The following is a 57,403-nucleotide window of genomic DNA, read 5'->3' as shown; positions in this document are numbered from 1 at the left end:
CTTGCCGCGGTCCAATTGACAAATCGTATAGATCCCCCTCTCCGCCTCGCTTCGCTCGGCACCTCTCCCCCGCGTCGCGGGGGCGAGGAACCGCAGCTTCGGCGTGAGGCTCTCCCTCAAGCCCCCGCCGTAAACGCCGCAATCGCCGCCATGTTGACGATGTCCGAATCCTTGGCATTCAGCGGCACGATCTGGACCGGCTTGTTGAGGCCGACCAGCAGCGGGCCGATGACTGTGCAGCCGCCGAGTTCCTGCAGCATCTTGGTCGAGATAGAGGCCGAGTGGAATGCCGGCATGACCAGCACATTGGCCGGGCCCTTGAGGCGGCAGAACGGATATTGCTGCATGAGGCGCGGGTTGAGGGCGACGTCGGCGGCCATTTCGCCGTCATATTCGAAATCGACGCGGCGCTTGTCGAGGATTTTTACCGCTTCCTGGATGCGCTCGGAGCGCTCGCCGGCCGGGTGGCCGAAGGTGGAATAGGCGAGCATGGCGATGCGCGGCTCGTAGCCCATGCGGCGCGCGAAGCCGGCGGCTTCCTCGGCGATGTCGGCGATCTGCTCGGCATTCGGCATGTCGTGCACGGCCGTGTCGGCCACCAGCACGGTGCGGCCGCGACAAAGCGCTATCGACACGCCGATGACGCGGTGGCCGGGCTTTGCGTCGATGGCACGGCGCACTTCCTCCAACGCGGTGGAGTAGTTGCGGGTGACGCCGGTGACCATGCCGTCGGCATCGCCCAGCGCCACCATGGCGGCGGCAAAATGGTTGCGGTCGTTGTTGATCAGGCGCTGGCAGTCGCGGAACAGGAAGCCCTGGCGCTGCAGGCGCTCGTAGAGGAAGTCGGCATAGATGGCGTTGCGGCGCGACAGGCGCGCATTGATGATCTCGATGCCGGGCTTGTCGAGGTCGACGCCGGCCTGGCGGGCGTTTTCCTTGATGACGTCGTCGCGGCCGAGCAGGATGGCGGTGCCGAGGCGCTGGTTCACATAGGAAACGGCCGCGCGCATCATCTGCTCTTCCTCGCCTTCGGCGAAGACGATGCGCTTGGGCTGGCGGCGCACGCGGTCATAGATGCGCTGCAGCGTGGAGGCGATGGGATCGCGCCGGGCCGAAAGCTCCTGCGCGTATTTGTCGAGGTCGAGGATGGGCCGGCGGGCGACGCCGGTGTCCATCGCGGCCTTGGCCACCGCGACGGGAATGGCCGAGATGAGGCGCGGGTCGAACGGCACCGGGATGATGTAGTTGGGGCCGAATTTCGGCCGGTTGCCCTGGTAGGCGGCGGCCACGTCGTCTGGCACGTCCTGGCGGGCAAGCTCGGCAAGCGCGCGGGCGGCGGCGATCTTCATCTCGTCGTTGATGGTTGTGGCGCGCACGTCGAGCGCCCCGCGAAAAATGTAGGGGAAGCCGAGCACGTTGTTGACCTGGTTCGGATAGTCCGAACGGCCGGTGGCCATGATGGCATCGGTGCGGATTTCGGCCACTTCCTCCGGCGTGATTTCCGGATCGGGGTTGGCCATGGCGAAGATGATCGGGTTTTTCGCCATGGACTGGACCATGACCGGGGTGAGTGCGCCCTTGGCCGAAAGGCCGAAGAACACGTCGGCGCCTTCCAGCGCCTCGGCCAGCGTGCGGGCGTCGGTTTCCACCGCATGCGCCGACTTCCACTGGTTCATGCCTTCGGTGCGGCCCTTGTAGACCACGCCCTTGGTGTCGCACAGGATGATGTTTTCGGGCGCAAAACCCATTGCCTTGATGAGCTCGATGCAGGCGATGCCAGCCGAGCCGGCGCCGTTGCAGACGAGCCTGGTGGTCTTGACGTCGCGGCCGGTGACTTCCAGCGCGTTGATGAGGCCGGCGGCGGCGATGATGGCCGTGCCGTGCTGGTCGTCGTGGAAGACGGGGATGTCCATGATCTCGCGCAGGCGGCTCTCGATGATGAAGCAATCCGGCGCCTTGATGTCTTCCAGGTTGATGCCGCCGAAGGACGGCCCGAGATAGCGCACGCAGTTGATGAATTCGTCGACGTCGGTGGTGTCGACCTCGAGGTCGATGGCGTCGACGTCGGCGAAGCGCTTGAACAGCACTGCCTTGCCTTCCATGACCGGCTTGGAGGCGAGCGCGCCGAGATTGCCGAGGCCGAGGATGGCGGTGCCGTTGGAGATCACCGCCACCATGTTGCCGCGGGCGGTGTAGTCGAAGGCGCGGCTGGGGTCGTCGGCGATTGCCAGCACGGGGGCCGCCACGCCCGGCGAATAGGCGAGCGACAGGTCGCGCTGCGTGGCCATGGGCTTGGTGGGGCTGATCTCCAGCTTGCCGGGGCGGCCCATGGCGTGGAAATCCAGCGCTTCCTGGGTGCCCACGGAGGGGCCTGCATTGTCGGTTCTGTTGCCGGATGCCATGGTCTCGCGCGGTCCCTTCCCAAGCCGATTTTTGTGGAGTGTTCGGGATTAAGGCTACACTTCGGCCCTGTAAACCGCCAAGCAGGGCAAAGCTGCATTTTTGGACGATAACGTGAACGACGAAACGCCGATCCGCACCGAGGCAAGCACGCCGGCCCCAGGCAGCGGCGCCGCCACGCCGATGATGGAACAGTTCCTCGAGATCAAGGCGGCGAACCCCGGTTCGCTGCTGTTCTATCGCATGGGCGACTTCTACGAACTGTTCTTCGACGACGCCGAGATCGCGGCGCGGGCGCTGGGCATCGTGCTGACCAGGCGCGGCAAGCACCAGGGCCAGGACATTCCCATGTGCGGCGTGCCGATCCATGCGGCCGACGACTATCTGCAGAAGCTGATCGGGCTCGGCCACCGGGTTGCCGTGTGCGAGCAGATCGAGGATCCGGCCGAGGCCAAGAAGCGCGGCTCGAAATCGGTGGTCAAGCGCGACGTGGTGCGGCTGGTGACGCCGGGCACCATCACCGAGGACAAGCTGCTGGCGCCGGCGGAATCGAATTTTTTGATGTCGCTGGGGCGCGTGAAGGGCGGCGGCTCGGACAACGCCTATGCGCTGGCCTGGATCGAGCTGTCGACCGGCGTTTTTCGCGTGGCCGAGACGAGCGCCGACAATCTGCTGGCCGACATCTTCCGCATCGACCCGCGCGAACTGATCCTGCCCGAGCCGGTGTTCTACGATGCCGAGCTGAAGCCGGTGTTCGACCTGGTGGGGCGGGTGGCGAGCCCGCAGCCGCCAAGCCTGTTCGACTCCACCTCGGCGCCGGGCCGTATCGCGCGCTTCTTCGAGGTCGCGACGCCGGACAGCTTTGGCACCTTCTCGCGCGCCGAGCTGTCGGCCATCTCAGGCGTCGTCGCCTATGTGGAGAAGACCCAGAAGGCCGAGCGGCCGCCGCTGTCGCGGCCCGAACGCGAGCATGCGGGTTCGACGCTGTTCATCGACCCGGCGACGCGGGTCAATCTGGAACTCCTGCGCACCACCAGCGGCGGCCGCGACGGCTCGCTGCTGAAGGCCATCGACCGCACGGTGACCGGCGCCGGCGCGCGGCTTCTCGCCGACCGGCTGATGTCGCCGCTGACCGACCCCAAGGCCATCGCCCAGCGGCTGGATTCGGTCGCCTTCTTCCTCGCCGAGCGGCGGCTGGGGGAGGCGCTGCGCGGCTGCCTGAAGGGCGTGTCGGACATGCCGCGCGCGCTAACAAGGCTGGCGCTGAACCGCGGCGGCCCGCGAGACCTCGGCGCGCTGCGCTCAGGCTTCGAAGCGGCGCTGGCGATACGCACGCTGTTTGCCGAGGTTGAGGTCCCGGCCGAGATTTCGGAAGCGCTGGAAGCTATTTCGGCGCTGCCGGTTGCCTTCGCCGAGCATCTCACCGGCGCGCTGGACGACGACCTGCCGCTGCTCAAGCGCGACGGCGGCTTTGTCCGCGCCGGCTATCACGCCGAGCTCGACGAGATGCGCGCACTGCGCGACGAGTCGCGCCGCGTGATCGCCGGCATGGAGCGCGACCTGATCGAGGAAACCGGCATCCGCTCGCTGAAGATCCGGCACAACAACGTGCTGGGCTATTACATCGAGGTGACGGCGAACCATCAGGCGATCATGACCGGCACGGACGAGGCCAAGGCGCGCTTCATCCATCGCCAGACCATGGCCAACGCCATGCGCTTCACCACCACCGAACTGGCCGAGATGGAGACCAAGATCGCCAATGCCGCCGACCGCGCGCTGGCGATCGAACTTGCCGCCTTCGACACGCTGGTGGCGGAAGCAGTCGCCCACGCCGAGACGATCCGCGCCGGGGCTGCGGCCCTGGCCGTGCTGGACGTTTCGGCCGCACTTGCGGTGCTGGCGACCAGCGAGAACTGGTGCCGGCCGGTCGTGGACGACAGCCTCGCTTTCGAGATCGTCGGTGGCCGCCACCCGGTGGTGGAGCAGGCGCTGCGCGCGGCAGGCGAGAACGCATTCGTGGCCAATGACTGCGACCTGTCGCCCGAAGGCGGCGCCAAGGCCGGCGCCATCTGGCTGCTGACCGGCCCGAACATGGGCGGTAAGTCGACCTTCCTGCGCCAGAACGCGCTGATCGCGATCCTCGCGCAGATGGGGTCTTTCGTCCCGGCGGCCAGCGCCCATATCGGCGTCGTCGACCGGCTGTTTTCACGCGTCGGCGCCTCGGACGATCTGGCGCGCGGGCGCTCGACCTTCATGGTCGAGATGGTGGAGACGGCGGCGATCCTCAACCAGGCGGGCGAGCGCGCGCTGGTCATCCTCGACGAGATCGGGCGCGGCACGGCGACCTTCGACGGCCTGTCGATCGCCTGGGCGGCGGTGGAGTATCTGCACGAGAAAAACCGCTGCCGCGCGATCTTCGCCACCCATTTCCACGAGATGACGGCGCTGGCCGAGAAGCTGCAGCGCCTCCACAACGTGACCATGCGGGTGAAGGAGTGGGAGGGCGACGTGGTCTTCCTCCACGAGGTAGGCAAGGGTGCCGCCGACCGCAGCTACGGCGTGCAGGTGGCGCGGCTGGCCGGCCTGCCCGACGCGGTGGTGAGCCGCGCCAAGGACGTGCTCCACCGGCTCGAGGCCGGCGAAACCTCCGGCAAGGCCGACCGGCTGGTCGACGACCTGCCGCTGTTCTCGGCCGTGGCGAAGAAGGAAACGCCGCCCGCGCCGGCGAAGGTGGACGTTTTAGGCGCAGCCCTTGCCGCGCTCAATCTCGACGAGATGACCCCGCGCCAGGCGATGGAAGAGCTGTATAGGCTGAAGGAGTTGGCGGCGAAGGGGTGAGGTGGAGTCGTCAACGGCTAAGCCGGCGCTCTATGTTGCCCCCCTCTGGCCTGCCGGCCATCTCCCCCACAGGTGGGGAGATCAGCTGTCATCACGGCTTTCGCCAAACGTCAGCGTTGCAGAATGAGTGGTGCGAACGAAGTTGCCCAATCTCCCCCAACAGGCGAGGGAATCAGCTGTCATCACGACTTTCGCCAAACTTCAACGTTGCAGAACGGGCGATGCGGACGAAACTGCTAATCTCCCCCCTTGTGGGGGAGATGGCCGGCAGGCCAGAGGGGGGCGCGACGGAGCGAAGGTCGTGCAAATTTTCGACCCTCACTCACCCCACACCCCATCGCCCCAATCGAGCTTGCGCGCCGCCTTGAAGGCGGCACCCTCGCGGCGGGTGAGCAGGCGTTCGCCGGCGCTGCCTTCGGCATCGCACAGTTTCAGCCGCACCATGCCGCTCGAGGCTTGAGGGGGCGCCAGAACACGGGCCGAGGCGCCCTCGCCCGCATGCCGCGAGGCGGCGATATAGATGAACTTTTCGTCTTCCCACGGCACTTCGCCGCCCTTGGCCAGCCGGTGCAGGCGCGAGCGGGCGACGCGGCGGGAGAAATGGCACCAGTCGGGCGCGACGAGCGGACATTCGCGGGCGTGCGGACAAGGGGCAATCAGATGCGCGCCGGCCTCGATGAGGCGCGTGCGGGCGCGTAAAATGCGTTGCCAGCCGGCCGGCGTGCCGGGCTCGACGATGACCAGCGTATCGCCCGTCAGCGTCCACAGCCGGTCGACCAGCGGCTCGATCTTTTCAGGCGGCAGCTCGTCCAGCACATAGGCGAGCGTGACGAGATCGGCGGGTTTCAGGTCAGGGAATTTTCCCAAAACATCGGCGGCAAGGTAGCGCGCGGCGACGGGCTCGGCGTGGCGGGCGAGGTCCGCGCCCACGGCGCGGATTGAGGGGCTCGCCTCGACCAGCATGGCATCCTCAAGACTGTCCCAGCAGTCGCGCGCCGCCCAGAACACCGTGCCGGGGCCGGCGCCGACATCGATGAGGCTGCGTGGCGCGAAATTTTCCCGCGCCTCGGTCACCGCCTCGAGGCTGGCGCGGACAGCCGCATAGGTCGCCGGCAGGCGCGTCGCCAGATAGGCCTTCGCGGCCAGGTCGTCAGACAGGTGCAGCCGCCCGTCGCGCGTCTCGGCACGGTAGCGGCGCGACAGCACCTCCGCCGCCTGCTTGAGTGCTGCCAGCGGCACGCCTTCGAGCGCCTTGTCGACCGCCTGGCGAAGGACTGCGGGAAGTTCCATACCGGCTAAAATCCCCCTCAGGCGCTGCCGAATTTGCGAGCGGCGTCGAGCGAAAGCCCGAGCCCGACCGAGCCGAACATATCGCCCTGCACGACCGTTGCACCCGGAAAAAGTGACAGCACGCGGCTTTTGAGCAGCGGGATGGCCGTCGAGCCGCCGGTGAGGAAGAGCGTGGTGATGCGCTGGGCCTCGACGCCGGCATCGGCAAGCGTCTTCGCGACCGTATTCGCCACGCGCTCGACCGCCGCCTCGATTGCCTCGTCGAGCCCGGCGCGCGTGACCGGCAACGACAGCGTCTCCTCGGTCAGCTTCACGGTCATCATGGCGTCGTCGCGGTCGGTGAGGTCGATCTTGGCCCGCTCCACCGTGCCGGCCAGCGCGTGGCCCTGGCGGTTCGACACGATGTCGATCATGCGGTCGACCAGCTCGGGCTTTGCGGCCTCGTAGCGGATCTGGCGCAGGTCGGTCATCGCCTTGGGCGTATAGAGCATGTTGATGCGCTGCCAGGTGGCGAGGTCGTTGAAATAGCCGGCGGGCAGGTTGCGCTTGCCGTCCTTGGTCGGCGTCTTGTAGCCAAGCTCGGGCATCAGCCGGGCGACCGAGAGCAGCCGATCGAAATCGGTACCGCCGATATGGACGCCGGTGCTGGCGAGGATGTCGTCCTTGCGGTCGGCCGCGCGCGCCCGTTCGGGCGAGACGCGCACGATGGAGAAGTCGGAGGTGCCGCCGCCGATGTCGATGATCAGCGCCAGCTCCTCGCGGGTGACGCTCTGCTCGTAGTCGAGTGCCGCGGCGATCGGCTCGAACTGGAAGGCGATGTGCTTGAAGCCCTGCGCGCGGGCGGCGGCTTCGAGCTGGTCCTGCGCGTCGCGGTCGGCGGCCTCGTCCTCGTCGACGAAATAGACCGGGCGGCCGAGCACCACGCTTTCGATCTCCTCGCCGACTTCGGCATCCAGCCGGTTCTTCAGATTGGCGATGAAGGTGCCGATGATGTCGGAGAATGCGAGGTAGCGCGCCTTGATGCGGGTCTTTTCGTGGATCAGCGAGGAACCGAGCACGCTCTTCAGCGCGCGCAGCAGGCGGCCCTCGGCGTTCTCGGTATAGTCCGCAATGGCGCGGCGGCCGAAATAGGTGCCGTTATCCTCGAAGTTGTAGAAGACGGCGCTGGGCATGGCCAGATGCTCGCCCTCGAGCGGCACCAGGCGCGGCCGACCGTTGTGCATGTAGCCGACCGTCGAGTTTGACGTGCCAAAGTCGATGCCACCGCTGATCGGTTTCATGGGATGCTTTCCTTGTGCGAGATGAGGCCCGGCGCGGGGGAGGTGTGGCGGTTACACAAGCCGTGCGGCAATGTCGAGACGAGGGACCGATTTTTTTGACCTGCGCCGATGCAATTGCGACAATGTTGCCGCCCTAAAGGCGCCGCAGACGCGCCCCATACCCGGCCGGCGAAAAAAGCGCTAGACGCCGCCCTCAAAGCGAGGCTTTTACTCAGGCATGGCGAAGATACCCCTGAAGCTCGAGGACCTGATCGACGGCGCAGAGCTGCGCCGCGACCTGACGGCGCTGACGGCCGGGACCGGCGGCGACGGTGCGGGCGCGCAGGTGCGCCTGGGCGTGCTGAAGCTTCTGAAGGAGCGCAATGCGGCCGGGCGGGCGATTGCCGAGCGCATGCTGCGCGAGGATGGCAGCGGAGCGGCCTGCGCGGCGCGGCTGTCGCACCTGATGGACGAGCTGATCCGCGCGCTCTACGACTTCGCCGCCACCCATGTCTACCACGCCCGCAACCCTTCTTCCGCCGAGCGCATGGCGGTGGCGGCGGTGGGCGGCTATGGCCGCGGCACACTGGCGCCGGGCTCCGACATCGACCTCTTGTTCCTGCTGCCCTACAAGCAGACGCCCTGGGGCGAGCAGGTGGTGGAATACATGCTCTACATGCTGTGGGACATGGGGCTGAAGGTCGGCCACGCCACCCGCAACATCGACGAATGCCTGCGCCTGTCGCGCGAGGACATCACCATCCGCACCTCGATCCTCGACGCGCGCTTCCTGTGGGGCGAGGAGAAGCTCTATGGCGAACTGCTCACCCGCTTCGACAAATCGGTGGTGAAGGGCACGGGGCCCGAATTCGTCCATGCCAAGCTGGCCGAGCGCGACGAGCGCCACACCAAGGGCGGCGAAAGCCGCTACCTGGTCGAGCCCAACGTCAAGGACGGCAAGGGGGGCTTGCGCGACCTGCAGACGCTGTTCTGGATCGGCAAGTATTTCTACCGCGTGCGCAGCGGCGAGGAACTGGTGGGCAAGGGCGTGCTTACCCGCGCCGAATACAACCAGTTCCTGAAAGCCGAGGATTTCCTGTGGGCGGTGCGCTGCCACATGCATTTCCTGACCGGCAAGGCCGAGGAGCGGCTGCATTTCGACATCCAGCGCGACATCGCCGAGCGGCTCGGCTACACCAGCCACCCCGGCCTGTCGGCGGTCGAGCGCTTCATGAAGCACTATTTCCTGATCGCCAAGACGGTGGGCGACCTGACGCGCATCTTCTGCGCCGGGCTGGAAGAGGAGCAGGCCAAGCACGTGCCGGGCCTCAACCACCTCTTCCCGACCTTCACGCGACGCCAGCGCAAGCTTGCCGGCACCAGCGACTTCATCGTCGACAACCACCGCATCAACGTGGCCGACGACCAGGTCTTCGTGCGCGACCCGGTCAACCTGCTGAGGCTGTTCTGGTTCGCCGACAAGCACGGGCTGGAATACCACCCCGACGCGCTGAAGCTGCTCACTCGCTCGCTGTCGCTGGTCGACAAGAACCTGCGCCGCAACAAGGAAGCCAACCGGCTGTTCCTCGACGTGCTGACCTCGGACCGCAACCCCGAGCTCAACATGCGGCGCATGAACGAAGCCGGGCTGCTCGGCAAGCTGATCCCGGACTTCGGCCGCATCGTCGCGATGATGCAGTTCAACATGTACCACCACTACACGGTGGACGAGCACCTGCTGCGCTGCATCGGCGTGCTGTCGGAACTGGAGCGCGGCGGCGGCGAGAAGATCCACCCGCTGTCGCACTCGCTGATGGAAGGGCTGAAGAAGAAGCGCGAGGCGCTCTACGTGGCGGTGCTTCTGCACGACATCGCCAAGGGTCGGCCCGAGGACCATTCCGAAGCCGGCGCGAAGATCGCCCGGCGCATCTGCCCGCATATGGGCCTGTCGCCCGCCGACACCGAGACGGTGGCCTGGCTGGTGGAAAAACACCTGATCATGTCGATGACGGCGCAGACGCGCGACCTCAACGACCGCAAGACCATCGAGGATTTTGCCGACGTGGTGCAGTCGGTGGAGCGCATGAAGCTGCTCTTGGTGCTGACCGTCTGCGACATTCGCGGCGTGGGGCCGGGCGTGTGGAACGGCTGGAAGGGCCAGCTGCTGCGCACGCTCTATTACGAGACCGAGCTGCTTTTGACCGGCGGCTTTTCGGAAGTGTCGCGCGCGCAGCGGGCGGCCGAGGCCCGCGCGGCGCTGGACGCCGCGCTCTCCGAGTGGCCGGAGGATGCGCGCAAGCGGCTGGTGGACCTGCATTACGAAAACTACCTGCTGGCAGTCGACCCCAACGACCAGGTGCGGCATGCCGAGTTCATCCGCATGGCGGATGCGCAGGGCCGCAAGCTGGCCACCATTGTCAGGACGCACGAATTCGAGGCGGTGACCGAGATCACCGTGCTGGCGCCCGACCACCCGCGCCTGTTGTCGGTGATCGCGGGGGCCTGTGCCGCGGCCGGCGCCAATATCGTCGACGCGCAGATCTTCACCACCTCGGACGGAAGGGCGCTGGACACGATCCTGATCAACCGCGAATTCGACATGGACGAGGACGAGCGGCGGCGCGCCGAGCGTGTCGGCCGCCTGATCGAGGACGTGCTGGCGGGAAGGGCCTGGCTGCCGGAGATGATCGAGAGACGCGGCCGGCCGAAGCGCGGCGCCAAGGCCTTCCGCCGCGAGCCGCGCGTGGATATCCGCAACACGCTGTCCAACCGCTTCACGGTCATCGACGTGCACTGTCTCGACCGGCCGGGCCTGCTGTCGGAGATCACCGGCGCGCTTTCGGACCTGTCGCTCGACATCGCCTCGGCCCACATCACCACCTTCGGCGAGAAGGTGATCGACACATTTTATGTGACCGACCTGACCGGCCAGAAGATCGACAACCCCACGCGCCAGCAGGCTATACGCGACAGGCTGCTGGCGACGCTACAGGGCCAGACCGCCCAGCGCGACGCGAAGGCCAGGGCTGCGGTGTAGGGGGCGCCATGTCCGAAAAAACGAAAACGCAGCGGCAGCGCGAACGAGAAATAATGCTTCATCAAGACGGATCGCCGCACGCATGAGCCTTGTGAAAAAATTCGCCACCGTTGCGTCCGGCACGCTGATGAGCCGCATTTTCGGCTTCACCCGTGAGATGCTGATGGCGGCGGCCCTTGGCACCGGGCCTATTGCCGACGCCTTCAACGCAGCCTTCCAGTTTCCCAACACGTTTCGGCGGCTGTTTGCCGAGGGCGCCTTCAACGCCGCCTTCGTGCCGCTGTTTGCCAAGGAGATCGAGGCCAACGGCAATGAAGGCGCCAAGCGCTTCTCGGAAGAGGTGTTCGGCGTGCTCTTCACGGTGCTGATCGCGCTCACCATCCTGATGGAAATTTCGATGCCGCTGCTGGTGTCGACAATCGTCGCCCCCGGCTTCACGCAGAACCCGCAAAAATTCGACCTCACCGTCGCGCTCGCCACCATCATGTTCCCCTACCTGATGTGCATGTCGCTGGCGGCGATGATGAGCGGCATGCTGAATTCGCTGCGCCGCTATTTCGCCGCAGCAATCGCGCCGGTGTTCCTGAACGTCATCCTCATCGCCGTGCTGGGCTATGCCTGGTACAGGGGCCATGACGGGCTGACGGTGGGCTATGCGCTGGCCTGGGGCGTGCTGGCCGCCGGCCTGGTGCAGCTCGCAATCGTCTGGATCGCGGTGCGCCATGCCGGCATTTCGATCGGCTTTCGCCGGCCGCATCTGACCCCCAACGTCAAGCGCCTGCTTGTGCTGGCCTTCCCGGCCGCGGTGACAGGGGGCATCACCCAGATCAACCAGCTCATCGGCACGGCGATCGCCTCGGGCAAGGCGAGCGCGGTCTCGTCGCTCGCCTATGCCGACCGCGTCTACCAGCTGCCGCTTGGCGTGGTCGGTATCGCGGTCGCCATCGTGCTGTTGCCGGAATTGGCGCGGGCGCTGAAGGCGGGCAATCACCGCGAGGCGGCCAACCTGCAGAACCGCTCGGTCGAGTTCACGCTGTTTTTGACCCTGCCGGCGGCGGCGGCGCTGCTGGTGATATCGGAGCCGATCATCCGCGTGCTCTATGAGCGAGGCGCCTTTGCCGCCAGCAACAGCACGCCGACCGTCTCGGCCATACTGGCGATCTTCGGCCTCGGCCTGCCGGCCTTCGTGCTGATCAAGGCGTTCACGCCCGGCTATTTCGCGCGCGAGGACACCCGCACGCCGATGATCTTCGCCGCCGTCTCGGTGGCGGTGAACATCTCGCTGGCGCTGGCCCTGTTTCCGAGCATGGGCGCACCCGGCATCGCCACCGCCTCGGCCGTGGCCGGCTGGGTGAACGCGGCCATGCTGCTTGCCGTGCTGATCCGGCGCGGGCATTGGGGCTCCGACATTCCGCTTCTGACTCGCATTCCGCGGCTGGTGCTGGCGGCGGCCGTGATGGCCGGCGCGCTGCACTTGGCGGCGGGACGGCTGGAGCCCTACCTCGCCTCCTCCGCGCCCCTCCACACCCAGGCACTGACGCTGGCCGTCCTCGTCAGCGCCGGGACTGTGATCTATTTCGGCGTCGCCTTCGGCATCGGCGGCGCCGATCTCGGCATGATCCGCCGCAACATCAGGCGCGGCGCGGCAAGCTCGCAGGCAGTGGAATAGGCGCCCAGGTCAGGCGGCGTGCGGACGGATTTCCTCGGCCCCTATCGCCGCGCGCCAATGCGGACGATCAGTCCCGAGCCTACGGAACCGTCTCCAGATCGGTCAGCCGGAATTCGTCGGCGGTGGAGAGCATTGGCGCGCCGTAGTATCGGGCACATGCATAATGGAAACAGTCCGCCATGTTCAGGCGGATCGCATTGCTGCGAAAGCGCGAGGCCGCCTCGATGGAGAGCGATACAGACTCTTCTCCAGGTGGGAGTTCACGAAGAGCGATTCCGCGCTCGTCGAGAAACCGCGTGACAATGCGAGATGTCAGATCGACCGGCGCCGCAAGCTTCTCGGGGCGCGCAAGCGCCATCGCCGCTTCCCATACTGCAATGGCTGAAGTGAATGGATTTTCGGCTTCGACTATCGCTGCCGCACAACGAGCTGCTTCCGGCTCATCGCTCAGAATTGCGACTATGGCAGCGGCGTCGATGAACATTGGTCATCACCGGACAATTCGTCATAGACCGAACGGGACAATGGCTGGCGTGCCTGCTCGGTCAATTGAATTCCAAATTCGCTTCGAAGCCGCGCTGCCGTTTCGACAGGACTTTCGCTATTGCGCCGGCGCGCCAGCGCCTCGTTCATGGCAATGACAATCGCTTCGGTGAGCCCGACGCCCTCCATCTGCGCGAAAGTGCGCGTGAGCTTGTCGGCCTCCTTGTTGGTGATGTTGATCGTCATGCTACACCTCTGCCTCTACATAGCATGAGCTACACATATAGTCACCGATCTCGCCCAAATCGAGGGTTTCTTGTTGCCCTTTGTGGCGGGCCCATCTTGCTCTCGCCCGCGCCATCGTTCATAAGCGCGCATCGATTTTCGCCGCGCGCATTCTCCTAGCCGCATGATTCAGACCGAAAAGTCTGCAACTTTTCGGGATCATGCTCAAACGGGCCCTCCACAAGCCACGAGGACATCATGAACGAATTCAAGCCGCTCGTCTTTTCCGGCGTCCAGCCCACGGGCAATCTTCACCTCGGCAACTATCTCGGCGCGATCCGCAAGTTCGTCGCCCTGCAGGAAAGCAACGAATGCATCTATTGCGTCGTCGACCTGCATTCGCTGACCGCCCAGCTTGTCCATGACGACCTTGCTGGCCAGACGCGCTCGATCACCGCGGCTTTCCTGGCATCCGGCATCGACCCGAAGAAGCACATCGTGTTCAACCAGGCCCGCGTGTTGCAGCACGCCGAGCTCGCCTGGATATTCAACTGCGTGGCGCGCATCGGCTGGATGAACCGCATGACGCAGTTCAAGGACAAGGCCGGCAAGGACCGCGAGAACGCCTCGCTCGGCCTGCTCGCCTATCCGAGCCTGATGGCGGCCGACATCTTGCTCTACCGCGCCACCCATGTGCCGGTCGGCGAAGACCAGAAGCAGCACCTCGAGCTGACCCGCGACATCGCCCAGAAATTCAACAACGACTTCTCCGCCCGCATCGCCGAGCTCGGCCTCGGCGTCGAGATGATGATGGGCGAGGAGAAGGTGAACGGCTTCTTCCCGATTACCGAGCCGATCATAGGCGGCCCGGCGGCGCGCATCATGTCGCTGCGCGACGGCTCCAAGAAGATGTCGAAGTCGGACCCGTCCGACCTTTCGCGCATCAACCTGACCGACGATGCCGACACGATCTCGAAGAAGATCAAGAAGGCCAAGACCGATCCGGAGGCGCTGCCGAGCGAGGTAGACGGACTTGCCGGCCGACCCGAGGCCGAGAACCTGGTCGGCATCTATGCCGGCCTCGCGGACATGACGAAAGAGGGCGTGCTCAAGGAGTTCGCCGGCCAGCAGTTCTCGGTGTTCAAGCCGGCACTGGCCGACCTCGCGGTCGAGAAGCTCGCACCGGTCGCCGACGACATGCGCCGCCTGATGGCCGATCCCGGCTATATCGACAGCGTGCTGCGCGATGGCGGCGACCGTGCGCGCGTGATCGCCGAAGGCACGATGAAGAACGTGCATGAGATCATCGGTCTGCTCAACAATTGAGCGTTTCAGAGCAGACCGCTTGCGGAGGTCCTGCGCGAGTGGCAAATTGCGCCGGAACGGGCGGTCCCGCAACAAGGTTGGCACATGGTCTCTAAGCGTCTCAGTCGCGAAGCCGGACACCGACGCAAGTTCCTGGCGATCATCGACGATACGCCGGAATGCGAACGCGCAGTGAGCTATGCCTCCTACCGCGCCAAGAACACCGGCGGCGTGGTGGTGCTGCTCTACGCGATCGAGCCGAGCGACTTCCAGCACTGGCTGGGCGTGGAAAAGATCATGCGCGAGGAAGCCGTGGCCAACGCCAACACGGCGCTGGACGGCTATGCCGCCAAGGTGCGCGAGAAGCTGGGCATCGAGCCGGAGCTGGTGGTGCGCGAGGGCAAGACCTCGGAACAGATCCACCAGTTGATCGAGGAAGACCAGGACATTGCCATCCTGGTGCTTGCCGCCGGCGCCTCCAAGGAAGGGCCGGGCCCGCTGGTAGCTTCCATCGCCGGCAAGGGCGCAGCCTTCCCCATTCCGGTCACGGTTGTGCCGCAGAACCTCTCCGACGAGGAACTGGAAAGCCTGGCCTGAGCGACCAATCGAGCGAAAGCGTCCCGCCGGATGCAGGCGCGGCTTGAATGTCGCGGCCACAAGGCTTATTTAGAATAGTTCCAAACTACTGAAATGCGCGGAGAAACGGCCATGTTCATCCAGACCGAGGCGACCCCCAACCCCGCCACGCTGAAATTCCTGCCCGGCAAGGAAGTGCTGACGCAGGGCACTGCCGATTTCCGCGATGCCGAGGCGGCAGGCCAGGCTTCGCCGCTGGCCGGCCGGCTGTTCGAGATTCCCGGCGTGACCGGCGTGTTCTTCGGCTACGACTTCATCACCGTTTCCAAGGACGGCCCCGACTGGCAGCATCTGAAGCCGGCGATCCTGGGCGCCATCATGGAGCATTTCATGTCGGGCGCGCCGGTGATGGCCGCCGGCGGCCATGCCGCCGCTGCCCATGCCGACGTCACCGGCGAGTTCTTCGACGAGGCCGACACTGAGATCGTCGCCACCATCAAGGAACTGCTGGACACGCGCGTGCGCCCGGCCGTGGCGCAGGACGGCGGCGACATCACCTTCCGCGGCTACGAGAACGGCACCGTGTTCCTGCACATGAAGGGCGCCTGCGCCGGCTGCCCCTCTTCCACGGCAACGCTGAAGCACGGCATCCAGAACCTGCTGCGCCACTTCGTGCCCGAGGTGGAGCACGTGGAGCAGGTTTCCTGATCGCTGCCTCGATAGCCTCGATGAAAAACAAAAAACCGGGCTCCAGGAGCCCGGTTTTTGTTGCGACGTCCTGTTGCCGAGACGGCTCGCATAAAACCTTTGCGCCCCGCTGACGGGGCCGGCCCGTTCGGGCCCTCAGATCACGATCACCTTGGCGCCGGTCTCGGCGCGCTCGTAGAGATCGATTATGTCCTGGTTCATCAGGCGGATGCAGCCCGAAGACATGGCCTTGCCGATGGAAGACCATTCGGGCGTGCCATGCAGGCGGTAGCCGGAATCGCCGCCATTGTTGAACAGGTAAAGCGCGCGCGCGCCGAGCGGATTGGTCAGGCCGGGCGGCATGCCGCCGCGCCACTTGGCGAGCTCCGGCTGGCGGCCGATCATTTCCGCGGGCGGCGTCCATCTCGGCCATTCGCGCTTCAGCGCCACCCGCGCGGTGCCGCGCCACTCGAAGCCCTGGCGTCCGACGCCGATGCCGTAGCGCACGGCCTTGCCTTCCGGCAGAACAAAATAGAGGAACTTGTTGGCCGTATCGACGATGATGGTGCCGGGCCGCTCGGACGTGTCGTAACGCACGATCTGGCGATGGTATTTCTTGTCGACCTTGTAGATCGGCACCGACGGCAACTGGTAACCGGCATCCACCCGCGCGCCGTAGTCCGACGAGAACACCTTGAACGTACCATCGCTGGCGCATCCGGCGGCGGCCAGCGCAAGTGCAAGGCTGGCGGCGACGGCAAGTGGTTTCATGCGCATAAGAAAATCCGCAGCTCCGGTCCCGACCACGACCGGCCCGATTCGGGCCGGACCTCAGCGTTGTTTGTATGGGAGCATGCAGTTGCTTGCCAAGTGCTTGGCCGGGCCAAAGTATGCGGGACCCGAGCGCGGCCGCGGTGCTATGGCTTTTCGGCAACAGGTCGACATGGGTGATGGCTGGCTGCCGCGGCGTAGCGGAGGCTGCCCGAGACAGCGGCAATCGCCCGCCGAAAACAGGTTCAAAACGAGAACATAACGTGGCATGGTGCGGCCATGCCGATCGTTTCACCCCTTTCCGCCAATCCGCTCGTCGACGGGCGACAGTCCGAGCGCGCCATGGTGGTGCGCCGCGGCGTGCAGCGCCTCTTGATGCAGATGGGCGCGCATGTGCTGCCCGAACTTTCGCTGGCGACCGGTCGGCGCGCCGACCTGGTGGCGCTGACGCGCCAGGGTGACATCTGGATCATCGAGATCAAATCGTCGGTCGAGGATTTTCGCGTCGACCGCAAATGGCCCGACTACCGGCTGCATTCGGATCGATTCTTCTTCGCCACGCACCCGGAAGTGCCGGCGGAGATTTTTCCCGAGGAATGCGGCTTCATCCTTTCCGACGGCTATGGCGCCGAGATTTTGCGAGAAGCGCCGGAGCACCGCATGGCTGCAGCCACGCGCAAGGCGCTGATGCTTCGGATTGCGCGCGCGGGTGCCGCCCGCCTGCTGGCGGCGGAACTGGCCGGCGTTTCGGTGCCGGCGCTGGATGGGGAGAGCGAGTAGGGCGGCTCTCACGAGGACAAGGCAATTGCCTATGGCGCGGATTACCCCCACTCCGCCTCGCTTCGCTCGGCACCTCTCCCCCTAAAAAGGGGAGAGGAAGGGCGCCAAGCTCGCGGACGGCGTTTCTCTCCCCCGTCGATCGGGGATCCGAAGGACGGGCTCGCCCTGGAATGGTGGTTTCCGAAGCAAACCGGAGTGGGGATCGAACTCGGTCGATGGCGACCCGCGCGAACGGAAAACTTACCGCGGCGCGCGCTTGGCCAGTATGCGCTGCAGGGTGCGGCGGTGCATGTTGAGCCGGCGGGCGGTTTCGGAGACGTTGCGCTCGCACATCTCGTAGACGCGCTGGATGTGCTCCCAGCGCACGCGGTCGGCCGACATCGGGTTTTCCGGCGGAGCGGCGCGCTCGCCGGTGGTGCGCGTCAGCGCCGCGAACACGTCGTCGGCGTCGGCGGGCTTGGACAGATAGTCGACGGCACCGAGCTTCACTGCCGTGACTGCCGTGGCGATGTTGCCGTAGCCGGTGAGGATGATGGTGCGCGCGTCGGCCCGCTTCTCGCGGATCGCGGCCACCACGTCGAGGCCGTTGCCGTCGCCCAGCCGCATGTCGACCACGGCATAGGCGGGCGCATGCACGCGCGCCTTGGCCACCGCCTCCTCGACGCTTTCGGCGGTTTCGACCTGGAAACCGCGCAGCTCCATGGCGCGTGCCAGGCGGGTCAGGAACGGCTTGTCGTCATCCACGATCAGCAGCGAGGTGTCGCCGCCGGTAATGCTGCCATCAACTACTTCGTCGCCGTTCATGATCGTCTGGTCCGTTCTATCTGTTTTTCTTGCCTGTTTTCCGACCAATATAGGTGCCGGAGGCCGGTTTTTCCACCCGCCGGACGGGCTCAGGCGGTATCGAACATGGAAGACGCCGCCGACCCCGGATTGAGGAAGACGTCGTGCGGCCATTCGATCTTCACGACGGCGCCCTTGCCCCGCTCGTTGGCGTTGGAAAAGGTGAGCGTGGCGCCGGAGCGTTCCAGCAGCGTCTTGGCGATGAACAGGCCAAGGCCAAGCCCGCCGCCCTGCTCGCCGCCGCCCTGCCGCGTGGTCATGTAGGGTTCGCCGATGCGGTCGATGATCTCGGGCGGGAAGCCGGGCCCGTCGTCGATGATCTCGAACACGACCCTGCGGTCGTTCCAGCTCCAGCGGATGGTGACTGTGCTGGCGGCGAAGTCGACGGCGTTTTCCACCAGATTGCCCAAGCCATAGATCACGCCGGGATTGCGGTGGCCGACCGGCTCCGGGCCGAGCTGCTCGCCCGGCTCGAGCTTGATGGAAATGCCGAAGTCGCGGTGAGGCGCGATCACCTCCTCCACCAGCGAGGTGAGCGGCATGCGGGCCAGATGCACCTCGCTTTCCGAGGACAGGCTGGTGAGGCGCTTGAGTATCTGGCGGCAGCGTTCGCTCTGCGAACGCAGCAGCGTCACGTCTTCGTGGAACTTCGGGTCCTTGCCCAGTGCCCGCTCCATTTCCTTGGCCACCAGCGTGATGGTGGCAAGCGGCGTGCCGAGCTCGTGGGCGGCGGCGGCGGCCAGCCCGTCCAGCGCCGACAGATGCTGCTCCCGCTGCAGCACCAGCTCGGTGGCTGACAACGCATTGGCCAGAAGCCGCGCCTCCTCGGCCACGCGCCACGCATAGATGGCGGTGAACGCGATGCTGGACAGAACCGCCGTCCACATGCCGGCGACATAGAGGAAAGGCATGACGAGTTCCGTGCCGGCGATCCAGGGCAGCGGCAGGTGAAAGAAGGCGAGCAGCGTGGTGAGCGCCATGACGCAAACGCCCAGCAACGCCGTGAGGCTGAGCGGCAGCGAGGTGGCCGAGATGACCACCGGCACCGCCATCAGAAGCGAGAACGGGTTGGTCAGGCCGCCGGTCATGTAGAGCAGGCCGGCAAGCTGCAGCGCGTCGAAGGTGAGGATGCCGAGCGCCGGCAGCGGCTGCAGCCGGTGCGCGGCCGGGAAGCGGAAGGTGAGCAGCAGGTTGAGCCAGGCCGAACAGGCGATCAGCGTGAAGCACAGGCTGACCGGCAGGGGAAACTGGAACCCGTAGGCGACGACCATGACGGTGACGCTCTGGCCGATGATGGCCAGCCAGCGCAGCCGGATCAGCGTGTTGAGACGCAGGCGGGCACTCTGCTGGAACTCGGGCATGTTCTGCTTCTTGACCATGAAGGGTTTATGCGCCGGACCGGTGTCCGTCGCCAAGCGCTATTTGACGCGGGGTTTTGCCCGCGCCGTGGCCTGCGCCGACAGAGGATCGTCGGGCCAGACGTGCTTGGGATAGCGCCCGCGCATGTCGGAGCGCACATCGCCCCAGGAGCCGCGCCAGAAACCCGGCAGGTCGCGCGTGGTCTGGATCGGCCGGTGGGCGGGGGAAAGCAGCTCCAGCGTCAGCGGTACGGTGCCCCCGGCGATCGACGGATGCTTGTCGAGGCCAAAAAGTTCCTGCACGCGGATGGCCAGCACCGGCCGCTCGCCCTCATAGTCGATCGGCACGCGACTGCCGGAGGGTGCGTCGAAATGAGTCGGCGCCAGCGCGCCCAGCTTGCGCTGCAGATCGTGCGGCACCAGCGACATGAGCGCATCGTGCAGCACGCCTGCGCCGATGCGGGCGAAGTTGGCCTCGCCGGTGAGGAAGGGCAGCAGCCAGTCGTCGAGCGAGGCGACCAGCGCCTCGTCCGAAACGTCGGGCCATGGTGCGCCGAGGCCGGTGTGCAGCCATTGCAGGCGATGGCGCAGGATCTGCGCTTCCTTGCCCCAGTTGAGCAGCGACAGGCCGTGTGTCTTCAGTGCTTCGATGATGGCGCGGTCGGCTTCCGGGCCGGAGGGAGCCGGCAGCATGCGCTCGGACAAAGTGATGGCGCCGAGCCGCACGGTCTCGCGCACGCGCACCGCGCGCTTTTCGGGGTCGAAGGCGCTTTCCAGCCTTTTTTCCACGTGGTGGCCGAGCACTGTGCGGATTTCGGCTTCCGAGACGGGTGCAGCCGCGGCAATGCGCGCATTCTGCGCCTTGCCCTGCATGTCGGCCACGACGAGATAGGTTTCGCCGGCCAGCGGATCGGCGGCGTCGAGCATCGCGCCGCTGCCATTGGCCAGCACAAAACGCCCGCGCTCGCCGCGCGCCTTGGCGACGCGGTCGGGCCAGGCGCGGAGAAGAAGCGCGCCAACGCTTTCCTCATGCCTCATGGGCAGGGCCGCGTCTAGAAGTCGACCCCCACTCCGCCTCGCTTCGCTCGGCACCTCTCCCCCGGTCGACGGGGGAGAGGAAACGCCGTCCGCAAGCTTGGCGCCTTTCCTCTCCCCTTTTGGGGGGGAGAGGTGCCGAGCGGAGCGAGGCGGAGTGGGGGTAAGCCGTGCCATATCCCGTTCTTCTCCCCTCAAGGGGGAGGGTAAAGCCCGCGCCAACCTCTCCGCCAATTGCTTTGCCGCCACCGCGCGCGGCGATCTTTCGCCCATGAAGCGCGACAGCCGCCGTTCCAGGTCGACGCTGTCGCCGCCAAGGCCGCGCTCGGTGAGCAGCACGGCGAGCTGTGCGGCGTCGAGCCCCTGCCCCTCGCGCGCCGCCTCGGCCACCATATGCGCAAGCCGCACCGGCAGCGCCAGCTTGCGCATGGCCGCGCCGGCTTCGGTGAGGCGCCCGTTCGCGTCGATGGCATCGAGTTCGGTGAGCAGCGTGCGCGCCTCGGAAAGCGCAGGCGCGGGCGGGGGGTCGAGGAAGGCGAGGCTCGCCGGATCGGCGACGCCGAAGGCGGCACAATCGAGCATCAGGCCGGACAGGTCGGCCTCGAGGATTTCCGGCGGCGTGAAGGCGGGAAGCGCTGCCGTCTGCTCGGCGCGCCAGAGGCGGATGGCGACCCCCGGCTCGGTGCGGCCGGCGCGGCCCGCGCGCTGGTCGGCCGAGGCGCGGGAGACGCGCACCGTTTCCAGCCGGGTGAGGCCGCTGGCGGGCTCGTAGCGCGGCAGGCGCGACAGGCCGGAATCGATCACCACCCGCACGCCGTCGATGGTGATGGAGGTTTCGGCAATCGCCGTCGCCAGCACCACCTTGCGGCGGCCCGCAGGCGCAGGCTTGATCGCGGCGTCCTGCGTCTTCGCATCCAGCATGCCGTAGAGCGGCACGATGTCGGTGTCGGCACCGACGCGGCCTTCGAGGCGTTCGCGGGTGCGCTCGATCTCGCGCTGGCCGGGCAGGAAGGCGAGCACGCTGCCGGGCTCGTCGGCCAGCGCCTCGCGCACGGCCTTGGCCATGGCATCCTCGATAGGCGTACCGGCCGGCCGCTCCTGATAGCGGATGTCGATGGGAAAACTGCGGCCTTCGCTTTCGATGACCGGCACGTCGCCGAGCAGGTTTGCCACGCGCGCGCCGTCCAGCGTCGCCGACATCACCAGCAGGCGCAGTTCGGGCCTCAGCGCGCCCTGCACGTCGAGCGCCAGCGCGAGGCCGAAATCGCCGTCCAGCGAGCGCTCGTGGAACTCGTCGAAGATCACCGCCGAGATGCCCGCCAGCTCGGGATCGTCGAGGATCATGCGCGCCAAGAGGCCTTCGGTAACGACGAGGATTCTTGTCCGGGCCGACTGCTTGCTCTCCATGCGCATGGCATAGCCGACGGTGCCGCCGGGCTCCTCGCCCAAGAACTGCGCCATGCGGCGCGCGGCGGCGCGGGCGGCGAGGCGGCGGGGTTCGAGCAGCAGGATCTTGCCATCGCCCAGCCATGGCGCATCGAGCAGCGCCAGCGGCACCAGCGTGGTCTTGCCAGCACCGGGCGGCGCGACCAGCACGGCGCTCGACTTGGCTGCAAGCGCATCGGCAAGCGCCGGCAGAACGGCGGTGACTGGAAGCTCGGGCAGACTCGGCATTACTCGGCCCCGATCCGGATGACGGCGCCGCCGGCGGCTTGGGCGTCAGCCTCGTCATGCGTCACCAACAAAACCGGCAGACCGCCGTCGCGTGCCTTGGCGAAGACCAGCTCGCGGATCTGGCCGCGCAGGTTTGCGTCGAGCTTGGAAAAGGGTTCGTCCAGCAAGAGCATACGTGGCGAGGACAAAAGCGCCCGCGCCAGCGCCACCCGCGCCTTCTGCCCACCCGACAGCGTGTCGGGATCGCGCGCGGCCATGCCGCCGAGGCCGACGCCTTCGAGCGCGGCTTCGGCCAGCGCTTCGCGGGTGGCCCTGCCCTTCACCGCCTGCGGGATGGCGAAGATAAGGTTGCCGCCAACCGACATATGCGGAAACAGCAGCGGGTCCTGGAAGAGGATGCCGGCGTGGCGGTCTTCGGCCGGCAGGGCGGTGAGCTCGACATCGCCGGAAAAGACGCGGCCGGATGCCTCGAAGGCCGAGGACAAAAAACCGCCGATATAGGCAAGCAGCGTCGATTTTCCGGAGCCGGACGGCCCCATTACGGTGAGCACTTCGCCGGGCGCGACGCGATGCGCGACCGCAACGAGCGTTTGCCCGTTCAGCGCGATCGTCACGTCGTCCAGGAAGAGCCCGTTTTCGACCATCACCCCAACCGGTTTTTTGTCCTCGCGCCGCATGGCGGAGGGTGTCACACCCGCATGGCGCGACGGTGCCGGAATATCAGCGGCGGCACGATCGTGGCAACCGCAAAGCCGATCGCCGGCAGGATCATCTGCACGAAGGCATAGACGCCGATGATGCGCCGGTTGCCGCCCGAGGCCAGCGCCACCGCCTCGGTGGTGATGGTTTCAAGCCGGCCGGCGCCGATCAGAACCGTGGGCAAGTAGAGGCCGATGGAGACGGCGAAGCCGACAGCCGCCGCGACCAGAATGGCGCGCAACAGCATCGGCAGGCGGATTGCGAGGAGCGTGCTGAGGCGCGATTTGCCGAGCCCGGCGGCGACCGCCTCATAGCGCGGATCGAAGGCGCGCCACGGGTCGGCCAGCGACAGGAACACATAGGGCATGACGAAGACGAGATGCACCAGCACCAGCGCCGGCAGGCTGGCGACCGTGCCGGTGACGACGAACAAGAACTGCAGGCCGAACAGGAACGCGACCTGCGGGACGATGAGTGGCAGGTAGATGAGCCACATGGCGCGGCGGCCGGCGATGCGGCCGGTGCGGTTCTCGTTGACGAGGCAAAGCAGGGTGAGCGCCACGGCAATCAGCGTCGACAGCGTGGCCACCAGAAGGGTGACGCCAAGCGGACCGGCAATGCTCGGCGCGGCGGCGAGCCAGCTTTTCAGCGTGAAACTGTCGGGCAGCGCATTGGGGAACTGCCACAGCCCGGCGACGGACCAGAGCGCCAGCGTGGCCAGGCCGGCGAAAACGGCGAGTGCGGGAAGGAACATGCCGGCAAGGGCGGCGCGGCCCAGCCCGACATCATGGCGAAAGCGCAGACCACGCGCGCAGGCGTGGTCGCGCAGCCAGGCGCCCAGCCGCTCCAGCCCGATCCAGGTGAGAATGGCGACGGCCGTCACGACAAGCTGCAGCAGCGCGCCGGCGGAGGCAAAAAAGCGCATCGACAGTTCGGGATCGTTCATCCAGCGGAGCAGCCGCACGGCGAGCGGCGCGGGCGTGTTGGGGCCGAGGATGATGGCGACGTCGACCACGGAGCTGGAGAAGGCAATGACAGCAAAGACCGCCAGTCTGATCTGACGATAAAGCTGCGGCCAGACGCCATAGACGAAGCCGGCGATGCGGCCATAGCCAAGCGATGCCGAAAGCCGGCGTGTGCGCAAAAGATCGACCTGCGGCAGCGCGGCCAGCGCGATCAGCAGCAGGAAGGGGATTTCCTTCACCACCAGCCCCGCCATCATCGACAGGCCGAACGGATCGTTGACGATCAGCAGGTCGGGCGGCTGTTGCCAGCCGGTGAGGCCAGGCGAGACCAGCCGCGCAATCATGCCCGACGGCGCGATGAGGAAGGCCAGCCCGAAGGCTGCCGCTGCGTGGGGTACGGACAGCAGCGGCGAGACGAGATGCTGGATGCGCGAAAAGATTCTTGTGCCCGCGAAAGCTGCGATGAACAACGCGACCGTGATGAGAGATATCGTGGCGGTGGCCAGCCCCGCCGCGAGGCTGAGCAGCACCGAGGTGGCAAGGCCGGGCTGCGAGAGGAGTTGTGTCACATGCGCCAGCGTGAAGGCCTCGCCGCCCAATGCGGGCAGGTAGCCGAAAGCCGGCAGCAGCGTGCCGGCAAGCCCGGCAAGGATCGGGCCGGCCAGGAGCAGGATCGCCAGCGGCGGGCCGAGCCGGGCTAGCATGATGTGCCGGGACGGAGAAGCGCAAGCGCTCTACGTTGCCCCCCTTTGGGCTGCCGGTTAGGGCCGTCGAATATGGATGCAAATATGCACCTGGCCGGTGCTTTACCCCCACCCCTAACCCCTCCCCACAAGGGGAAGGGGGACGATTTCGTCGCCATTGGCGCTAAGACCGGGACGGTTGATGTGAGTCGACGGAGCAGCCAAGATCCCCCTCCCCCTTGTGGGGAGGGGTTAGGGGTGGGGGTCAATTCCAATGCGCTTGCCTCGCCACAAAGGAGAAGATCGGCAGCCATGGGACGCCGTCCCTCCAGCAAGCGCTGTGACGATGAAGAAACCACCTCGCCGCCCCCTCTAATCCCCCGCCCCGTATCGCCGTTTCCATTCCGCCTCCAGCCTTACCATCCAGCTCGGGTGCGGCTCGTCGATGGCAGGGCCGAGCTGGTCCGGCTTCAACGTGGCAATGCCGAGATCGAGCGCTTCGAAGCGGGCGCGGTCGGCGGCGTCGAGCTTGGCCATCGAAAGCACCGTCGGGTCGCCCCACACTGTCGGGTCCTGCTTGCGCGCCTGCGCTTCGGGCGAGAGCAAAAAGTCGGCCACCACCAGCGCGCCGGCCTTGGCAGAGGCATTGTAGGGAATGGCGACGAAATGGGTATTGGCCAGCGTGCCGGCCGGGAAGGTGAAGGAGCGCACCGTGTCGGGCAGTTCGCCATTGGCGATGGCGCTCGAAGCTTCCGACGGGTTGAAGGCGAAGATGATGTCGAGCTCGCCATCGGCCAGAAGCTGCTTCATCGCCGGATAGTTTTGCGGATAGGCGCGCCCAGAGCGCCACAGAACCGGCTTGAGCTCGTCGAGATAGGCGAACAGCGGCGCCGTGACCTCAGCGAACGAGGCCTCGTCGACCGGCTTCTGCAGCACCGAGCGATCGGCCACCAGCTCGGACAACACCTGCTTGAGGAAGCTCAGGCCCATGAAATCCGGCGGCTGCGGATAGGAGAAGCGGCCGGGATGCGCCTTCGCCCAGGCGAGCAGTTCCTTGGCCGATTTCGGCAGGCGGGCGGGGTCGGTGCGCGCGGTGTCGTAGAAGAACACCAGCTTGGCCATGCCCCACGGGCTTTCCAGCCCCTCCACGGGGACCGTGAAGTCGGTGCGGATGGTGGGCTTGTTCTCGACGTCGACATAGTTCCAGTTGGGCAGCTTTTCTGCCCAGCCGGGCGACATCAAAAGGCCCTGCCGCTTCATCGAGGCAAAATTCTCGCCGTTGATCCAGATGAGGTCGACGGTGCCGCTCTCGTTGCGGCCGGCCGCCTTCTCGGCCACCACCTTGGCAACCGCATTGGCGGTGTCGTCGAGCTTCACCTGGACGAACTTGACGCCATAGCGCTTCTGCAGCTCGGCGCCCGCCCATTCGAGATAGGCGTTGATGTTTTCGGCGCCGCCCCAGGCGTTGAAATAGACCGTCTCGCCCTTGGCCTGCGCCAAAACCTCGTCCCACTTCGCCGGATCGGGATTGCCGGCCAATGCCTGAAGCGTCAGTGCGAAAAGCGCTGCGGCAGCGGCAAGCAGTCGTTTCATCGAGATTCCCCTGTCCACGCGGCATTTCCGCAGGCGATTGAGCATCCTGACCAAATAGCGGTCAATGCGGCCGGGCTGTCCGGCGGATGACTTGCGGCGAGTTGTCTGGTATCTCCGACAAATATCAACCGTGCTTTCGTCAATCCGTCATGCAAATCGCCTAAGGCATCGCCGCAGGCGAGGATAACACCGATGCGTTATGCAATCTATTTCACACCGGGCCCCGACGATGCGCTGACCCGCATCGCAGCGAACTGGCTTGGCCGCGACCCCTTTACCGGCGCCGCCCATGAGGCCCCGGCCAACGGCCGTCTGTCGGCGACGGAGGTGGCGTTTCACACCGCGGCGCCGCGCCGCTACGGCTTCCATGCCACGCTGAAGGCGCCGTTTCGGCTGGCCGACGGCGAGAGCGAAGCCACGCTGGACGAGGCGCTGGCCGACTATGCCGCCACGCTGGAGCCGGTGGTGCTGCCGCGCCTGGTGGTGGGGCAGCTGGACGGCTTCTTCGCGCTGGTGCCGGGCGAGGCTTCGCCCGCGCTCAACCGATTCGCCGGCGACATCGTCTCGGCCTTCGAGCCGTTCCGTGCGCCGCTGACCGACGCTGAAATCGAGCGCCGCAACCCGGACGCCCTGAGCCAGGCGGAATTCCGCAACCTGTGCCAGTGGGGCTACCCCTACGTCTTCGACAGCTTCCGCTTCCACATGACGCTGACCGGCCGCGTCGGCGCCGATGAAGCCCCCCGACTGCGCGCCACCATCGACGAGATGTTCGCCGCGGAGCTCGAGCGCCCCTTCGCCGTGGACAGGCTGGCCCTGTTCGTGGAGCGCGAGCCCGGCGCCCCCTTCATCGTGCATTCCCACTACGCGCTCGGCCGCCACACCAAAAGAAAGACCGCCTGACATGACGACCGAAACGACACTCACCAATGCCCGCATCGTGCTTGCCGACGAGATCGTCGACGGCTCGGTGCTGATCCGCGATGGCAAGATTGCCGATGTTTCCAGCGGCGCGACCCGCGCGGGCGAGGACCTGGAGGGCGACTTCCTGATCCCCGGCCTGGTGGAACTGCACACCGACCACCTCGAAGGGCACTATTCGCCGCGGCCCAAGGTGCGCTGGAACCCGATCGCCGCGGTGCTGGCGCATGACGCGCAGGTGGCCACCTCCGGCATCACCACCGTGTTCGACGCGCTGCGGGTCGGGGACATCGACGCGGGAATGACCGTCGCCGACATGCGAAAGCTGGCCGACGCCATCGAGGACAGCTTGCGCAACGACCGCCTGCGCGCCGACCACTTCATCCACCTGCGCTGCGAGGTTTCGGCGCCAGACTGCCGCGAGAGCTTCGAGCTTCTCGCGGGCGATGAGCGGGTGAAGCTCGCCTCGCTGATGGACCATGCGCCGGGCCAGCGCCAGTTCGCCAGCCTCGAAGCCTATGCCGTCTACTACATGGGCAAGATGAAGATGTCGCAAGAGCAGTTCCAGGCCTATTGCGAAAAGCGCATGGCGCAGTCGGCCGAGAACGCCGCGCCCAACCGCGCCGCGATCGCCGCCGCCTGCCACGAGCGCGGCATCGTTCTGGCCAGCCACGACGACGCCACCTCTGCGCATGTCGAAGAGGCCATTGCCCAGGGCATCCGCGTGGCCGAGTTCCCGACCACGATGGAGGCAGCGCGCGCTTCCAAGCAGGCGGGCTTGGGCGTGCTGATGGGCGCGCCCAACGTGGTGCGCGGCGGCTCGCATTCGGGCAATATCTCGGCGCGCGAACTGGCCGAGAACGGCCTGCTCGACATCCTGTCGTCCGACTACATCCCGTTCAGCCTGATCCAGTCGGCCTTCTTCCTCGGCGAAGCGGTGGACGCCATCTCGCTGCCGCAGGCCGTGGCCATGGTGTCGAAGACCCCGGCCGAGGCCGTTGGCCTGACCGACCGCGGCGCGATCGAGGCCGGCCGCCGCGCCGACATGGTGCGGGTGCGGGTGGACGAGCATGTGCCGGTGGTGCGCGCCGTGTGGCGCGAGGGGCGCCGCGTGGCATGACGGTCTCGGGCCTCATCGAACGCGAGCAGGCAAGTTCGGCCTTTCCCGTCCGCAGCGGCGTGTTCATCGCCGTTGTCGGCCCGAGCGGCGCCGGCAAGGACACGATCATGGCCTATGCGCGCGAGCGCTTCGCGGGCGAGGACAGCGTCGAGTTCGTGCGCCGTGTGATCACCCGTCCGTCCGACGGCGCGACCGAAGACCATGACACGCTGACCGAGGCGGCCTTCATCGAGGCCGAGGCGGAAGGTGCCTTCGCGCTGTCCTGGGAAGCGCATGGGCTGCGATATGGCATCCCCGCTAGCGTGGATGAAAGCATCGCGGACGGCCGCGTGGCGATCGCCAACGCCTCGCGCGGCGCGATCCCCGCGCTGCGGGCGCGTTACGAGAATGTCGCCGTGGTGGAGATCACCGCGCGGCGGGAAATCCTCGCCGAGCGGCTTTCGGCGCGCGGGCGCGAAACGCGCGAGGAGGTGCTGGCCCGGCTGGCGCGCGCCAGCGCGGTGGAGCTGTCTGGTCCCGGCGTGTCGACCATCGACAACAGCGGCGAGAAGGAAATCGCCGGCGAGCGGTTTGTGGCGATCATCCGCAAGGCGATAGCTTTTGCCGATGTGGGGCGGTTCTAGCCGCTAAGCGGCTTTCAGCCTATCCTGAGCATGTGGTTGTCCCAGACATAGTCGGGCTCACGCACGTCGCCGCCGTCGGGGCCGAGAATCTCGCCGGTGCCGGTGGTGGCGCGGAAGCCGGCATGGTCGGGCGCAAGGCCACAGACTTCCTGCACGTCACGCCTGGCGACGACCTTGCCGCTGGCCGCCTCGATGACGGCGAAGACATTGCCCTCCGGGGACGACACCGCGACCGCGCCGGCGTCGCGGTTGGCCGCGACCGAGCCGATATAGTTGCGGAAACCGGAGAGCACGTCTTCCGGCATGTCGAGCAGTTGCAACTCCTTGCCACGCCGGGCGCTGCCGACCAGCAGCGGCTTTTCCGTGGCCGGGCCCCTGTGCTGGCAGCCGAACCAGACCGTGCCGGAAGCGTCGGCGTCCATGTGGCGGATGGAGAGCTGGTGCAGCGCCGGCGGCAGCTCATGGCTTTCCAGCAGGTCGCCCGAGACGCGGTCGACGAAGACCAGCGACGGCTTCATGGTCGGCAGATTGAGTTCGGTGCGGCCGAAATCGGGGTGGGTCTCGATGCCGCCATTGGCGATCGCCAGGGTGCGGCCGTCGGCAAGCAGCAGGAGCTCGTGCGGGCCGACGCCATAGGTGGGGAACTCGCCCAGCCGGCGGAAGCCGTCGCGCGCGTCGTAGATGCCGACCACGCCGGCGGCGTTGTCATAGTCGTTCTCGGTGACATAGAGCAGCGCGCCGTCCTGCGAGAACACGCCATGGCCGAAGAAATGGCGGCCGGCGATGCTGTTCACCGTCTGCGGCTCGCGGCGGGCGGTGTGGTCGAAGACCACGAAGAAGGTGCCGGGCTGGCGGGCAAAGACCACCGACTGGCCCGAGACCGGATCGAAGGTCACATCGTGGCCGCGATCGGGCAGCGAGACCAGATGCAGTACCTTGCCGGCTTCCGACAGCACGGCCGCGCCGAAGGTGCCGTCGCGCTTCTGATAGGCGGTGGCGAAGACGGCATCCGTGGCGAGTGTCGCCGCCCGCGCCTGCGGCGTCAGCGCGGCAAAGAAGACAGCACCTGCGGCCTTGAGGAAATCGCGGCGGTCGACCAGCGCGCCCACGGTCAATCCCCGTCGAGCGAGGAGAAGCCGGCGCTGAGGCCGAGCGCGTCGGCAAGGCGGATGCCGAAGAGTTCGCCGAGGCTGGAGCTGACGATGCCGAAATAGGCAAGCTTGCCGCGCCGCGCCGGGTCGGCCAGCACTTCGGCCAGCGGCCCCCTCGCCGCTTCCGCGGCACCGATGGCATTGCCGAACTCGAAGCCGATGGAGCTGGCGATCCAGCGCTCGTCAGGGCCCAGCCGTTCGCCAAGGCCGGAGGCTTCGAACAGCGCCTTCATGCCGGCCATGTTGCCGGCGAGCGTGTCGGCGGTCTTGCCCGAGCGCCAGAACAGCGCCTGTTTCGGCTTGTCCTGGGCTTGCGTCTTGCCGAGGAAGCCGCCCAGCCGCACGTCGCGGTCGAGCTCCAGCCCGTTGACGAAGACCTTGAACAGCGCGCTCAGCGCCTCGTTGCCGTTGCGATAGAGGGCGTTGCCCTCGCCCGGCGTCGCCCAGGTCTTGGCAAAGCCGCCCGGGGCGTTCCAGGCGGCCTCGACCTCACCGGCCATCGTGTCGAGATTGGCCGCAACGGCCGCGCCGAAACCGCAGCGATGCACGCCTTCAGGCCCGGCAAGCGTCTCGGCACCGGTGCCGAACAGCAAATATTCGAGTGCGCCGAGCCCCTGCATGGCGACACTCTTGCTGGCGAGCTGGGCCGGGTCCGACGCGCTTTCATCGCCCGCTTCGATTGCCGCTTGCACCTGTTTCAGGCCGGTGCTCTTGCGGTCGGGCCAGAACAGGATGCGCTCCAGCCGGCTCTGCTCGGTGACTGGGCCGACGCGGATGATTTCTGCCCGTGACCAGGCATCCACCGTGGCGCCGAAGGCGTTTCGCGCAGCCTCAAGACTGGCTTCGGACGGCGAAGCGCACAGCGCCCTGGCGTCGGACGCCATTTGCGTCGTGGCGACGTGGAAATCGCGATAGGCGGGCCGCACGAAACCGTCGATTGCCTTGCCGATGATGGCCGGCGCGTCGAGCTCGGCGGCGTGGGCGGCGGGCGGGGCGAGTACCAGCGCGGCGGCGGCAAGAAGCGAACCAAGCATCACAGCGACTCCAGGAATTTCACCAGCGCGTCACGTTCGGGTTTGGCCAACCCGGCGAAGCGGTCGCGCGCGGCCTGGCCCTCGCCGCCATGCCACAGGATCGCCTCGGTGAGATTGCGGGCGCGGCCGTCGTGCAGGAAGAAGGTGTGGCCGTTGACCACCTGTGTCAGGCCGATGCCCCACAGCGGCGGCGTGCGCCATTCGCGGCCGGTGGCGTCGCCCACCTGCTGCCCGTCGGCCAGTTCCTCACCCATGTCGTGCAGCAGGAAGTCGGAATAGGGCCAGATGAGCTGGAAGGACTGCGCCTTGTTGGGCGTGTCGCGCCGGGTGACGAATTTCGGCGTGTGGCAGGAGGCGCATCCGATCTCGTAAAACACCTTCTTGCCGGCGAGCACTTCCGGCTTGTCGATGTCGCGGCGCGCCGGCACGGCGAGGTTTTGGGAATAGAAGGTGACGAGGTCGAGGATCGGGTCCGGAGCCTCGGTGTCGCCGAGCTTGGGCTGGACGCCGGTGGGCATGGCAAGGCACTCCTTCTGCGCCTCGGTACAATCGCCCCAATGTTTTGGATTGTCCGGCGTGGAGATGCCGAGATCGCCCACGAAGGCGTCGGCCGACTGCTGGCGAATGGTCGGCACCGATGCCTTCCAGCCGAAGCGGCCAAGCGTCAGCTCGCCCGTCTTCGGATCGCGGACGATGGAGGCCTTGCCCGAGATGTCGTCGCCATCGGCGTCATCGGGATCGGCGTGGGTCAAGATGTCGGCGGGGTGGATCTGCTCGATCAGGCCGAGGCCGATCATCGGCGGCGTGACCCGCGGTGACAGCGTGGTCGAGGGATGCAGCGGGCCATAGCCAAGGTCGGACACCGAATAGCTCGGCCAGCGCAACACCATGCTGGTGCCGTCGGCCAGCTGAACCGGGACCTGCTGGTAGGAGATGACCATCTTGCCTTCGGCGCGCAGGCCGGGAACCGCAAGGTCCTGAAGCTGGCCGCCATAGACCGGATCGGGGAAGTTCAGCACCTGCCGGTCGGCAAGCGCCGCCTTTTCTTCCGCCGTCTCCGCCTGGCGGGCAAGGCGCAGGAACATGGAGGTGGCGTCGGGATTGCCTTCCGGCGGGTGGCCGCGGCCGTCCTTGAGGTGGCAGCTCTGGCAGGCGCGCGCGTTGAACAGCGGCCCGAGCCCGTCGGAAGCCTGCGTGGAGGACGGCGCCGAGACCCACAGCTTGGTGAAGAAGCCGTTGCCCACCTTGAAGGTGCCTTCTTCCTCGAAGGTGATGTTGGCCGAGGACTGCGAGAAGGAATCGCGGTTGACCTGCTTGCGCGAGGTGCCCGCCCCGCCCTGCATCAGCTCGAATTGCTCCGGCCTGGAAAAATCGCTGGTCGGCCTGGTGATGGCGGTGACCCGGGCGAGGTCCTTTTGGCTGAGATCGCTGCGCGAGGTGGCAAGGCCTGCCGGCTCGCCCTCGCCGGCGCTGGCCGTTGCCGCGACGAGCGAGGCGACCAGGCCCGCAACTAGGCCGCCCCTGATATGCTTGAGGGAGAGGACGCGGAGGGAGAGGACGCGGCGCGCCTGGGTGTCGGCGCGCCGCCTGTTGGAATGGCTAGTTCGCTTCGTCTCCCGAGGCGGCGTTGAGCAATCCATATTTTTCCTTGCCGATCTGCGCGAACAGATCGATCTGGGTTTCGAGGAAGTCGATATGCTCCTCCTCGTCCTTCAGCAGCTCTTCGAACAGTTCCATGGTCACGTAGTCGCCAAGCTGCTGGCAGATCTCGCGCGACTTCTTGTAGGATGTCCTCGCGTCATATTCACCGGCGAGGTCGGCCTCAAGCACTTCCTTGACGTTCTCTCCGATGCGCAGCGGCGCCACCGTCTGCAGGTTGGGGTGCCCTTCGAGAAAGATGATGCGCTGGATGATCTTGTCGGCGTGGTTCATCTCGTCGATGGATTCCTCACGCTCCCTCTTGGCCAGCTTGTCGTAGCCCCAGTCTTCCAGCAGCCGGTAATGGAGCCAATATTGGTTGACCGCGCCGAGTTCCAGAAACAGTGCTTCGTTAAGCCGCTCGATGACCTGCGTTTCGCCTTTCATGGTTTCTGCTCCCATACTGGACGCGCAGTTCCCTTACGCGATCCATGTGTGAAACGATGTCCACCTCGCTCGCGTCCGAGCGCAGGTGATAGTGCTCGGTGACCCGGATGATCGTTTCCACCACATTTGGAAAGCAGCCGCAACAACGTCCACGCTTCTGCAGCGAGTGATAGACCTTCGCCGGCACGATGAGCTGCCAGGGGTCGGCCTCGAGGAGGTCGATGATCGCCTCCTCGATCTCCTTCTCCGATATCAGGTTACAGTGGCATACAAGCATGTCTTGCCTTGGTGACTGGCGGCGCCCGGAAGCGCCGTTTGGCTGGTAACTGTCCGGCCGACGCCGGCCTATTTGAACACCGTGTCCGGCGCATCGAGGCTGTCGGAGCCCTCGAAGGCGATGTTGTCGAGCTTGAGCGCCGCGACCGCGCGCTCGATGGACTTGGTCTGGTCGACCAGGGCGTCGATGCCGGCCTGCACTGCGGCGTTGCCCTCGACATTGCCCTCGCCGATCTGCTGGTCGTAGGCCTCGCCGTTCTCGGCACGCTGGGCGATAGCCTCCATGGCGGCGACGGTGGCGTCGAGCTTGCCCTTCAGTTCCGCGTCGACGGCCGGGTCGGCCGCCTTGACCAGCTCCGACAGCGCCGCGCCGGCGACGACCGAGCCGTCGATGCGGGTGTAGCTGCCGAGATAGGCGTTGCGGATGCCGATCGCATCATGGAGATGCGAGATATGGGTATTGTCGGAGAAGCAGTCATGCTCCTCTTCCGGATCGTGCAGCAGCAGGCCCAGCTTCATGCGCTGGCCGGCCATCTCGCCATAGGATAGCGAGCCCATGCCGGTGAGGATCGCCGACAGACCCGCCTTCTCGTCGCCATCGGCCAGTGCCTTGCGGGCCGCGCCCTCAGGCCCCCAGTCGCTCACCATCTCTTCCAGGTCGCTGACCAGCAGCTTCGAGGCCGAGGACAGATACTGCGCGCGGCGGTCGCAATTGCCGCCGGTGCAGTTGGCGAGGTCGTAGTCGGTATGGGGCCGGTTGCCGGCGCCGGGGCCGGTGCCGTTCAGGTCCTGGCCCCAGAGCAGGAACTCGATGGCGTGGTAGCCGGTCGCGACATTGGCCTCGATGCCACCGGCCTCCTGCAGCGTGCCCGCCAGAAACTCCGGCGTCAGTTCGGAGGCGTCGACCTTCTGGCCGTTGATCTCGATGGTCTTGTTGGCGATCACATTGGCCGTATAGAGCGTGTTCTCGTCGGACTCGGTGCCGTAGCCGGCATCGACATAATCGATCAGCCCCTCGTCCAGCGGCCAGGCGTTCACGCGGCCTTCCCAGTCGTCGACGATCGGGTTGCCGAAGCGGTAGACCTCGGTCTGCTGGTAGGGGATGCGCGCGGCCTTCCAAGCGGCGCGGGCGGCTTCCAGCGTCTCGGCCGAGGGCCTGGCGATCAGCGCCGAAACGGCCTCGTCAAGCTTCTTCGCCGTGACCAGCGAATCCTCGTATTTGGCCAGCGCGATGTCGGAATAGGTGGCGATCACCGCCTTGGCGTCGGTTTCGGCCCGCGCCGGCAGCACGAAAATCGCCGCCGTCAGCGCGGCGGTTGCCGTGATTTCTGCCAGGCGCCTGCCGCGCGCGGCCATCCTTGAAACCTTCATCCGCCCTCTCCTCAATGAACGCTGCCACGCGCCACGCGGGCCGCGGGAGCAGCGCCGAAACCGCGGCAAACCCGACCGTTAAAATCTTGAATTCGCAGCGAAACAGGCGGGCGCTCCGCACGGCCTTCAGTCTGCTGCACATGGGCCGCACGCGAGCGCGGCTCGAAAAAACCAGACACCAAATTCCTCCAATCGAACGGGTTCAAGGCCCAGACATCAAAGGTGTGCGCCCTTCAGGCGCGCTGTCATAAAACGCACGCTGGCTCGTGGAGTCAACAATATTTCCCATTAAAAGCCATATAAATCAATAGTTTAGAATTATTCTAAACTAAAGATGTCAAGTTAATGGCTTTTTGCCGGCGGCGGCGGGACGCATCGAGCGCAAGGCGCGAACCCGCGCGCGCCCGCTTGACACCGGGCCGCTCCAGGTGCGACCCAAATGGGACAAGCGCTGTCGGAACGAGACGACTTGCCCGCCGCGCGGAAACCTATTGTGGCTTCGAAGAACCAAGGCCAAATTTGATGAAGAACGGCGTTGTCATTATCGGTGCGGGTCATGCCGGGGTGCAGGCTGCGGCCAGCCTGCGTGAAGAAGGCTATGACGGGCCGGTGACGCTGGTCGGCGACGAGAACGAGCTGCCCTATCACAAGCCGCCGCTGTCGAAGACCTTCATCAAGGATTCGGCCGCGCAGCCGCAGATGCTGCGCGCCGAAATCTTCTATACCAACAACCACATAGACTTGCGGCTCGGCGCCTCGGTGGAGCGCATCGACCTTTCGGCGCGGCGGCTGGAGCTGGCCGGCGGGGCAACGCTGCCCTTCGACGCCGCGATCCTGGCCACCGGCTCGCGCCCGCGCGGACTGAAGCTGGCAGGCGCGGAACTGGCCGGCGTGCTGTCGCTGCGCTCGGTGGCCGATGCGCGCGCCATCCGCGAACTCAGCGCGGCGATCGAGGACGTCGTGATCCTCGGCGGCGGCTTCATCGGGCTGGAAATCGCCGCCACGCTGCGGCTCGGCGGCCGCAACGTGACCGTGGTGGAAGCGCAGGAGCGGCTGCTCGGCCGCGCGGTGGCGCCCGCCATCTCCGCGCATGTGCGTCAGCGGCTCGATGCGATGGGCATCCGGATCCTGACCCAGACCACGATCGAGCGGCTGGAAGGCGACAAAGGCCATGTCTCGGCCGCGCTCAATTCCCACGGCGAGCGGCTGCCGGCGCAGATGGTCATCGTCGGCATCGGCGTGGTGCCGAATGTCGAGCTGGCTGAGGCCGCCGGCCTGACGCTCGCGAACGGCGTACGGGTGGACGGGCAGCTGCGCAGCTCGCAGCCCGAGATCCTCGCCATCGGCGACGTCGCCAACTACCGCCACCTGTTTTCTGGCACCGACGTTCGGCTGGAATCGGTGCAGAACGCCACCGACCAGGCGAGGCTCGCCGCGCGCACCATCATGGGCCATGACGGCCACTATGACAGCGTGCCGTGGTTCTGGTCCGACATCGGCGACATGAAGCTCCAGATGGTCGGCCTGGCCGCCGCAAGCGACAGCACCGTGGTGGTGGGCGACGTGGCCGACAACAAGTTCTCCGTCTACCACTATTTCGGCACCCGGCTGATCGCGATCGAATCCGTCAACCGCCCGGCCGATCACATGCTCGGCCGCAAGATGCTGGGTGCCGGCTTCTCGCCGCGGGCCGAGACGGTGGCGGCTGGCGCCGACGCGCTGAAGGCGGCGTTTGCCGAAGCGCAGAAGGAAGCTGCCGCTTAGAGCATGATCCCGAAAAGTTGCAGACTTTTCGGACAAGATCATGCTCCAAAAAGCAACGCGGCTGGAAGGACAGCCGATGATAGACGACTGGTTCGTGAAGACACCCATCGACCGGCAGATCACGCTGGTGACCGAGCCCTATGTCGATCCCTTCTTCAGCGCCAATATCTGGCTGGTGCGCGGGGCGGATGCGGATCTCGTGGTCGACACCGGCATGGGGCTGAGGCCGCTGCGGCCCGTGCTCGACCTAACGCCGGGCAAGCCGGTGCTGGCGCTGGCCACCCATATTCATCTCGACCATGTCGGCGGGCTCCATGAGTTCGAGCACCGGCTGGGGCCGCGCCAGTCGGCCGAAGCCTTCGCCACCATGCCCGACGCACTGACCTTCGCGCACGAATATCGCGAGATCGAGCACCCGGTGAGCAAGCTGCCCTCACCCGGCTGGACGGCCGCCGACTACCGGCTGACGCCCGCGCCGTTGACGCGCATTCTGGACGAGGGCGACGTGATCGATCTCGGCGACCGCAAATTCGTCGTGCTGGAACTGCCCGGCCATTCGCCCGACGGCATCGGCCTGTTCGATGAGAAGAACGGCGTCTTCTTCGGCGGCGACGCGATCTATGACGACAGGCTGCTGGACGACATTCCAGGGTCGGACAAGGCCGTCTACCGGCAGACGATGGAGCGGCTGAAGACGCTGCCGATCCGCATCGGCCATGGCGGACATGGGCCGAGTTTTGATGCGCGGCGCATGCGCGAGATCATCGATGACTATCTGGCCGGCGCGGGGGCGTGAGCTGGGCGGCGTTGGCAAGGACAGGCAAAGCGCTGATGCTTGCATCCAGCTTGGCCTGTCCCCTGCACTGGCCTGCCGGTTGAGAATCCGAGGCATTGGTCCCCGGAACCTCCGCACTTCGCTGCGCTCGTGCTCCGGCCCGAGGACGACGGAATTTGGGGGCGCCCCAGATAATCTGCAGGGTTTGGCGCCCGCCAATCTGCGGGGTTGAGCGCCGTCCCGCCAATCTACGGGGGTTGCACGCGGCGTCAAAGATTTGCGCCGCCGGCGCCACCCTTCCCGTCATCCTCACGCCCCGAGCGTGAGCGAAGCGAGCGGCGAGGGGTTGCGGGGATCCAGGCCTCGACGGTCGAGCAACCAGAGCCGTCGACGGGATTCGACCCGAGGGCGACGGAAGTTCGGTGTCGCCCCCGCGAATCTCCCATGCGTGGGTTCAGGGCTTCACCCTGCACCGGACTGCCGGGTGAGAGTCCGAGGCATGGGTCCCCGGAACCTCCGCACTCCGCTGCGCTCGTGCTACGGCCCGAGGACGACGGTGGTTGGGTATCGTCCCCGATAATCTGCAGGGTTTGGCCCGCAAATCTGCAGGATTTGGCTCGTCCCGACGATCTAGCTCAGGCGCCGGTATTCCACCCCGAGATCGCCTTGACCTCCAAGAAGTCTTCCAGGCCCCATTTGCCGCCCTCGCGGCCAAGGCCCGACTGCTTGTAGCCGCCGAACGGGCTTCCCGGGCCGCGCGACGAGCCGTTGAGCTGCACCATGCCCGACCGCAGGCGGCGCGCCACGCGGTGGGCGCGCTCCTGGCTGCCGGTCTGGATGTAGCCCGACAGGCCGTAGGGCGTGTCGTTGGCAATCGCGATCGCCTCTTCCTCGGTGTCGAAGGGGATCATCGCCAGAACGGGGCCGAACACTTCCTCCTGCGCGATGCGCATGTCGTTGGAGACGTCGGCGAACACAGTCGGGCGCACGAAATAGCCGCGGTTGAAGCCCTCGGGACGGCCGGTGCCGCCGGCGACGAGGCGGGCGCCTTCCTTGATGCCGGCCTCGATCAGGCCCTGGATCTTGTCGAACTGGAGGGCGGAGATCACCGGGCCAATATGGTCGCCATCCTCGGAGGGGTTGCCGACAGTGGTCTGCTCGGCAGCCTCGCGGGCCACCTCGACGGCCTGGTCGTAGATCGAACGTTCGACCAGCATGCGGGTGGGCGCATTGCAGGACTGGCCGGTGTTTTCGAAGCAATGCGCCACGCCGCGCTTGACCGCAGCCGCCACGTCGGTGTCGGCAAAGACGATGTTGGGCGACTTGCCGCCCAGCTCCAGCGTCACGCGCTTGACCGTCTCGGCCGCGGCCCTGGTGACGGCGATGCCGGCGCGGGTCGAGCCGGTGAACGACATCATGTCGATGCCGGGGTGGCGCGACATCGCCTCGCCGACGGTGGGGCCGTCGCCATTGACCATGTTGAACACGCCGGCCGGGAAGCCCGCCTCCTCCATGATCTCGGCGAAGACGATGGACGACATCGGCGCGATTTCCGACGGCTTCAGCACCACGGTGCAGCCGGCCGCGAGCGCCGGCACGACCTTCAGCGTCACCTGGTTCATCGGCCAGTTCCACGGCGTGATCAGGCCGCAGACGCCGATCGGCTCGTGCACGATGCGGTCGTTGGGCGCGATCTCGCTTAGCTGGTGCTCGAATTCGAATTCCTTCAGCGCGCGGATGAAGTTCTTGATGTGATAGGCACCCACGGAAGCCTGCGATTCCGTGGCGAGCTTGATCGGCGCGCCCATCTCGGTGGAGATGGCCTTCGACATGTCAGGCAGGCGCTTCTTGTAGGCGGCGAGCAGCTTTTCGAGATATTCGAGGCGCTCCTCGCGGCTGGTAAGGCTCCAGCTTTCGAAAGCCTTGCGGGCTGCGGCAACGGCCTTGTCGACATCGGCGGCCGAGCCCAGCGAGATGACGGCGAAGGGCTGCTCGTCGGCCGGGTTGATGACCTCGAGCTCCCTGGGCGTGACCGGCGCGGTCCAGCGTCCGTCGATGAAGAAATCGGTCTTGCGCAGCATGAAGCTCTCCTTTGCAACGGCGTTCGTGAAGACGGCGGCCTGCCGCCAGTCTTTCCGCAATGATTGCGACCTGGGCTCTAGTTAGCAATGAAGCCATGGCCGTTCAAACCGGGCGCGGCCGGAAAATGACTGGGCCAGAGGCAAGCAATCCTGCCGGGCGATTGTCAGGATACTTTTCACCTTGGGATTGCGTTGGGCAGAACTGCCGGTATAAGTCCGCTCCCTTCGCAAAGAGCAACCGCCATGTCCATCATATCCGGCTCCCGCCGCAAGGCGGCCATCGCCTTCATTCTCGTGACCGCGGTTCTCGACATTGTTGCGATGGGCATCATCATTCCGGTGCTGCCTTCGCTGATCGTGGAATTCACCGGCTCGAATGCCGAGGCCGGCTGGATCAACGGTGTGTTCGTGGCGCTGTGGGCGGGCATGCAGTTTGTGGCCTCGCCGGTGATCGGCTCGCTCTCCGACCAGCATGGCCGCCGCCCGGTGATCCTGCTTTCCACCGCCGGGCTTGCGGCCGACTATGTGCTGATGGCCGTGGCGCCGAACCTGTGGTGGCTGGCGCTGGGCCGCATCGTCGCCGGCATCACCTCTTCGAGCTTCACCACCGTCTTTGCCTATATGGCCGACATCACCGCGCCCGAGCACCGCGCGCGCGGCTACGGGTTGATCGGTGCTGCCTTCAGCGCCGGCTTCGTGGCCGGGCCGCTGCTGGGCGGCGTGCTGGGCGAGATCTCGCCGCGCGCGCCGTTCTGGGTGGCGGCGGCGATGAGCGGGCTGGCCTTCCTCTACGGGCTGTTTGTCCTGCCGGAATCGCTGGCGCCGGAAAAGCGCATGACGTTCTCGTGGAAGCGCGCCAACCCGTTCGGCGCAATGATGCTGCTGCGCTCGCATACGGAACTCGCGGGCCTGGCAGTCGTGAACTTCCTGCTGCACTTCGCACACCACGTCTTCTCGGCCGTGTTCGTGCTCTATGCCGCCTATCGCTTCAACTGGCATGCCTGGGAAGTGGGCGTGCTGCTGGCGATGGTGGGCGTGCTGGACATGCTGGTGCAGGGCCTGCTGGTCGGGCCGTTGGCAAAACGCTTCGGCGACCGCGCCACCATGGTGTTCGGCCTGTTCGGCGGCGCCGTCGGCATCGCCTGGATGGGGCTGGCGCCGACGAGCCTGCTGTTCACGCTCGCCATGTTCCCCAACGCGCTGTGGGGGCTTGCCATGCCCACGCTGCAATCGCTGATGACGCAGCGGGTCTCCGAATCCGAGCAGGGCCAGCTGCAGGGCGCCAATATGAGCGTGGCGAGCGTGGCCGGCGTGGTCTCGCCACTGTTCTTCGGCGCGGTCTATGCCCTCACGGTGAAGGAGGGTTCGTGGCTGCCCTATCCGGGTGCGGCGTTCCTGATCGCCTCCTTCGTGCTGCTGTGCGCCGCGCTGCTCGGCTGGGCCGTGGCACGGCAGGCCACGAGGCGGGAAGCACAAGCGCTTTCATAAGAAAGCTTCCCTTTCCGGCCGTGCCTTCGGGCGCGGCCGGAATTGAGCGGTCCGCCACAATCCGCGCGGCCGGAACCGTCTTTCTCCCGCACATCACTGCGCAGCGACAGCTCGGCTCCGCCAAATGCCTGGCCGCTACCTCCCAAGCATATCCGCATAAATCGAAAGGTTAATCGTAAGTTAACCGGTAGTCTTACGCTTTGGCGCAAATCCGCGCAGGCGCCTGACAAACTGTTTCCAAGAGACTCCAAAGTTGTCCGTTCGCCACGGAACCGCCAGTTGTTCGCCGCAATTGGCGCCCCATTTGGCTCTTAACCGCATGGGCAACCGATTAACGGAGCCTTATCGAAACGATGAAGAAGATCCAGACCGCGATCCCCGCGGTAACGCTGCTGGCTGGCCTTTTTATGGCCGCCTCCACCGCAACCGCCTCTGCCCAGTGCGGACGCGCCTCCTGGTACGCTCTCAACTCAAAGACCGCTTCCGGCGAACGGATGAACCCTTCGGCGATGACCGCCGCCCACCGCAGCCTGCCCTTCGGCACCAAGGTGCGCGTCACCAACAAGGACAACGGCCGCAGCGTCGTGGTGCGCATCAACGATCGCGGCCCCTTCATCCGCGGCCGCGTGCTGGACGTGTCCAAGGCGGCCGCCCAGAGCCTGGGCTTCGTCGGCTCGGGCCACACCGCGATCTGCCTCAGCCGCGAAAGCTGACGGTGCTACTCTCCCTCCGGTCAGACACCATGCAGAATGGCGCACACCCCTGCCGTTGCGGACTGTCCGTATTTGGGCTCGTCTCGATCAGATCAGCACGCGCGGCTCGAACCTGCCCTTGACCTGCTGGTCGAGCAGGAAAGTCTGGCCGGCCAGCGGATCAGCGCTTCGGGCGGCCTCGTCCATGCCTTCCCATGCGCTGGTGACGGCCAGGCGGCCGGCGCCCCCGCCGATGAATGCCGGGCATGAGGGCTGGCGCGCGGGCACCGCAACGCTGCGGATGCGGCGGCCCTCGGGCGAATAGGCGTCGATGCAGCCCGCGCCCCAGCGGGCATTCCACAGCACGCCGTCGGCATCGACCACCGAGCCGTCGAGGCCGCCCGTGTCGCCGCGATGATCGAAGAACACCTGCTTTTCGCCCGTCGGCAGGCCGGTTTCCGGGTCGCAGGCGATGCGGAACAGCACGTTTTCCTTGGTGTCGGTGTAGTAGGCGGCGGTGCCGTCCGGCGAAAAGCAGATCGAATTGGGGATGGAGACGTTCCCCACCAGCCTGCGCACTTCGCCCTTGAAGAACCAGTAGATCGCGCCGGCGCCGGGCTCGGCCTTCTTGCCCATGGTGCCGATCCAGAACGCGCCGCAGGGATGCACGCGGGCGTCGTTGGAGCGCGTCACCGGATTGTCGGCCTCGATGGGCAGATAGGAGGTGATCGCGCCGGTGCGCACGTCGCGGATGCTGAGGCCGCTTTCGCCGACCAGCAGCTGATGCCCCTCGTTGATCACGGCCAGCGCGCTCATGATCTCGGGCAGTTCGCGCACGATGGTGGCGCCGCCTCCGAGTTGCTTTTCGAGCAGCTTGCGGCCGAGGATGTCGAACCAGAACAGCGTATCGGTGGCGGGGTCGTAGGTCGGCCCCTCGCCGAGGTGGCAGACGTGATCCGAAAGGACCGAGACGCCGCTTTCTTCGATCATCGGTTTCTCCCCTAAAGGCACATCATAGGCGCGAATGCTTGCTTGCGCACGCTGCGCGCTTGAGACGGCGCGGCATCACAGGAAGCCGCCATCGACGATGAGCGTCTGCGCCGTCAGCATGTGCGCGGCATCGGACGCCAGGAACAGGCAGGGGCCCACCATGTCCTGCGGCTGCATGACTTCGCGGATGCACTGGCGCGAGACATGCGCGGCAAGCGCGGTTTCGGAAACCCACAGCTCGCGCTGCCGCTCGGTGATGACCCAGCCCGGCGCGATTGCATTGACGCGGATGCCGTGTGGGCCGAGATGGCCGGCGAGCCCCTTGGTAAGCCCGATGATGCCGGCTTTGGCGGCGGTGTAGGACGGCATGTCCGGGTGGTTGATCAGGAAGGAGGTGGAGGTGAAATTGATGATCGACCCGCGCCCTGCCTGCTTCATGCCCTCCGCAACCGCCTGGGCGGTGAAGAAGTGCGGGCGCAGGTTGATGGACTGGTTTTTGTCCCAATATTCGGGCGTGACGTCCTCCAGCGCGTGGCGGTCGTCCAGCGCGGCGTTATTGACCAGCACGGTGACCGGGCCATGCGCGGCTGCCGCATGCCGCACGGCTCCGCGCAGCGCCTCGACATCGCGCAGGTCCGTCTTCAGGAAAAGCGGCCGCGACCCGGCGCTGTCCTCGACACGGTCGCACAAAGCCGCGCTTGCCGCCTCGGCAATGTCGATGAAGGCGACCTTCGCGCCCTGCAGCGCAAAGCCTTCGACCAGGGCGGCACCGATGCCGGAGCCGCCCCCGGTGATGAGCACCGACGCGCCCTCAAGGTCAGGAAATCTGGCTGACGGCATCATGCGTTCCCTTCCCTCAATGTTCCCGCGCACGGAAAGCGCGGCGGGCGGGCCGGCAGGCCCGCCGACGGCTCCTTGGCCTAGACCGCGCCGACCCGCCTTGCGCCGCGAAACGCGTCGCGCAGATAGCCGAGCGTGGCATCGGCGTCGGCCGGCTTGCCGAACAGATAGCCCTGGCCGCCCAGGCAGCCGAACTCGACCAGGCGGTCGGCCTGCGCTTCCTCCTCGATGCCTTCGGCAACCACATCCATGCCCAGCCCCTCGCACATGGCGAGAATTGCCCGGATGATGTGCTCCGACGGCCGGTCCTCCAGGATGGACGAGACGAAGGCGCGATCGATCTTGAGCTTGTCGAACTGGAATTCGCGCAGCCGCCCGAGCGAAGACTGGCCGGTGCCGAAATCGTCGAGCGCCACCCGGATGCCGCAGCGGCGCAGGTCGCTGACGATCTTTTCGGCCGAGACCGGATCGGTCATCAGACCGGTTTCGGTGATCTCGATCTCCAGCCGACGCGGGTCGAAGCCGGTGCGCTCGAGAATGGCCAGTATGTGCAGGCCGGTGTTCTGGTCGACGAGCTGCGATGGCGACAGGTTGAAGGACAGGAACAGGTCCTTTGGCCAGCTGCGGGCGGCCTCGGTGGCCTTGCGCAGCAGAAGCTGCGACAGCGGCCCGATGATGCCGCGCTCCTCTGCAATAGGGATGAAGACCGCCGGCGGCACGAAGCCGAGGTCGGGGTCGGTCCAGCGCGCCAGCGTCTCGAAGCCGACGGTGCGCCGCGTCTTCAGGTCGACGATGGGCTGGAAATGCGGCTCCACCTCGCCGGCCGAAACCGCGCGCCGCAGCGCCTGCTCGATGCGGGTGACGCGCTTGGCCGCTTCCTCCATCTCGCGCGTGTAGACCACGACGCGGCCGCGGCCCGACCGCTTGGCCTGGTAGAGCGCGGTTTCGGCCTTGTTGAGCAGGATCTCTGTGGTCTCGTCGCCGGAATAGAACAGCGAGCAGCCGACCGAGGCCGAAAGCCGGGCGGTTCTTTCGCCGACATCGTAGGGCGCCGACAGGATTTCGATCAGCATCTTGGCCTTTTCGGTCGCCGCTTCTTCCGAAAACACCATCGGGTAGAGGAAGGCGAATTCGTCGGCGCCGATGCGGGCGACGGTGGCCTGCCCCTCCATGGCAGCGCGCAGCCGCATGCCCACCTGGACCAGAATGTCGTCGCCGGCGCTGTGGCCGAACAGGTCGTTGATCGGCTTGAAGCCGTCGAGATCAAGAATGCCGACCGCGAACGGCGCCGGATCGTCGGCGCGGTCGCTGATCAGGCGATCGACCTTGTCGATGAAGCGCCTGTGATTGCCCAGGCCGGTGAGCGGATCGGTGAAGGCAAGCTCGCTGCCTCCCCTGGTAGACCGGCTGATATTGAATGGCGGCTGCATTATTATTTCAGAGTCCCCTGCCTATTGCGCCGACAGTTGCAGAAAACCGTTTAGGAAAGGTATCTCCATTCGCCGGCAAAGAACCCCGAGCGCCAGCCGGAACGGGAGCACGGTTCGGGGCCCTCAATGACCGGGCCGGAACCGGTAGATTTCAAGCGGCTGGCCGGCGCTTTCGGGCAGCAATTCGAGCCAGGCCGGCACTGCGCCCTCCATCATGCCGGCCAGCAGGCCCGCGGGCGCGCGTTCGGAAAGCAGCCGGCTTTCGGAATTGCCCCGGCACAGGGCGAGAAGGCCGACATGGCGGCTTTCGACGATCCGTTCGGCCTCGGCGGGCGTTCCCATCAGCGCATCGAGCGCAAGCAGGTTGCCGGCAACGTTGCGATGATAGGGCCCCGAGAACACGCGGTGCCCGGTATAGGCCAGGATCGGCGAGCCAAGGTTGGAAATGGCGAGCACCATCGTGGCCGGCTGCGTGGCCAGCAGGGCGTAGTCGCTGGCGCGCGTGCAGCGGGACGCCGACGCGGCATCCGCGTCTGCAGTGCGGTTGCCTTCCACCGCCACGGATGCGGCAGCGGCCGCGCCGGTCCAGCTCGCATTGATCGACAAAAGCCACACCGCAACCATCCGCAGCGATACGCCCGGCGAGGAACTCGCCTCGGCGCGCGCGCGCCATCCCGCGATCCACGCTGACAGCGGAACCACGGCCAGGGAAATTGAAAAGGTGGAGCCGCGCACCTGCCAGATGCTGACCAGGAAGGAGACGGCCAGCACCGCGCCGACGAGGCTGTCTTCCCGGCGCCAGCCCCCTGCCCGCAGGCGCAGCGCCATGAGCGCAAGCGCCAGGAGCGGCGTGGCATAGCGCGCGGCCAGAACGGCGGGGTCTTCCGAAGCCAGCGCAAACAGGGACCGCGCCTCGGAGACATGGTCGAGCCAGAGGCTCGTCAGCCGCGGGTCGAGCCCGGCATAGGGCGAAGCCAGGCATTGCGGAAAGGCCAGAACCGCCACCAGCACCACAGAAAGCCCGAGCAGGCCGAATGCAAGCAAACGGCGGCCGAAGGTATCGCCCGCGGCGGGGATCATGCTCACCAGCGCCAACCCCAGGCCGGAGAGCGCTGCAAGCACAAACTGAACCACGGAGAACGCATCGCACTGCGCCTGCGCCCAGGCAGAGGGCGCGATGGTGGCGAAGAACACCGCCGTCGAGGCTGCCGCAAAGGCGAGGCCGAAATTCCTCGCAACCAGCCTTTCGTGCGCGGGGGCGAAAAGAAACAGCGCCGCCACGCAGGCGCCGAGGGCCGCGACGACAGGTGCGGTTTCCATGCCGACCGCCAGCATGAGCGCCGCGCAAACGCCCGCCGGCAGCGCGGCCGCGCGGTCGTGTCTCGCCCGCAGGAGAAGATACAGGCAGGCGCAGGCCAGCAGCAGCTGGACATTGTGATGGTCGAGCGCTGCCGGCGCGAAAATACCGAGGAAGTACAGCGCCGAGCCGCCCAGCACTGCCGCGGGCAGCACCGCCTTCTCGCCGCCGAACAGCCGCGCCATGCGCAGGATGAGGAACAGCGTGAGCCCCAGGAGAAGGGTCGGCCAGACGACCTGCGCCACTGTCTCGGCGCCGGCCGGCGCCAGGCCCGGCGCCGACATGGCAAGCATGATTGCCGCGACGGGGGCGTCGACGAGCCGCGACCAGTGCATGGCGAAGCCGCCCTCCGGCCCCATCCTGTACTGATAGGGGTCGAACCAGCCCTGCCCGGCGAGCAGGTCGCGGATCTGGACGAGGCGCAGCAGGCTGTCATTGTCGCCGCCCAGATCGGACAGCGTCTTGAAGCCGGTGACGGCATGGACCGCAAGCACGATGAAGGTGGCCGCCAAGACAAGCAGCACGTCGCGCGCGCGGCCCGAAATACTCAAGCGCCTTTCAACATCCATTGCTTCGCCCACAAGTGAAACGGGTGCTTAAACCTAGCCTTAACGGCTTCAATAAATAGTAAAGCGAGACCGAGGGAGATCGGTCACTGTGCTGAGTACCGGACTTCGGAGACAGCGATGCCAAATAGCCTGCCGGATGACCTGACCATCGCAGTGCTGCTGCCCTGCTACAACGAGGAAAAGACGATCGGCGACGTGGTGACCCGCTTTCGCGAGACGCTGCCGGCCGCTGCGATCTATGTCTACGACAACAATTCGCGCGACCTGACGGCCCTGCTGGCGCGCGCGGCCGGCGCGATCGTGGTGCGCGAGCCGCGGCAGGGCAAGGGCAATGTGGTGCGGCGCATGTTCGCCGACATCGATGCCGACATCTACCTGATGGCCGATGGGGACGGCACCTATGCGCCCGAAGACGCGCCGCAGCTCATCAACACGCTGCTGACCGAAGGCTCGGACATGGTGGTCGGCACCAGACGCGGCGTGACCGACGATGCCGGGCGCGCGGGCCATGCCTTCGGAAACCGCATCTTCAACAGCCTCTACAAGTGGCTGTTCGGCCGGGACTTCACCGACATCTTCTCCGGCTACCGCGCCTTCACGCGGCGTTACGTGAAGAGCTTCCCGGCGGTATCCGGCGGCTTTGAGATCGAGACGGAAATGTCGGTGCATGCCTCGCAGCTGAAGCTGCCGGTGAGCGAGATCGCGCTGGACTACGGCCGCCGGCCGGAAGGCTCGACGTCAAAGCTCTCGACCTACAGGGACGGCGCGAAAATCCTCTGGATGTTCGCCATGCTGATGAAGGAGACGCAGCCTCTGCGCTTCTTCGGCGCATTTGCAGCGCTGTTCATGGCTGCGGGCCTGGTGATGATGGCACCGGTGCTGGTCGAGTTCTTCGAGACCGGCCTGGTGCCGCGACTGCCCACCTGGGTGCTCTCGGTGGCGCTGGTGCTGCAATCGCTGCTGATGGCGGTGGCGGGGCTGGTCCTCGACTCCGTGTCGCGCGGGCGCGCCGAGCAGAAGCGGCTGTTCTATCTTGGCATGGGCTCGGCGCGGCCCGCCGCCCGGCAGCCCGTGCGCCTGGACGTGCCGCGGAATGCGCCGCGGCCGGCGAGGCCCCGCAAGGTGGCGTGAGGGACATATTCTTCGGCGCGCACGGCGCGCGGCGGGATTGGCAGAAGGCCCCGCAGCCTATACATGCGCTGGTGAAAGCGCCCTCATGCCTTGCCGCCGGAGACCCTCATGCCGCTTAACGTCGCCATCCAGATGGACCACATCGCCACGATCTCGATCGCCGGCGACACTTCCTTTGCGCTCGCGCTGGAGGCGCAGCGGCGCGGCCACCGGCTCTATCACTACACGCCCGACAAGCTGTCGATGATCGGCGGCAAGGTGTTCGCGCGCATCGAGGAACTGCAGGTGCGCGACGAGAAGGGCAACCACTTCAGGCTGGGCGAGCCGGTGCGCACCGACCTCGGCGAGATGGACGTGGTGCTGCTGCGGCAGGACCCGCCCTTCGACATGAACTACATCACCACCACACACATGCTCGAGCGCATCCACCCCAGGACGCTGGTGGTCAACGACCCGGCCTGGGTGCGCAACAGCCCGGAAAAGATCTTCGTCACCGAGTTTCCGGACCTGATGCCGGAAACGCTGATCACCAAGGACCCGCAGGAGGTCGACGCCTTCCGCAAGGAGCATGGCGACATCATCGTCAAGCCGCTCTACGGCAATGGCGGCGCCGGCATCTTCCACCTGCACGAGGCCGACCGCAACCTAGCCGCGCTGCTGGAGATGTTCCAGCAGATGTTCCGCGAGCCCTTCATCGTGCAGCGCTACCTGAAGGAAGTGCGCAAGGGCGACAAGCGCATCATCCTGATCGACGGCGAGCCGGTGGGCGCCATCAACCGCGTGCCGGCCGAGCATGATTCCCGCTCCAACATGCATGTCGGCGGACGCGCCGAGAAAACCGAACTTACCGAGCGCGAGCGCGAGATCTGCGCCCGCATCGGCCCTTCGCTGAGGGAACGCGGCTTCATCCTCGTCGGCATCGACGTGATCGGCGACTATCTCACCGAGATCAACGTGACCTCGCCCACCGGCGTGCGCGAGGTGAAGCGCTTCGGCGGCGCCGACATCGCCTCGCTGTTCTGGGACGCGGTGGAAGACAAGCGCCGCTGACGCTGGCGGGCGGATGTTCCGCCCGCGCAACCGGCCACAACCGGCTTGCAATCCGCGCGAAGGGCATGTTCCCGTCTTGTTCTTGCTTTGCCCTTGAAACTGTGATTGTCTGACGCAACGTCACAGATCAGCCGGGCATTGCAGCGCCGGCGCAGGCCGGATGCGCTCGCGACGCTGCCATGACTGGAACGCCCCGGGAAGCGGCTTCCGCCACTTCCGGGGACCATGCGGAGGGGCAAGTCCGGCAGCGTTGGGGGGCGGCATGGTTTCGCGCGTGCGCACGGTTGCATTCCAGGGCATCGAGGCGGTGCCGGTGGACGTGCAGGTGATGATCGCTCCCGGCAAGATGGGCATGCACATTGTCGGCCTGCCCGACAAGGCCGTGGCCGAAAGCCGCGAGCGAGTGCAGGCGGCGCTGCATGCCTCGGGCCTGTCGATGCCGCCCAAGAAGGTCACCGTCAATCTCGCCCCGGCGGACCTGCCCAAGGAAGGCAGCCACTACGACCTGCCGATCGCGCTGGGGCTGATGGCAGCACTTGGCGCGGTTCCCGGCGACGCGCTCGGCGGCTATGTCGTGCTCGGCGAATTGTCGCTCGACGGAACCATCGCAGCCGTTTCCGGCGCGCTACCGGCCGCGATGGGGGCCAATGCCGAGGGCAAGGGCCTCATCTGCCCGGCCGCTTCCGGCCCAGAGGCCGCCTGGGCGGGCGCGGACATCGACATTCTTGCGCCTCGCAGCCTGATCGCCATCGCCAACCATTTTCGCGGTACCCAGGTGCTGGCGCGGCCGGAGGCAAGCATCCGCGCGGCCGCCACCGGCCTGCCCGACCTCGCCGACATCAAGGGCCAGGAGAGCGCCCGGCGCGCGCTGGAGGTGGCGGCAGCCGGCGGCCACAACCTCTTGACGTTATGCTACATAAATTGCGCTGCCTATCTGAGCACAGGGCTCCCGGCTAAGATGTAGCGAATCAACCCCCGGGGGCGGGAGCTTGACGTAATGCTGAGGTCCAGCCCGCTTCCTCACACAAGCGGCTCCTCATGCCTTACGAAGAACCTCCTACAGAACTCCTGACACTCCTTGGCCACTCCGCAGTTGGCGAAGGAATAAAGGCAGCCATGGGCCGACCCGCCGGGGCGCGATTCTATCGGTGCGCACTGCAAGTGAATCCGTTCGATTACTGTGTTCGACACTCCAAGGCTTCGGGGTTCGCGAGTGAAGGCGAATATAATGCTGCAATGGTAGCCAAGGCTGCCGCGTCAGGCGTCGAAGTCGTTGCGGTCACAGACCATTTCCGCGTCTCAGGTTCGGCATCACTCATGGCCGCGTTCGAGCAGGCCGGGATCGTCGTCTTTCCAGGGTTTGAGGCCAATTCGAGCGAAGGCATCCACCTCCTGTGCCTATTTCCTCCAGGCACGCCGATTGTCGATCTCGAACGCCACATTGGTGCCTGTGGCCTAACGGATTCTGGCGCTGCCTCACCTCAATCGAGCAAGAGCGTCGAGCAATTGATGGAAAAGGTGGCGGAACTGGGCGGGCTGTCAATCGCGGCGCACGTATCCAGTGCTGCCGGACTTCTTTCGACGCTGTCAGGCCAATCTCGGGCGCGGGCTTGGAAGTCAGAACACCTCGCTGCCGCTGCTCTTCCCGGCGCTCCGGACGACGCCCCGCAGAACCATCGAGATATCATCCGGAATAAGGATGAGGCCGCGAAAAGGACGCGGCCGCTCTGCATTATCAACGCCAATGATGTTTGCCGCCCGGAGGACTTCGCAGACGCTCGGAGCACTACCCTCATCAAGATGACGGCAGTGTCCCTTGAGGGGTTGCGTCAGGGCTTCCTCGATTGGGAATCCCGCGTCCGTCTCAACTCGGATGACGAGGACGGCGAACACACCGAAGTTGTTGCGGTTGCATGGGAAGGCGGGCTGCTGGATGGGCAATCTCTCCGTTTGAACAGTGGCCTCAACGTGTTGGTCGGCGGACGCGGCGCAGGCAAGTCGACCATGATCGAAAGTCTGCGATACGCCTTCGATCTGATGCCCAAGGGGCAAGAGGCAATCCGCTCACATCAATCGATTACCAAGGGCGTGCTGGGTACAGGTTCCACGGTGTCCGTACTGCTGAGGTCTCCTCGGCCGTCACCCCAGTACTATCTAGTCGAACGCATCTACGGACAGCGTCCGACCGTGCGCGACCAGTCGGGCAACGTCCTTGCCGATGTTGCACCGATCGATCTGATCGGTAGCGTCGAAATATTCGGCCAGCACGAGATCTCGGAACTGACCCGTCATCCCGACAAGCTGGCAGAAATCTTGCGCCGCTTCACCGGACCAGCGGCCGACACATCGGATAGGCGAGCAGAATTTCGCGACCGACTACAACGCTCGCGCTCCGCGATTCTCGCCGAGTTGACCGAAATCGGCCGGATCGATGATGCGCTCGCCGCGTTGCCCGCGCTACGGGAGAACCTGAAGCGGTTCGCGTCTGCGGGGCTTGAAGCCAAATTGGCCGAGAAGACCAGCATCGATGCAGAGGCTCGCGTCTTCGACGCCGCTCGGCATGCGGCGAATGAGCTCGAGGACACAAGCACCCATTTGGAGCCCACCGATGATCGTCCGTCGCTCCTGCCGGCTGGCGATACTGATCTCCCTAATCGGGCGTTGCTGGAGCCCCTTGACGACCTTGTCGCGGAACTCGACCGAGCCAAGGCGCGCGCGGCTGCCTACCTCCAGGCCATGGCGGAGCGAGTCAAGGTCAAGATCGACACAGTGAAGACCGACTGGCAACCGCTCGAAAGTGCCGCCAACGAACGCTATCTGGCGACGGTCAAGGAATTGGAAGCCGACGGCCACGATCCCCGGAAGTTCGTGGCGATCAAAACTCAGGTCGAGACCCTGAAGCCGAAGGAAGCCGAGCGCGAAAAACGAGCGGAAACGCTCACGAAGCTGCAGGAGCAGCGGAAGGGGCTTCTAGTCGAATGGGAACAGTTCAAAGCGAAGGATTTCCGTGAACTTGAGCAGGCGGCCCGCAAGGTATCGAAGCGGCTTGCGGACAGGGTACGGGTCCGAGTGCAGCAAAATAGCGACCTCGGCGATCTAGAAAAGGTCCTTCGATCCAGAATCACCGGGAACATCAACCAACCTCTTGAGCGATTGAGAGCTCAGGATTCGCTTGGGCTTTCCGATTTCGCTGAACACATCCGGCAGGGCGCCCAGACCCTCGCGAAGGAGTATGGGTTTTCCCAACTCGGAGCCGAAAAGGTTGCCGAGGGTGGCACTGCGCTCGCGCTCGAAGTCGAGGAATGCGAGCTCCCGGCAGAGGCCATAGTCGAGCTAAATGTCGCCTCCGGGACGGCGCCAAACTGGAAGGCTTTGGACGATCTGTCTACAGGTCAAAAGGCAACAGCGGTTCTTCTGTTGCTGCTGCTGGAGTCAGACGCGCCCCTGATCGTAGACCAGCCTGAAGATGATCTCGACAATCGGTTCATCGCTGACAGCATCGTACCTGCCATGCGCGTTGAGAAGCGTCGGCGGCAGTTCATTTTCTCCAGCCACAATGCCAACATTCCGGTGCTCGGGGATGCTGAGCAGATTGTCGGCCTGACACCGATAGTTGAAGGTGGCCTGGAACGCACGGTGTTGGAAGAAGCGCTTTGCGGCTCGATCGACGTTGGTACGATTAAAGAACTCGTCAAGGATGTCCTAGAGGGCGGTCAAAAGGCATTTACTACCCGCCGTGACAAATACGGTTTCTAACTCCTCTCGCTGCACTAGCAGCTAGGATTTCAAATCGGAGCTAGGACCATAGGGTGGGGTTAGATGGAGAATTTTCTCTCTCTCGACGCGATATACGTCGCATTCAGTCTCCATCGCTTTCGATGGTTGCCGAAACGGCCGCAATGAAGAGCCGGCGCACCTGCGAGGCGAAACGAAGTGCCAGACGGCTAGTGCCGTTGCACCCGATCGCATAGCGGCCACGGCTAGAACCAGAGAGAAGCAGATGGAGCCAGTCGGAGCAGCCGCGCTATCACCGGATCACGCTTCCCAACCGTGCGGTGTGACAGAGCCGGAGAATGTGGCACACTCGCGCGCAGAGATACTACTAGAAAGACCGCCGGATTGACGTTGCAACCAAGCTAATTAGCGCTGTGATATGGAACTAAAAGCTTATTTTTCGAACATAAACAAGGCTATTATCAGTCATCTGAGCGCGGCCCAGTCCGAAATCGCGGTCGCGGTCGCCTGGTTCACGGATAGGGACATATTCGAGGTACTTTGCAAAAAGGCTAGCCTCGGCGTGAAGGTCTCGGTCGTGCTGATCGGCGACGAGATCAACCAGGGGGGCAGCGGGCTTAACTTCGGCAGGCTCCGTAGCCTCGGTGGGCAAGTCATTTTCCTGCCGCCCGGTGTCGGTGACGATCGGATCATGCACCACAAGTTTTGTGTGATCGACGGTAACGCCGTCATCACAGGCTCATATAATTGGAGCCGGAAGGCCAGGTCCAACGACGAGAACGTTACCGTCGTTACGGATGCAGATGACTTCGCTCGTGACTATCTCAATGCCTTCGAGGGCTTGCTCACCCGCGCCGGACAAGGAGGCGGCGTGGACCCTGTGGCTGATGCCGAAGCTGTACGTCGGCGCATTGAGCTCATCCGCAGTCTGATTTTGCTGGGCGAGCAGGACGAAATTGCGCCCCACATCCGCAAGCTACGTCCGGCCACGAGGGCGCTTGGCCTGGATCGGCTCATCGCGGCATTGGATGAGGGGAAATACAAAGTCGCGCTGGAACTGATTGACCAATATCTGCGCGCGGCCACCGCTCTGCTGGTCATAGACCAAGAGGATATCGCACGCCTTCGTTTCGAGCTTTCCGTTCTGGAACTGCGTCTTTTGTCCATGAGCGACGAGAAGGCCGAACTGGAGCGCCGCCTAATCACTTTCAGTCGCCGCCACGACGAAGCGCTGGGCGAAGTGATTCAACGTCTGCTGCGCGCGCGCGCAGAACTTGCGCGGCTGGCCGCGCGGGAACAGACAGACAGCAGGGTGCGCGCTACGGCGGATGCGGCCGCCCGCGCCGCAGAAGAAGCTTATACGGACTATTCCAGTCAGCATGAGGAACTTCAAAATGAAGCTCCCTTGCCTTCCCTCGATGCACGCGACGAACACGAGTTGAAGTCGCTCTACCGCAAGGCATGCCATCTTTGCCATCCTGACAAGTTTCCCAACGAGCACCAGGAGGCCGCGCGCCGCGCATTTGCCGAGTTGCAGGCGGCCTATAAAAGCAATGATCTGGCTGAGGTACGTGAAATTCTCGCCATGCTTGAGGCGGGCGGCTTGCCTGGTGCGCGCTCTAGCACAATGCGAGAGGCCGATAAGCTGAGGGCCGCTATCGCAGAGATGGAGGGGGCCATCGCCCGGATAGCCACAGAAATGAAAGCCTTGCATCAGTCCGACGCTTGCCGCCTGCTGGAAGCCGCCGGAGCCACTGAGGCTGACTGGCAAGACTTCTTTGAACGGCAGGGTTCGATGCTGGAGCAAGAACTGATAGAGGTCGAATTGCAACTCCACTTCGCGCAGGAATTTGAGCTGAACCCGTTGCAACGGGAGAAAGAGAGATGACAGGGCGTTCCCTCACACCGAAAATATCGGGCTATCCGGCGCTGTTGCAGGTGGCTGGTAGGCAATTGGGAATCGCCGCCAGACTCAACGAGGGTATCGCCCGAGCGCGATGGGTCCAGCTGTTGAAGCGAATCGATCCCAAGGATGTGGTTTGTTACCTATCGCGCAGGCAGCCGCTGGATGCCGAACTGATCGCGCACTTTGAAGATCGTTGGGATTGGGGGTGCCTTTCTCGTAACGAGGGCCTGCCCTGGTCTCTCGAACTGATCGCGTGCTTTGAGGAGCGCTGGGATTGGTGGTGCCTTTCTCGTAACGAGGGCCTGCCTTGGTCTCTCGAACTGATCGAGCGCTTTGAGGAGCGCTGGAATTGGGACGGCCTCTCTTGCAACGCGGGCCTGCCGTGGTCTCTTGAACTGATCGAGCGCTTTGAAGAGCGCTGGAATTGGGATGATCACCCTCATTCGCTGTCTGGGAATGAGGGTTTACCTTGGTCTCTCGAACTGATCGAGCGCTTTGAGGAGCGCTGGGATTGGGACGACCTCTCTTTCAACGCGGGTCTGACCTGCTCTCTTGAATTGGTTGAGCGCTTTGAGGGGCGTTGGAATTGGTACGGCCTCTCTCGTTTTTCCGTGTTGCCGTGGTCTCTCGAACTGATCGGGCGCTTTGAGGAGCGCTGGAATTGGGACGGCCTCTCTTGCAACGCGAACTTGCTTTGGTCCAGTGAACTACACGAGCGTTATGGGGATCGTTTGGATTGGAACGGTCTCTCTCGCAACAAGAATTTGCCGTGGTCTCTCGAGCTGATCGAGCGCCATGACGGGCGCTGGAACTGGCTGTGGCTTTCTCTAAACGAGAGCTTGCCTTGGTCTCTCGAACTGATCGCGCACTTTGAAGATCGTTGGGATTGGCAGGGCCTCTCTGACAACGAGAATTTGCCCTGGTCCCTGCAACTCATCGAGCGCTATGAGGAGCGCTGGAATTGGGGAAACGGTGGTGTTGGTTGTGGTCTCTCTTCGAACAAAGAATTGCCTTGGTCCCCCGAACTGATAGAACGCTTTGAGGAGCAATGGGGCTGGGGGTGGCTTTCTGGCAACGAGGGCTTGCCATCATCCCTCGAACTTATCGAGCGTTATGAAAATCGCTGGATGTGGTCAAGCCTAGCGGGCAACACCACTCTGACTATGCCTGCACTCTGCGATGCGGATGTCATCGAGATCATGATGCAGGCCCCCAATGAAAAATATAGACAAGAACCGTAATATCTTTAGACGAGGAGCAACTGAGGAAACAGGGATGCCGATCATCGAGTTCCCAGACAAGCTTTCCTCGACACAAGAAGAGTATCGCATTTGCTCCAAACCATATGTTTTCTATCGGGTCATCGTCGGTCGGCATGGGGCTCGACTCTTAACGGCAACGGCTTCTGAAGATGCCGGGGAGTACCGCGCGTTCGAGGACCAGAAGTCTCTGACTTCTACTACGGTGCAGGTGTTCGGTGACTTCGATATGGAGATCGTGACGAAAGAGGACCACACAGGGCGGCTTTACGTTGAAACTCCGGTGTTCTTGGATGCGCAGTACTTGGTTCACATCGCGACCACCGCGCTTGACCGTATGGGCTTCGAAGATGTTGAGGTCCTGGCGCTTAGAGACATGAAAGCGCTGTACGACGATTTTGCGACAGACGAGCGCGGGGAGGATGCCTATTTGAGTGACGGAATGTGGGTAACGTCGGACGGCAGACCGATCGAGAAGTAGGTCTTCTCTGCGCGCGGCATCACGCGGTGGATGTCCTCGTCGCCGCCATGAATAGGAGTTCGGACCATATTCCCGGTCGGCACATGGATCTGCCTTAGTCGGGCTTGGCGAAATCAAGCTGGCCACGATCCAAGTGCAGTTTCTTGGGCGACGGCCTTCGGGTGAAGGCAGGCTTGAAGACGGGGGCAGAACCCTCCGTGTCCGAGGGCTCTATGGGCGGCAGGTTTGGAACCGAGATCCGCTTCGCAAGCGCCAAATGGATGTGACGGCTCGACGGTGCCGATGAAGCGTCGGGCGGGGCTTGAACAACGCCCTCGGTCGCGACTCCAGTTGCTCCCGGACCCGGTTCATTCGGATTGTTCGAATGATTTTGCTGGCTGGCAAGCAGCCTGTCAAAGGCAGCCTGAACCGTCCGTGATAGGGTGTGGTTCTCCACCTCGATCCCGCGCAGCAGGCATGCCGTCGTCACGGCATCCCTGTACGCCCGATCGCCATGAACGCGAACGGATTTCCACCCGTAGCGCTCGGCGGCGGCGGCCGTCTCCAGAGCGGCAGTCCAGGTTACGGGGCCCCTCATGGTGATTGCGTCGCCACGATCTATCAGAGTCGTGCCGTCAGAAAGGTCGATCCAGAGCAGGTTCCGCGTCTGATCGAACCTGACAGCGGCAATCGCCGGGAGAGTGGCTGCATCAATCCAGCCGCCATGGTGCCATGCCCGAAGGATCGCGGCGCGGCGGTCCCGTCGCGAAGACGGCCGCTGCCCAGGGAGGGCCGGAACGACCCGCCGCTGGCGCTGCGCCCGCAGCCGTCCTTCAAGTCGGCCGAGTTCAAGCGCGGCTTCGATCTCCTCGGCTATTGCGGCCTCCCATTGCCGCCTTCCTTTTCGATGTTGATGGAGTGCCGCAAGCGCTTCCGGCATTACCTGGGTCCGCTCGTAAGCTTCGAAATTCCATTTTGCCAACTGAGGCTCAGGGTCCGGTAGACCACGCTCAGAATTGGGCCGCGCGTCACCCTCATAGGGAATACTGTGTTCCTGGCAAAATGTGGTGAGCCGTGTGGCAAACATCTCTCTGACTGCCCGGCCCGAGCGCTCTCGGAACAGGT

General features: G+C 65.4%; 44 protein-coding genes and 1 pseudogene (1 of these 45 cut by a window edge). 21 read left to right on the top strand and 24 right to left on the bottom strand.

What is annotated here, in order from left to right:
* Positions 1-116: 116 nt before the first annotated feature.
* Positions 117-2,402, bottom strand: a complete 2,286-nt coding sequence (locus AC3A4H_RS15935; RefSeq protein ID WP_487767550.1) for an NADP-dependent malic enzyme — start codon at positions 2,400-2,402, stop codon at positions 117-119.
* Between the two features lie 181 nt (positions 2,403-2,583).
* Between AC3A4H_RS15935 and mutS the strand changes: the two genes are divergently transcribed.
* Positions 2,584-5,241, top strand: coding sequence for a DNA mismatch repair protein MutS (mutS, locus tag AC3A4H_RS15930; RefSeq protein ID WP_487767610.1), 2,658 nt, complete (start codon positions 2,584-2,586; stop codon positions 5,239-5,241).
* 318 nt (positions 5,242-5,559) lie between these two features.
* Here mutS and AC3A4H_RS15925 read toward each other — a convergent pair whose 3' ends face one another.
* Positions 5,560-6,531 (bottom strand): small ribosomal subunit Rsm22 family protein, encoded by a 972-nt coding sequence (locus AC3A4H_RS15925; RefSeq protein ID WP_487767549.1) that lies wholly within the window; start codon positions 6,529-6,531, stop codon positions 5,560-5,562.
* Positions 6,532-6,548: 17 nt separating this feature from the next.
* Positions 6,549-7,811, bottom strand: a complete 1,263-nt coding sequence (locus AC3A4H_RS15920) for an Hsp70 family protein (protein WP_487767548.1) — start codon at positions 7,809-7,811, stop codon at positions 6,549-6,551.
* Between the two features lie 217 nt (positions 7,812-8,028).
* Here AC3A4H_RS15920 and AC3A4H_RS15915 point away from each other — a divergent pair, with 217 nt between their 5' ends.
* Positions 8,029-10,827 carry a [protein-PII] uridylyltransferase gene (locus AC3A4H_RS15915; RefSeq protein ID WP_487767547.1) on the top strand — a complete coding sequence of 933 codons (2,799 nt, stop codon included), beginning with the start codon at positions 8,029-8,031 and terminating at the stop codon, positions 10,825-10,827.
* Between the two features lie 82 nt (positions 10,828-10,909).
* Positions 10,910-12,496 carry a murein biosynthesis integral membrane protein MurJ gene (gene murJ, locus AC3A4H_RS15910; protein WP_487767546.1) on the top strand — a complete coding sequence of 529 codons (1,587 nt, stop codon included), beginning with the start codon at positions 10,910-10,912 and terminating at the stop codon, positions 12,494-12,496.
* A gap of 79 nt (positions 12,497-12,575) precedes the next feature.
* Here murJ and AC3A4H_RS15905 read toward each other — a convergent pair whose 3' ends face one another.
* Positions 12,576-12,980, bottom strand: coding sequence for a type II toxin-antitoxin system VapC family toxin (locus tag AC3A4H_RS15905; RefSeq protein WP_348778852.1), 405 nt, complete (start codon positions 12,978-12,980; stop codon positions 12,576-12,578).
* Positions 12,956-13,225, bottom strand: a complete 270-nt coding sequence (locus tag AC3A4H_RS15900; protein WP_487767545.1) for a type II toxin-antitoxin system VapB family antitoxin — start codon at positions 13,223-13,225, stop codon at positions 12,956-12,958. The genes AC3A4H_RS15905 and AC3A4H_RS15900 overlap by 25 nt, the downstream gene beginning before the upstream one ends.
* Before the next feature lie 237 nt (positions 13,226-13,462).
* Between AC3A4H_RS15900 and trpS the strand changes: the two genes are divergently transcribed.
* The 3 genes from trpS (at position 13,463) to AC3A4H_RS15885 (ending at position 15,793) form a co-directional block, all read left to right on the top strand.
* Positions 13,463-14,530, top strand: a complete 1,068-nt coding sequence (gene trpS / locus AC3A4H_RS15895) for a tryptophan--tRNA ligase (RefSeq protein WP_487767544.1) — start codon at positions 13,463-13,465, stop codon at positions 14,528-14,530.
* Positions 14,531-14,614: 84 nt separating this feature from the next.
* Complete coding sequence (locus AC3A4H_RS15890) at positions 14,615-15,106, top strand: universal stress protein (RefSeq protein ID WP_348778849.1); 492 nt, start codon at positions 14,615-14,617, stop codon at positions 15,104-15,106.
* 111 nt (positions 15,107-15,217) lie between these two features.
* Complete coding sequence (locus AC3A4H_RS15885) at positions 15,218-15,793, top strand: NifU family protein (protein ID WP_487767543.1); 576 nt, start codon at positions 15,218-15,220, stop codon at positions 15,791-15,793.
* A 135-nt stretch (positions 15,794-15,928) separates the two neighbouring features.
* On the opposite strand, the gene AC3A4H_RS15880 is transcribed toward AC3A4H_RS15885, so the two are convergent.
* Positions 15,929-16,549, bottom strand: a complete 621-nt coding sequence (locus AC3A4H_RS15880) for a L,D-transpeptidase (protein ID WP_487767542.1) — start codon at positions 16,547-16,549, stop codon at positions 15,929-15,931.
* 273 nt (positions 16,550-16,822) lie between these two features.
* On the opposite strand from AC3A4H_RS15880, the gene AC3A4H_RS15875 reads away from it, so the two are divergent.
* Positions 16,823-17,323 (top strand): MmcB family DNA repair protein, encoded by a 501-nt coding sequence (locus AC3A4H_RS15875; protein WP_487767541.1) that lies wholly within the window; start codon positions 16,823-16,825, stop codon positions 17,321-17,323.
* A gap of 240 nt (positions 17,324-17,563) precedes the next feature.
* Here the strand turns inward: AC3A4H_RS15875 and AC3A4H_RS15870 are convergent, their stop codons facing one another.
* The 6 genes from AC3A4H_RS15870 to AC3A4H_RS15845 form a co-directional block, all read right to left on the bottom strand.
* Positions 17,564-18,127, bottom strand: a complete 564-nt coding sequence (locus tag AC3A4H_RS15870; RefSeq protein WP_487767540.1) for an ActR/PrrA/RegA family redox response regulator transcription factor — start codon at positions 18,125-18,127, stop codon at positions 17,564-17,566.
* Between the two features lie 89 nt (positions 18,128-18,216).
* A complete protein-coding gene (locus tag AC3A4H_RS15865) occupies positions 18,217-19,545 on the bottom strand; it encodes an ActS/PrrB/RegB family redox-sensitive histidine kinase (protein ID WP_487767539.1) in 1,329 nt (442 codons plus the stop codon).
* 39 nt (positions 19,546-19,584) lie between these two features.
* The gene (gene hrpB / locus AC3A4H_RS15860) at positions 19,585-22,233 is read right to left on the bottom strand and encodes an ATP-dependent helicase HrpB (protein ID WP_487767538.1); all 2,649 of its coding nucleotides are present in this window, start codon (positions 22,231-22,233) and stop codon (positions 19,585-19,587) included.
* The gene (locus AC3A4H_RS15855) at positions 22,233-22,877 is read right to left on the bottom strand and encodes an ATP-binding cassette domain-containing protein (RefSeq protein WP_487767537.1); all 645 of its coding nucleotides are present in this window, start codon (positions 22,875-22,877) and stop codon (positions 22,233-22,235) included. Before AC3A4H_RS15855 ends, hrpB begins: the two co-directional genes overlap by 1 nt.
* Before the next feature lie 44 nt (positions 22,878-22,921).
* Positions 22,922-24,601, bottom strand: coding sequence for an ABC transporter permease (locus AC3A4H_RS15850; protein WP_487767536.1), 1,680 nt, complete (start codon positions 24,599-24,601; stop codon positions 22,922-22,924).
* 351 nt (positions 24,602-24,952) lie between these two features.
* Positions 24,953-26,173 (bottom strand): ABC transporter substrate-binding protein, encoded by a 1,221-nt coding sequence (locus tag AC3A4H_RS15845; protein WP_487767535.1) that lies wholly within the window; start codon positions 26,171-26,173, stop codon positions 24,953-24,955.
* Positions 26,174-26,365: 192 nt separating this feature from the next.
* Between AC3A4H_RS15845 and AC3A4H_RS15840 the strand changes: the two genes are divergently transcribed.
* Genes AC3A4H_RS15840 through phnN form a run of 3 tightly spaced genes read left to right on the top strand, consistent with a single transcriptional unit; the run spans position 26,366 to position 28,834 of the window.
* A complete protein-coding gene (locus tag AC3A4H_RS15840; protein ID WP_487767534.1) occupies positions 26,366-27,073 on the top strand; it encodes a DUF1045 domain-containing protein in 708 nt (235 codons plus the stop codon).
* A 1-nt stretch (position 27,074) separates the two neighbouring features.
* Positions 27,075-28,211 carry an alpha-D-ribose 1-methylphosphonate 5-triphosphate diphosphatase gene (locus tag AC3A4H_RS15835; protein ID WP_348778837.1) on the top strand — a complete coding sequence of 379 codons (1,137 nt, stop codon included), beginning with the start codon at positions 27,075-27,077 and terminating at the stop codon, positions 28,209-28,211.
* Complete coding sequence (gene phnN / locus AC3A4H_RS15830; protein ID WP_487767533.1) at positions 28,208-28,834, top strand: phosphonate metabolism protein/1,5-bisphosphokinase (PRPP-forming) PhnN; 627 nt, start codon at positions 28,208-28,210, stop codon at positions 28,832-28,834. Before AC3A4H_RS15835 ends, phnN begins: the two co-directional genes overlap by 4 nt.
* Before the next feature lie 14 nt (positions 28,835-28,848).
* Here the strand turns inward: phnN and AC3A4H_RS15825 are convergent, their stop codons facing one another.
* The 6 genes from AC3A4H_RS15825 to AC3A4H_RS15800 all read right to left on the bottom strand — a co-directional run bounded on the left by AC3A4H_RS15825 (position 28,849) and on the right by AC3A4H_RS15800 (position 34,736).
* Complete coding sequence (locus AC3A4H_RS15825; protein ID WP_487767532.1) at positions 28,849-29,943, bottom strand: DUF1513 domain-containing protein; 1,095 nt, start codon at positions 29,941-29,943, stop codon at positions 28,849-28,851.
* Positions 29,944-29,945: 2 nt separating this feature from the next.
* Positions 29,946-31,019, bottom strand: a complete 1,074-nt coding sequence (locus tag AC3A4H_RS15820; RefSeq protein WP_487767531.1) for an imelysin family protein — start codon at positions 31,017-31,019, stop codon at positions 29,946-29,948.
* Entirely contained in the window at positions 31,019-32,659 is a 1,641-nt protein-coding gene (locus AC3A4H_RS15815) for a di-heme oxidoreductase family protein (protein WP_487767530.1), read from the bottom strand. The genes AC3A4H_RS15820 and AC3A4H_RS15815 overlap by 1 nt, the downstream gene beginning before the upstream one ends.
* On the bottom strand, positions 32,619-33,104 hold the full coding sequence (gene bfr, locus AC3A4H_RS15810) for a bacterioferritin (RefSeq protein ID WP_487767529.1): 486 nt from the start codon (positions 33,102-33,104) through the stop codon (positions 32,619-32,621). The genes AC3A4H_RS15815 and bfr overlap by 41 nt, the downstream gene beginning before the upstream one ends.
* Positions 33,070-33,381: a bacterioferritin-associated ferredoxin gene (locus AC3A4H_RS15805; RefSeq protein ID WP_487767528.1), complete on the bottom strand. Its 312-nt coding sequence runs from the start codon at positions 33,379-33,381 to the stop codon at positions 33,070-33,072. The genes bfr and AC3A4H_RS15805 overlap by 35 nt, the downstream gene beginning before the upstream one ends.
* Positions 33,382-33,449: 68 nt before the next feature.
* Positions 33,450-34,736, bottom strand: coding sequence for an imelysin family protein (locus tag AC3A4H_RS15800; protein WP_487767609.1), 1,287 nt, complete (start codon positions 34,734-34,736; stop codon positions 33,450-33,452).
* Positions 34,737-35,273: 537 nt separating this feature from the next.
* On the opposite strand from AC3A4H_RS15800, the gene AC3A4H_RS15795 reads away from it, so the two are divergent.
* Together AC3A4H_RS15795 and AC3A4H_RS15790 are read left to right on the top strand one after the other, a co-directional pair.
* On the top strand, positions 35,274-36,515 hold the full coding sequence (locus AC3A4H_RS15795; RefSeq protein ID WP_487767527.1) for an NAD(P)/FAD-dependent oxidoreductase: 1,242 nt from the start codon (positions 35,274-35,276) through the stop codon (positions 36,513-36,515).
* Between the two features lie 40 nt (positions 36,516-36,555).
* Entirely contained in the window at positions 36,556-37,311 is a 756-nt protein-coding gene (locus tag AC3A4H_RS15790; protein ID WP_487767526.1) for an MBL fold metallo-hydrolase, read from the top strand.
* A 614-nt stretch (positions 37,312-37,925) separates the two neighbouring features.
* On the opposite strand, the gene AC3A4H_RS15785 is transcribed toward AC3A4H_RS15790, so the two are convergent.
* Positions 37,926-39,371, bottom strand: coding sequence for an aldehyde dehydrogenase family protein (locus AC3A4H_RS15785; RefSeq protein WP_487767525.1), 1,446 nt, complete (start codon positions 39,369-39,371; stop codon positions 37,926-37,928).
* A 243-nt stretch (positions 39,372-39,614) separates the two neighbouring features.
* On the opposite strand from AC3A4H_RS15785, the gene AC3A4H_RS15780 reads away from it, so the two are divergent.
* Both AC3A4H_RS15780 and AC3A4H_RS15775 read left to right on the top strand, forming a co-directional pair.
* A complete protein-coding gene (locus AC3A4H_RS15780) occupies positions 39,615-40,859 on the top strand; it encodes a TCR/Tet family MFS transporter (protein WP_487767524.1) in 1,245 nt (414 codons plus the stop codon).
* Between the two features lie 353 nt (positions 40,860-41,212).
* The gene (locus AC3A4H_RS15775) at positions 41,213-41,572 is read left to right on the top strand and encodes a septal ring lytic transglycosylase RlpA family protein (RefSeq protein WP_487767523.1); all 360 of its coding nucleotides are present in this window, start codon (positions 41,213-41,215) and stop codon (positions 41,570-41,572) included.
* Between the two features lie 87 nt (positions 41,573-41,659).
* Here AC3A4H_RS15775 and AC3A4H_RS15770 read toward each other — a convergent pair whose 3' ends face one another.
* The 4 genes from AC3A4H_RS15770 to AC3A4H_RS15755 all read right to left on the bottom strand — a co-directional run bounded on the left by AC3A4H_RS15770 (position 41,660) and on the right by AC3A4H_RS15755 (position 46,719).
* Positions 41,660-42,538, bottom strand: coding sequence for an SMP-30/gluconolactonase/LRE family protein (locus AC3A4H_RS15770; protein WP_487767608.1), 879 nt, complete (start codon positions 42,536-42,538; stop codon positions 41,660-41,662).
* Positions 42,539-42,616: 78 nt separating this feature from the next.
* Positions 42,617-43,384, bottom strand: coding sequence for an SDR family NAD(P)-dependent oxidoreductase (locus AC3A4H_RS15765; protein ID WP_487767522.1), 768 nt, complete (start codon positions 43,382-43,384; stop codon positions 42,617-42,619).
* Between the two features lie 77 nt (positions 43,385-43,461).
* Positions 43,462-44,811 carry a putative bifunctional diguanylate cyclase/phosphodiesterase gene (locus tag AC3A4H_RS15760; RefSeq protein WP_487767521.1) on the bottom strand — a complete coding sequence of 450 codons (1,350 nt, stop codon included), beginning with the start codon at positions 44,809-44,811 and terminating at the stop codon, positions 43,462-43,464.
* A gap of 123 nt (positions 44,812-44,934) precedes the next feature.
* Positions 44,935-46,719, bottom strand: coding sequence for a GtrA family protein (locus tag AC3A4H_RS15755; protein ID WP_487767520.1), 1,785 nt, complete (start codon positions 46,717-46,719; stop codon positions 44,935-44,937).
* Positions 46,720-46,854: 135 nt separating this feature from the next.
* Between AC3A4H_RS15755 and AC3A4H_RS15750 the strand changes: the two genes are divergently transcribed.
* From AC3A4H_RS15750 to AC3A4H_RS15720, 7 genes and pseudogenes are all read left to right on the top strand, one after another.
* Positions 46,855-47,868, top strand: coding sequence for a glycosyltransferase (locus AC3A4H_RS15750; protein WP_487767519.1), 1,014 nt, complete (start codon positions 46,855-46,857; stop codon positions 47,866-47,868).
* A gap of 108 nt (positions 47,869-47,976) precedes the next feature.
* Positions 47,977-48,918: a glutathione synthase gene (gshB, locus tag AC3A4H_RS15745; RefSeq protein ID WP_487767518.1), complete on the top strand. Its 942-nt coding sequence runs from the start codon at positions 47,977-47,979 to the stop codon at positions 48,916-48,918.
* Positions 48,919-49,180: 262 nt separating this feature from the next.
* Positions 49,181-49,822 (top strand): annotated as a pseudogene (locus tag AC3A4H_RS15740) (magnesium chelatase domain-containing protein); the annotation flags it as partial.
* 134 nt (positions 49,823-49,956) lie between these two features.
* Positions 49,957-52,674 (top strand): TrlF family AAA-like ATPase, encoded by a 2,718-nt coding sequence (locus AC3A4H_RS15735; protein ID WP_487767517.1) that lies wholly within the window; start codon positions 49,957-49,959, stop codon positions 52,672-52,674.
* A 397-nt stretch (positions 52,675-53,071) separates the two neighbouring features.
* Positions 53,072-54,541 carry a phospholipase D-like domain-containing protein gene (locus AC3A4H_RS15730; RefSeq protein ID WP_487767516.1) on the top strand — a complete coding sequence of 490 codons (1,470 nt, stop codon included), beginning with the start codon at positions 53,072-53,074 and terminating at the stop codon, positions 54,539-54,541.
* Positions 54,538-55,800 (top strand): hypothetical protein, encoded by a 1,263-nt coding sequence (locus tag AC3A4H_RS15725; protein ID WP_487767515.1) that lies wholly within the window; start codon positions 54,538-54,540, stop codon positions 55,798-55,800. The genes AC3A4H_RS15730 and AC3A4H_RS15725 overlap by 4 nt, the downstream gene beginning before the upstream one ends.
* Before the next feature lie 34 nt (positions 55,801-55,834).
* The gene (locus AC3A4H_RS15720; protein ID WP_487767514.1) at positions 55,835-56,299 is read left to right on the top strand and encodes a hypothetical protein; all 465 of its coding nucleotides are present in this window, start codon (positions 55,835-55,837) and stop codon (positions 56,297-56,299) included.
* Between the two features lie 94 nt (positions 56,300-56,393).
* On the opposite strand, the gene AC3A4H_RS15715 is transcribed toward AC3A4H_RS15720, so the two are convergent.
* On the bottom strand, positions 56,394-57,403 hold the 3' portion of the coding sequence (locus AC3A4H_RS15715; RefSeq protein WP_487767513.1) for a MobA/MobL family protein. 484 nt of this gene lie beyond the right edge of the window; only the last 1,010 of its 1,494 coding nucleotides appear in the window; its start codon lies off the right edge, out of view — the gene reads right to left on this strand; it ends in the stop codon at positions 56,394-56,396.

The organism is Pseudaminobacter sp. Soil_N_29 (assembly GCF_057656055.1).
The sequence above is the reverse complement of the archived record's forward strand: the minus strand, read 5'-3'. Positions and strand labels throughout refer to the sequence as shown.

Coding starts and splice junctions, on each gene's coding strand:
- AC3A4H_RS15870 (WP_487767540.1), bottom strand. CDS start 18,127: ATGAACGGCGACGAAGTAGTTGATGGCAGCATTACCGGCGGCGACACC.
- AC3A4H_RS15785 (WP_487767525.1), bottom strand. CDS start 39,371: ATGCTGCGCAAGACCGATTTCTTCATCGACGGACGCTGGACCGCGCCG.
- AC3A4H_RS15845 (WP_487767535.1), bottom strand. CDS start 26,173: ATGAAACGACTGCTTGCCGCTGCCGCAGCGCTTTTCGCACTGACGCTT.
- AC3A4H_RS15735 (WP_487767517.1), top strand. CDS start 49,957: ATGCCTTACGAAGAACCTCCTACAGAACTCCTGACACTCCTTGGCCAC.
- AC3A4H_RS15915 (WP_487767547.1), top strand. CDS start 8,029: ATGGCGAAGATACCCCTGAAGCTCGAGGACCTGATCGACGGCGCAGAG.
- AC3A4H_RS15865 (WP_487767539.1), bottom strand. CDS start 19,545: ATGGTCAAGAAGCAGAACATGCCCGAGTTCCAGCAGAGTGCCCGCCTG.
- mutS (WP_487767610.1), top strand. CDS start 2,584: ATGATGGAACAGTTCCTCGAGATCAAGGCGGCGAACCCCGGTTCGCTG.
- AC3A4H_RS15890 (WP_348778849.1), top strand. CDS start 14,615: ATGGTCTCTAAGCGTCTCAGTCGCGAAGCCGGACACCGACGCAAGTTC.
- AC3A4H_RS15905 (WP_348778852.1), bottom strand. CDS start 12,980: ATGTTCATCGACGCCGCTGCCATAGTCGCAATTCTGAGCGATGAGCCG.
- AC3A4H_RS15725 (WP_487767515.1), top strand. CDS start 54,538: ATGACAGGGCGTTCCCTCACACCGAAAATATCGGGCTATCCGGCGCTG.
- AC3A4H_RS15820 (WP_487767531.1), bottom strand. CDS start 31,019: ATGCTTGGTTCGCTTCTTGCCGCCGCCGCGCTGGTACTCGCCCCGCCC.
- AC3A4H_RS15935 (WP_487767550.1), bottom strand. CDS start 2,402: ATGGCATCCGGCAACAGAACCGACAATGCAGGCCCCTCCGTGGGCACC.
- AC3A4H_RS15885 (WP_487767543.1), top strand. CDS start 15,218: ATGTTCATCCAGACCGAGGCGACCCCCAACCCCGCCACGCTGAAATTC.
- AC3A4H_RS15920 (WP_487767548.1), bottom strand. CDS start 7,811: ATGAAACCGATCAGCGGTGGCATCGACTTTGGCACGTCAAACTCGACG.
- gshB (WP_487767518.1), top strand. CDS start 47,977: ATGCCGCTTAACGTCGCCATCCAGATGGACCACATCGCCACGATCTCG.
- hrpB (WP_487767538.1), bottom strand. CDS start 22,233: ATGCCGAGTCTGCCCGAGCTTCCAGTCACCGCCGTTCTGCCGGCGCTT.
- AC3A4H_RS15850 (WP_487767536.1), bottom strand. CDS start 24,601: ATGCTAGCCCGGCTCGGCCCGCCGCTGGCGATCCTGCTCCTGGCCGGC.
- AC3A4H_RS15730 (WP_487767516.1), top strand. CDS start 53,072: ATGGAACTAAAAGCTTATTTTTCGAACATAAACAAGGCTATTATCAGT.
- murJ (WP_487767546.1), top strand. CDS start 10,910: ATGAGCCTTGTGAAAAAATTCGCCACCGTTGCGTCCGGCACGCTGATG.
- AC3A4H_RS15720 (WP_487767514.1), top strand. CDS start 55,835: ATGCCGATCATCGAGTTCCCAGACAAGCTTTCCTCGACACAAGAAGAG.
- AC3A4H_RS15760 (WP_487767521.1), bottom strand. CDS start 44,811: ATGCAGCCGCCATTCAATATCAGCCGGTCTACCAGGGGAGGCAGCGAG.
- AC3A4H_RS15875 (WP_487767541.1), top strand. CDS start 16,823: ATGCCGATCGTTTCACCCCTTTCCGCCAATCCGCTCGTCGACGGGCGA.
- AC3A4H_RS15815 (WP_487767530.1), bottom strand. CDS start 32,659: ATGGATTGCTCAACGCCGCCTCGGGAGACGAAGCGAACTAGCCATTCC.
- AC3A4H_RS15765 (WP_487767522.1), bottom strand. CDS start 43,384: ATGATGCCGTCAGCCAGATTTCCTGACCTTGAGGGCGCGTCGGTGCTC.
- AC3A4H_RS15900 (WP_487767545.1), bottom strand. CDS start 13,225: ATGACGATCAACATCACCAACAAGGAGGCCGACAAGCTCACGCGCACT.
- bfr (WP_487767529.1), bottom strand. CDS start 33,104: ATGAAAGGCGAAACGCAGGTCATCGAGCGGCTTAACGAAGCACTGTTT.
- AC3A4H_RS15800 (WP_487767609.1), bottom strand. CDS start 34,736: ATGGCCGCGCGCGGCAGGCGCCTGGCAGAAATCACGGCAACCGCCGCG.
- AC3A4H_RS15840 (WP_487767534.1), top strand. CDS start 26,366: ATGCGTTATGCAATCTATTTCACACCGGGCCCCGACGATGCGCTGACC.
- AC3A4H_RS15835 (WP_348778837.1), top strand. CDS start 27,075: ATGACGACCGAAACGACACTCACCAATGCCCGCATCGTGCTTGCCGAC.
- AC3A4H_RS15880 (WP_487767542.1), bottom strand. CDS start 16,549: ATGCGCATGAAACCACTTGCCGTCGCCGCCAGCCTTGCACTTGCGCTG.
- AC3A4H_RS15790 (WP_487767526.1), top strand. CDS start 36,556: ATGCTCCAAAAAGCAACGCGGCTGGAAGGACAGCCGATGATAGACGAC.
- AC3A4H_RS15805 (WP_487767528.1), bottom strand. CDS start 33,381: ATGCTTGTATGCCACTGTAACCTGATATCGGAGAAGGAGATCGAGGAG.
- AC3A4H_RS15925 (WP_487767549.1), bottom strand. CDS start 6,531: ATGGAACTTCCCGCAGTCCTTCGCCAGGCGGTCGACAAGGCGCTCGAA.
- AC3A4H_RS15855 (WP_487767537.1), bottom strand. CDS start 22,877: ATGGTCGAAAACGGGCTCTTCCTGGACGACGTGACGATCGCGCTGAAC.
- trpS (WP_487767544.1), top strand. CDS start 13,463: ATGAACGAATTCAAGCCGCTCGTCTTTTCCGGCGTCCAGCCCACGGGC.
- AC3A4H_RS15795 (WP_487767527.1), top strand. CDS start 35,274: ATGAAGAACGGCGTTGTCATTATCGGTGCGGGTCATGCCGGGGTGCAG.
- AC3A4H_RS15750 (WP_487767519.1), top strand. CDS start 46,855: ATGCCAAATAGCCTGCCGGATGACCTGACCATCGCAGTGCTGCTGCCC.
- phnN (WP_487767533.1), top strand. CDS start 28,208: ATGACGGTCTCGGGCCTCATCGAACGCGAGCAGGCAAGTTCGGCCTTT.
- AC3A4H_RS15780 (WP_487767524.1), top strand. CDS start 39,615: ATGTCCATCATATCCGGCTCCCGCCGCAAGGCGGCCATCGCCTTCATT.
- AC3A4H_RS15775 (WP_487767523.1), top strand. CDS start 41,213: ATGAAGAAGATCCAGACCGCGATCCCCGCGGTAACGCTGCTGGCTGGC.